Origin of the sequence: Nonomuraea sp. NPDC005983 (assembly GCF_040614375.1) — a bacterium.
GTDB lineage: Bacteria > Actinomycetota > Actinomycetes > Streptosporangiales > Streptosporangiaceae > Nonomuraea.
On sequence record NZ_JBEXUP010000041.1, the window covers coordinates 1 to 55652 of the forward strand.

General features: G+C 70.2%; 54 protein-coding genes and 1 pseudogene (1 of these 55 running past the window's edge). 24 read left to right on the top strand and 31 right to left on the bottom strand.

Annotation, left to right across the window (positions count from 1 at the left end; translation table 11 throughout):
• Nucleotides 1-105: 105 nt before the first annotated feature.
• The 5 genes from ABZ297_RS19535 to ABZ297_RS19555 form a co-directional block, all read right to left on the bottom strand.
• Complete coding sequence (locus ABZ297_RS19535) at nt 106-1431, bottom strand: HAMP domain-containing sensor histidine kinase (RefSeq protein WP_355347667.1); 1326 nt, start codon at nt 1429-1431, stop codon at nt 106-108.
• The gene (locus ABZ297_RS19540) at nt 1428-2093 is read right to left on the bottom strand and encodes a response regulator transcription factor (RefSeq protein WP_355347670.1); all 666 of its coding nucleotides are present in this window, start codon (nt 2091-2093) and stop codon (nt 1428-1430) included. Before ABZ297_RS19540 ends, ABZ297_RS19535 begins: the two co-directional genes overlap by 4 nt.
• 10 nt (nt 2094-2103) lie before the next feature.
• Nucleotides 2104-3423 carry an MFS transporter gene (locus tag ABZ297_RS19545; RefSeq protein WP_355347673.1) on the bottom strand — a complete coding sequence of 440 codons (1320 nt, stop codon included), beginning with the start codon at nt 3421-3423 and terminating at the stop codon, nt 2104-2106.
• A gap of 127 nt (nt 3424-3550) precedes the next feature.
• Nucleotides 3551-4537: a GNAT family N-acetyltransferase gene (locus tag ABZ297_RS19550; RefSeq protein WP_355347676.1), complete on the bottom strand. Its 987-nt coding sequence runs from the start codon at nt 4535-4537 to the stop codon at nt 3551-3553.
• Nucleotides 4538-4578: 41 nt separating this feature from the next.
• Nucleotides 4579-4824 carry a DUF2630 family protein gene (locus ABZ297_RS19555; RefSeq protein ID WP_350805602.1) on the bottom strand — a complete coding sequence of 82 codons (246 nt, stop codon included), beginning with the start codon at nt 4822-4824 and terminating at the stop codon, nt 4579-4581.
• A 38-nt stretch (nt 4825-4862) separates the two neighbouring features.
• Between ABZ297_RS19555 and ddaH (ABZ297_RS19560) the strand changes: the two genes are divergently transcribed.
• Both ddaH (ABZ297_RS19560) and leuA read left to right on the top strand, forming a co-directional pair.
• Nucleotides 4863-5606 carry a dimethylargininase gene (gene ddaH, locus ABZ297_RS19560; RefSeq protein WP_355347679.1) on the top strand — a complete coding sequence of 248 codons (744 nt, stop codon included), beginning with the start codon at nt 4863-4865 and terminating at the stop codon, nt 5604-5606.
• A gap of 160 nt (nt 5607-5766) precedes the next feature.
• Nucleotides 5767-7473, top strand: coding sequence for a 2-isopropylmalate synthase (gene leuA, locus ABZ297_RS19565; RefSeq protein ID WP_355347682.1), 1707 nt, complete (start codon nt 5767-5769; stop codon nt 7471-7473).
• Nucleotides 7474-7613: 140 nt separating this feature from the next.
• Here the strand turns inward: leuA and ABZ297_RS19570 are convergent, their stop codons facing one another.
• From ABZ297_RS19570 to ABZ297_RS19600, 7 genes are all read right to left on the bottom strand, one after another.
• A complete protein-coding gene (locus ABZ297_RS19570) occupies nt 7614-7934 on the bottom strand; it encodes a hypothetical protein (protein ID WP_355347685.1) in 321 nt (106 codons plus the stop codon).
• A 266-nt stretch (nt 7935-8200) separates the two neighbouring features.
• On the bottom strand, nt 8201-10402 hold the full coding sequence (locus ABZ297_RS19575) for a hypothetical protein (RefSeq protein ID WP_355347688.1): 2202 nt from the start codon (nt 10400-10402) through the stop codon (nt 8201-8203).
• On the bottom strand, nt 10399-10641 hold the full coding sequence (locus ABZ297_RS19580) for a hypothetical protein (protein WP_355347691.1): 243 nt from the start codon (nt 10639-10641) through the stop codon (nt 10399-10401). The genes ABZ297_RS19575 and ABZ297_RS19580 overlap by 4 nt, the downstream gene beginning before the upstream one ends.
• A 702-nt stretch (nt 10642-11343) precedes the next feature.
• A complete protein-coding gene (locus tag ABZ297_RS19585; protein WP_355347694.1) occupies nt 11344-11556 on the bottom strand; it encodes a DUF397 domain-containing protein in 213 nt (70 codons plus the stop codon).
• Nucleotides 11557-11622: 66 nt separating this feature from the next.
• Entirely contained in the window at nt 11623-11829 is a 207-nt protein-coding gene (locus ABZ297_RS19590; RefSeq protein WP_355347697.1) for a helix-turn-helix transcriptional regulator, read from the bottom strand.
• A gap of 457 nt (nt 11830-12286) precedes the next feature.
• Nucleotides 12287-12415, bottom strand: coding sequence for a hypothetical protein (locus tag ABZ297_RS19595; RefSeq protein WP_355347700.1), 129 nt, complete (start codon nt 12413-12415; stop codon nt 12287-12289).
• Between the two features lie 80 nt (nt 12416-12495).
• Complete coding sequence (locus tag ABZ297_RS19600) at nt 12496-13215, bottom strand: TetR/AcrR family transcriptional regulator (protein WP_355347703.1); 720 nt, start codon at nt 13213-13215, stop codon at nt 12496-12498.
• 112 nt (nt 13216-13327) lie between these two features.
• Between ABZ297_RS19600 and ABZ297_RS19605 the strand changes: the two genes are divergently transcribed.
• From ABZ297_RS19605 to ABZ297_RS19615, 3 genes are read left to right on the top strand one after another with little or no spacing between them, the layout of a single operon-like run.
• Nucleotides 13328-13681, top strand: a complete 354-nt coding sequence (locus ABZ297_RS19605) for a YrdB family protein (RefSeq protein WP_355347706.1) — start codon at nt 13328-13330, stop codon at nt 13679-13681.
• Between the two features lie 2 nt (nt 13682-13683).
• Nucleotides 13684-14595 carry an NAD-dependent epimerase/dehydratase family protein gene (locus ABZ297_RS19610; RefSeq protein ID WP_355347708.1) on the top strand — a complete coding sequence of 304 codons (912 nt, stop codon included), beginning with the start codon at nt 13684-13686 and terminating at the stop codon, nt 14593-14595.
• Nucleotides 14592-15491, top strand: coding sequence for a Gfo/Idh/MocA family oxidoreductase (locus ABZ297_RS19615; RefSeq protein ID WP_355347711.1), 900 nt, complete (start codon nt 14592-14594; stop codon nt 15489-15491). The genes ABZ297_RS19610 and ABZ297_RS19615 overlap by 4 nt, the downstream gene beginning before the upstream one ends.
• On the opposite strand, the gene ABZ297_RS19620 is transcribed toward ABZ297_RS19615, so the two are convergent.
• Nucleotides 15475-16296 (bottom strand): hypothetical protein, encoded by an 822-nt coding sequence (locus tag ABZ297_RS19620; RefSeq protein ID WP_355347714.1) that lies wholly within the window; start codon nt 16294-16296, stop codon nt 15475-15477. The genes ABZ297_RS19615 and ABZ297_RS19620 overlap by 17 nt on opposite strands.
• 147 nt (nt 16297-16443) lie before the next feature.
• On the opposite strand from ABZ297_RS19620, the gene ABZ297_RS19625 reads away from it, so the two are divergent.
• Nucleotides 16444-16614: a hypothetical protein gene (locus tag ABZ297_RS19625; RefSeq protein ID WP_355347717.1), complete on the top strand. Its 171-nt coding sequence runs from the start codon at nt 16444-16446 to the stop codon at nt 16612-16614.
• Nucleotides 16615-16799: 185 nt separating this feature from the next.
• Nucleotides 16800-18320 (top strand): FAD-dependent monooxygenase, encoded by a 1521-nt coding sequence (locus ABZ297_RS19630; protein ID WP_355347720.1) that lies wholly within the window; start codon nt 16800-16802, stop codon nt 18318-18320.
• Between the two features lie 309 nt (nt 18321-18629).
• Here ABZ297_RS19630 and ABZ297_RS19635 read toward each other — a convergent pair whose 3' ends face one another.
• Nucleotides 18630-19907 carry a Glu/Leu/Phe/Val dehydrogenase gene (locus ABZ297_RS19635; RefSeq protein ID WP_355347723.1) on the bottom strand — a complete coding sequence of 426 codons (1278 nt, stop codon included), beginning with the start codon at nt 19905-19907 and terminating at the stop codon, nt 18630-18632.
• 244 nt (nt 19908-20151) lie between these two features.
• Between ABZ297_RS19635 and ABZ297_RS19640 the strand changes: the two genes are divergently transcribed.
• The 4 genes from ABZ297_RS19640 to ABZ297_RS19655 are packed head-to-tail and all read left to right on the top strand — an operon-like array spanning nt 20152 to nt 24363.
• Nucleotides 20152-21735, top strand: coding sequence for an alkaline phosphatase D family protein (locus tag ABZ297_RS19640; RefSeq protein WP_355347725.1), 1584 nt, complete (start codon nt 20152-20154; stop codon nt 21733-21735).
• Nucleotides 21736-21757: 22 nt separating this feature from the next.
• The gene (locus ABZ297_RS19645; RefSeq protein ID WP_355347728.1) at nt 21758-22474 is read left to right on the top strand and encodes a class I SAM-dependent methyltransferase; all 717 of its coding nucleotides are present in this window, start codon (nt 21758-21760) and stop codon (nt 22472-22474) included.
• A 43-nt stretch (nt 22475-22517) separates the two neighbouring features.
• Nucleotides 22518-23129, top strand: a complete 612-nt coding sequence (locus tag ABZ297_RS19650) for an RNA polymerase sigma factor (RefSeq protein WP_355347731.1) — start codon at nt 22518-22520, stop codon at nt 23127-23129.
• Nucleotides 23122-24363 carry a CU044_5270 family protein gene (locus tag ABZ297_RS19655; protein WP_355347734.1) on the top strand — a complete coding sequence of 414 codons (1242 nt, stop codon included), beginning with the start codon at nt 23122-23124 and terminating at the stop codon, nt 24361-24363. The genes ABZ297_RS19650 and ABZ297_RS19655 overlap by 8 nt, the downstream gene beginning before the upstream one ends.
• Nucleotides 24364-24512: 149 nt before the next feature.
• Here the strand turns inward: ABZ297_RS19655 and rocD are convergent, their stop codons facing one another.
• The 3 genes and pseudogenes from rocD to ABZ297_RS19670 form a co-directional block, all read right to left on the bottom strand.
• Nucleotides 24513-25721, bottom strand: coding sequence for an ornithine--oxo-acid transaminase (gene rocD, locus ABZ297_RS19660; protein WP_355347737.1), 1209 nt, complete (start codon nt 25719-25721; stop codon nt 24513-24515).
• A gap of 1 nt (nt 25722) precedes the next feature.
• A pseudogene (gene ddaH / locus ABZ297_RS19665) lies at nt 25723-26526 on the bottom strand (dimethylargininase); the annotation flags it as partial.
• A gap of 112 nt (nt 26527-26638) precedes the next feature.
• Nucleotides 26639-27124 carry an Lrp/AsnC family transcriptional regulator gene (locus tag ABZ297_RS19670; protein ID WP_355347740.1) on the bottom strand — a complete coding sequence of 162 codons (486 nt, stop codon included), beginning with the start codon at nt 27122-27124 and terminating at the stop codon, nt 26639-26641.
• On the opposite strand from ABZ297_RS19670, the gene ABZ297_RS19675 reads away from it, so the two are divergent.
• The gene (locus ABZ297_RS19675; RefSeq protein WP_355347743.1) at nt 27044-27529 is read left to right on the top strand and encodes a substrate-binding domain-containing protein; all 486 of its coding nucleotides are present in this window, start codon (nt 27044-27046) and stop codon (nt 27527-27529) included. The two genes, ABZ297_RS19670 and ABZ297_RS19675, sit on opposite strands and share 81 nt — an antisense overlap.
• Nucleotides 27530-27534: 5 nt before the next feature.
• On the opposite strand, the gene ABZ297_RS19680 is transcribed toward ABZ297_RS19675, so the two are convergent.
• From ABZ297_RS19680 to ABZ297_RS19690, 3 genes are all read right to left on the bottom strand, one after another.
• Entirely contained in the window at nt 27535-28482 is a 948-nt protein-coding gene (locus ABZ297_RS19680) for a 2-oxoglutarate and iron-dependent oxygenase domain-containing protein (protein ID WP_355347746.1), read from the bottom strand.
• 103 nt (nt 28483-28585) lie between these two features.
• Nucleotides 28586-29980: a glycoside hydrolase family 16 protein gene (locus ABZ297_RS19685; protein WP_355347749.1), complete on the bottom strand. Its 1395-nt coding sequence runs from the start codon at nt 29978-29980 to the stop codon at nt 28586-28588.
• Nucleotides 29981-30204: 224 nt separating this feature from the next.
• Nucleotides 30205-31341, bottom strand: a complete 1137-nt coding sequence (locus tag ABZ297_RS19690; RefSeq protein WP_355347752.1) for a methyltransferase domain-containing protein — start codon at nt 31339-31341, stop codon at nt 30205-30207.
• Nucleotides 31342-31669: 328 nt separating this feature from the next.
• Between ABZ297_RS19690 and ABZ297_RS19695 the strand changes: the two genes are divergently transcribed.
• The gene (locus ABZ297_RS19695; protein ID WP_355347755.1) at nt 31670-32806 is read left to right on the top strand and encodes a hypothetical protein; all 1137 of its coding nucleotides are present in this window, start codon (nt 31670-31672) and stop codon (nt 32804-32806) included.
• Between the two features lie 102 nt (nt 32807-32908).
• On the opposite strand, the gene ABZ297_RS19700 is transcribed toward ABZ297_RS19695, so the two are convergent.
• Nucleotides 32909-33628, bottom strand: coding sequence for a DUF5941 domain-containing protein (locus ABZ297_RS19700; RefSeq protein ID WP_355347757.1), 720 nt, complete (start codon nt 33626-33628; stop codon nt 32909-32911).
• Nucleotides 33625-35133, bottom strand: a complete 1509-nt coding sequence (locus tag ABZ297_RS19705; protein WP_355347760.1) for a CDP-alcohol phosphatidyltransferase family protein — start codon at nt 35131-35133, stop codon at nt 33625-33627. Before ABZ297_RS19705 ends, ABZ297_RS19700 begins: the two co-directional genes overlap by 4 nt.
• A gap of 161 nt (nt 35134-35294) precedes the next feature.
• Here ABZ297_RS19705 and recO point away from each other — a divergent pair, with 161 nt between their 5' ends.
• From recO to ABZ297_RS19720, 3 genes are all read left to right on the top strand, one after another.
• Nucleotides 35295-36029 carry a DNA repair protein RecO gene (gene recO, locus ABZ297_RS19710; protein ID WP_350805646.1) on the top strand — a complete coding sequence of 245 codons (735 nt, stop codon included), beginning with the start codon at nt 35295-35297 and terminating at the stop codon, nt 36027-36029.
• Nucleotides 36026-36799, top strand: a complete 774-nt coding sequence (locus ABZ297_RS19715; protein ID WP_355347763.1) for an isoprenyl transferase — start codon at nt 36026-36028, stop codon at nt 36797-36799. Before recO ends, ABZ297_RS19715 begins: the two co-directional genes overlap by 4 nt.
• Before the next feature lie 65 nt (nt 36800-36864).
• Entirely contained in the window at nt 36865-37029 is a 165-nt protein-coding gene (locus ABZ297_RS19720) for a hypothetical protein (protein WP_355347766.1), read from the top strand.
• Nucleotides 37030-37056: 27 nt separating this feature from the next.
• Here the strand turns inward: ABZ297_RS19720 and ABZ297_RS19725 are convergent, their stop codons facing one another.
• Nucleotides 37057-37605, bottom strand: coding sequence for a CGNR zinc finger domain-containing protein (locus tag ABZ297_RS19725; RefSeq protein WP_355347769.1), 549 nt, complete (start codon nt 37603-37605; stop codon nt 37057-37059).
• Nucleotides 37606-37676: 71 nt separating this feature from the next.
• Between ABZ297_RS19725 and ABZ297_RS19730 the strand changes: the two genes are divergently transcribed.
• The gene (locus ABZ297_RS19730; RefSeq protein WP_355347771.1) at nt 37677-38594 is read left to right on the top strand and encodes a DMT family transporter; all 918 of its coding nucleotides are present in this window, start codon (nt 37677-37679) and stop codon (nt 38592-38594) included.
• Here ABZ297_RS19730 and ABZ297_RS19735 read toward each other — a convergent pair.
• From ABZ297_RS19735 to ABZ297_RS19755, 5 genes are all read right to left on the bottom strand, one after another.
• Nucleotides 38534-38923, bottom strand: a complete 390-nt coding sequence (locus tag ABZ297_RS19735; RefSeq protein WP_350805652.1) for a transcriptional repressor — start codon at nt 38921-38923, stop codon at nt 38534-38536. The genes ABZ297_RS19730 and ABZ297_RS19735 overlap by 61 nt on opposite strands.
• Nucleotides 38920-39792: a metal ABC transporter permease gene (locus tag ABZ297_RS19740; RefSeq protein ID WP_355347774.1), complete on the bottom strand. Its 873-nt coding sequence runs from the start codon at nt 39790-39792 to the stop codon at nt 38920-38922. Before ABZ297_RS19740 ends, ABZ297_RS19735 begins: the two co-directional genes overlap by 4 nt.
• Entirely contained in the window at nt 39792-40565 is a 774-nt protein-coding gene (locus ABZ297_RS19745) for a metal ABC transporter ATP-binding protein (RefSeq protein ID WP_355347777.1), read from the bottom strand. Before ABZ297_RS19745 ends, ABZ297_RS19740 begins: the two co-directional genes overlap by 1 nt.
• Entirely contained in the window at nt 40562-41458 is an 897-nt protein-coding gene (locus ABZ297_RS19750) for a metal ABC transporter substrate-binding protein (protein ID WP_355347780.1), read from the bottom strand. Before ABZ297_RS19750 ends, ABZ297_RS19745 begins: the two co-directional genes overlap by 4 nt.
• A gap of 247 nt (nt 41459-41705) precedes the next feature.
• Nucleotides 41706-42065: a DUF6703 family protein gene (locus ABZ297_RS19755; protein ID WP_355347783.1), complete on the bottom strand. Its 360-nt coding sequence runs from the start codon at nt 42063-42065 to the stop codon at nt 41706-41708.
• A 36-nt stretch (nt 42066-42101) separates the two neighbouring features.
• On the opposite strand from ABZ297_RS19755, the gene ABZ297_RS19760 reads away from it, so the two are divergent.
• A complete protein-coding gene (locus ABZ297_RS19760; protein ID WP_355347786.1) occupies nt 42102-42416 on the top strand; it encodes an antibiotic biosynthesis monooxygenase family protein in 315 nt (104 codons plus the stop codon).
• Between the two features lie 94 nt (nt 42417-42510).
• Nucleotides 42511-43896 carry a glycine--tRNA ligase gene (locus ABZ297_RS19765; RefSeq protein ID WP_355347789.1) on the top strand — a complete coding sequence of 462 codons (1386 nt, stop codon included), beginning with the start codon at nt 42511-42513 and terminating at the stop codon, nt 43894-43896.
• Between the two features lie 106 nt (nt 43897-44002).
• Here ABZ297_RS19765 and ABZ297_RS19770 read toward each other — a convergent pair whose 3' ends face one another.
• Nucleotides 44003-44494 carry a hypothetical protein gene (locus ABZ297_RS19770; protein WP_355347792.1) on the bottom strand — a complete coding sequence of 164 codons (492 nt, stop codon included), beginning with the start codon at nt 44492-44494 and terminating at the stop codon, nt 44003-44005.
• A 349-nt stretch (nt 44495-44843) separates the two neighbouring features.
• On the opposite strand from ABZ297_RS19770, the gene ppdK reads away from it, so the two are divergent.
• The gene (ppdK, locus tag ABZ297_RS19775; protein ID WP_355347795.1) at nt 44844-47501 is read left to right on the top strand and encodes a pyruvate, phosphate dikinase; all 2658 of its coding nucleotides are present in this window, start codon (nt 44844-44846) and stop codon (nt 47499-47501) included.
• On the opposite strand, the gene ABZ297_RS19780 is transcribed toward ppdK, so the two are convergent.
• Complete coding sequence (locus ABZ297_RS19780; RefSeq protein ID WP_355347798.1) at nt 47487-48977, bottom strand: M48 family metallopeptidase; 1491 nt, start codon at nt 48975-48977, stop codon at nt 47487-47489. The two genes, ppdK and ABZ297_RS19780, sit on opposite strands and share 15 nt — an antisense overlap.
• Nucleotides 48978-49058: 81 nt before the next feature.
• On the opposite strand from ABZ297_RS19780, the gene ABZ297_RS19785 reads away from it, so the two are divergent.
• Together ABZ297_RS19785 and ABZ297_RS19790 are read left to right on the top strand one after the other, a co-directional pair.
• On the top strand, nt 49059-50279 hold the full coding sequence (locus ABZ297_RS19785; protein WP_355347801.1) for a deoxyguanosinetriphosphate triphosphohydrolase: 1221 nt from the start codon (nt 49059-49061) through the stop codon (nt 50277-50279).
• A gap of 24 nt (nt 50280-50303) precedes the next feature.
• Complete coding sequence (locus ABZ297_RS19790) at nt 50304-51461, top strand: FAD-dependent oxidoreductase (RefSeq protein ID WP_355347804.1); 1158 nt, start codon at nt 50304-50306, stop codon at nt 51459-51461.
• Here the strand turns inward: ABZ297_RS19790 and ABZ297_RS19795 are convergent.
• A complete protein-coding gene (locus ABZ297_RS19795; RefSeq protein WP_355347832.1) occupies nt 51430-52326 on the bottom strand; it encodes a M23 family metallopeptidase in 897 nt (298 codons plus the stop codon). The genes ABZ297_RS19790 and ABZ297_RS19795 overlap by 32 nt on opposite strands.
• A gap of 173 nt (nt 52327-52499) precedes the next feature.
• Here ABZ297_RS19795 and dnaG point away from each other — a divergent pair, with 173 nt between their 5' ends.
• Nucleotides 52500-54347 carry a DNA primase gene (gene dnaG, locus ABZ297_RS19800; protein WP_355347807.1) on the top strand — a complete coding sequence of 616 codons (1848 nt, stop codon included), beginning with the start codon at nt 52500-52502 and terminating at the stop codon, nt 54345-54347.
• Nucleotides 54348-55015: 668 nt separating this feature from the next.
• A protein-coding gene (locus tag ABZ297_RS19805) for a hypothetical protein (protein WP_355347810.1) crosses the window boundary here: on the top strand, nt 55016-55652 show its 5' portion. Its footprint extends 188 nt past the window's final position; only the first 637 of its 825 coding nucleotides appear in the window; the start codon lies at nt 55016-55018; its stop codon lies off the right edge, out of view.

The following is a 55652-nucleotide window of genomic DNA, read 5'->3' on the forward strand; positions in this document are numbered from 1 at the left end:
GGGCGCCCCCCCCTACTACCGGTCGGTCTCCGGCTCACCCGGCCGTGGCTCCACGGCCGGGTCAGCCGTAGACCGAGTCGTGGCTCCACGCGGTTCCGCGGGCCTTTACGGCTGGGCCAGGCGTAGTTCGACCACCAGCCCGTGCGGGGTCGCCGGCAGCAGGCTCAGCGTGGCTCCGCAGGACTTCGCCAGCTCGGCGGCGATTGCCAGGCCGAGCCCGCTGCCTGGCACGTTGGCGTGCGCCCCCGACCTCCAGAACCGGCCGAGCGCCTCCGCCCGCTCCTCCTCGTCCAGCCCCGGCCCGTCGTCGGCGACGCGGAGCACCCCGTCGCGGAAGGTGGCCGTCACGGTGCCGTCGGCGGGGACGAACTTCTGCGCGTTGTCGAGGGCGATGTCCGCGACCCTGGCCGCCGCCTCCGGTACGACTGACATTTCGGGAATGTCGATATGGAGGGTGACCCCCTTGGCCGCGTACACCTCCCGCCACACTGCCAGCCTCGGGCCCAGCTCGGTCTCCTTCTCCTTCGCCGCGCCCGCCTCCACTCTGGCCAGCGCCAGCAGGTCCTCCACCAGCAGGGCGAGCCGGTCCAGCTCGCCCATGGCCTCCTCGAACTCGACCGTGCCCTCCTGGCGCAGGTGCGGCTCCAGGTTCTCCAGCCGCAGCCCGAGCACCGTGAGCGGGGTGCGCAGCTCGTGCGAGGCGTCGGCGACGAACGCCCGCTGCCGCTCCATCGCGCCCGACACCGCGTCGGCCATCGCGTTGAACCGCTCCTCCAGGCGTTGCAGCTCCGTCGGGCCCACCCCGGGATGGGCCCGCGCGTCGAGGTGGCCCTCGGCGATGGCCCGGGTGGTACGGTCCAGCTCGGTCACCGGACGAAGGATCCACCGGGCCAGCCGCCTGGCCGCGAGCACCGAGTAGCCGAGCGCGATCAGCGCCCCGACGGCCAGCGCCCCCCACACCAGAGTGACGTCCAGCCTGGCCTGGTCGGCGCTGGCCTCCAGCAGCACCACGCCGCTGAGCTGCGCGTCCCTGCCCGCGGGCTCCGCCAGCAGCACCCGCGACGGGCCGAACGGGCTGATCGTCGGCAGGTCCTCGGTGGTGCGGCCGGACATCGCCAGCCGCACCGCCTCCTCCTCGTCCTCGGCGTCGAAGCGGCCCGCCGTGACCACCACCGAGCCGTCGCGGTCGCGCACCCGCACCGCCGCGCCGTAGAGGTCGGCGTAGCGGGTGATCTCGGCGATCAGTGACGTGTGGTCGTCGTCACGGGCCGCCTGGTCGGCCAGCTCGGCGAAGCGGGTCGCGTCGGCGCGCCGGTCGAGCAGCAGCCGGTTCGTGCGGTGGGAGGCGTAGGCGAGGCCGAGCGGGACCGCCATCGCCGTGATGACGAAGATGATCAACGTGGTGAACGTGACCACCAGCCGGGAGTTCACGCTGAGGACCCCAGGCGGTAGCCGGTGCCGCGCAGCGTCTCCACCAGCCCCGGGCGGCCCGTCTTGGACCGCAGCCCCGCCACGTGCACGTCGAGCGAGCGGGAGGCCGACAGCAGCGGGTCGCCCCAGACCTCGTCCAGGATCTCCTCGCGGCTGCGCACCACGCCCGGCTCGCGGGCGAGCAGCGCCAGCACGTCGAACTCGCGCCTGGTCAGCGTCACCGCCTCGCCCGACACGGTGACCTGCCGCGTCTCCAGGTCGATGCGGACGTCCCCGACACTGACCACGTGGTCGCGCGCCGGCATCGGACGGGTGCCGCGCCGAATCACCGCCTCCATGCGAGCCATCAGCTCCGCCGTGCGGAACGGCTTGACCAGGTAGTCGTCGGCCCCCGAACGCAGGCCGCGCAGCACCTCGCGCTCCTCGGTGCGCGCGGTCACCACGATGACCGGCACCGCGGAGACCCGGCGCAACCGGCGCAGCACGTCGAGGCCGTCCATGTCGGGCAGGCCCAGATCCAGGAGGACGAAGTCGACGCCCCCCGCCAGGCGGAGGGCGTCGACCGCGAGGCCCGCGCGCGCGACCTGGTGGCCGTGACGCGCGAGGGCCGTCGTGAGTGCGGAGGCGAGCCGATCGTCGTCTTCGACCAGAAGAACTCGCATATGGCCCAGACTAGAGGCGGGCGGGGACCGCTTCCGCCGCCTCCCGCTCGGACCTGGTCAGGGCCGCGTCGCGGGTCTCCCGCATGGTCAGGTAGACGACGAGCGAGACCGCGGCGCAACCGGACACGTACCAGTAGAAGCCGGACTCGATGCCCGAGTCCTTGAACCACAGCGCCACGTACTCGGCGGTGCCGCCGAACAGCGCGTTGGCGATCGCGTACGGCAGCGCCACGCCGAGCGCGCGCACGTGCGTCGGGAACAGCTCGGCCTTCACCACCGCGTTGATCGAGGTGTAGCCGGTGATGATGATCAGGCCGATCAGCGAGAGGATCAGCGCGCCGGCGAAGCCCGAGACGCTGGAGAGCGCCGTCATGAGCGGCACCGTGCCGAGCATCGAGCCGATGCCGAACGTGATCAGCAACGGGCGGCGGCCGATCCTGTCGGACAGCCCGCCGGCCAGCGGCTGGAGCAGCATGAAGATGAACAGCGCGGTGAAGCTGACCAGCGTCGCGGTCTCCTTCGGCAGGCCCGCGGTGTTCGCCAGGTACTTGGTGAGGTACGTCGTGTAGGTGTAGTACGCGACCGTGCCGCCCATGGTCAGGGCGATGACCAGCAGCGCTTCCTTCTTGTGGGTGAGCAGCTGCGCGATGGAGCCCCGCTTGCCGGCGTCGGTGTCGCCGTCGCGCTCCTCCTCGTCGTACGCCTCGGTCTCCAGGAGGTTGCGCCGCAGCCAGAACACGACCGCCGCGGCGAGCGCGCCGATGATGAACGGGATGCGCCAACCAAAGGACTTGAGCGCCTCCTCCGACATCGAGTTCTGCAGGATGATCTGCAGGCCGAGGCCGACGAGCTGGCCCGCCGTCATCGAGACGTACTGGAAGCTGGAGGCGAAACCGCGCTTGCCCTGCGGCGTGGCCTCCGTCAGGTAGGTGGCGCTGGCCGCGTACTCGCCGCCGACCGACAGGCCCTGCAGCAGCCGGGCCACCAGCAGCACCACCGCGCCGAAGTAGCCGACGGCCTCGTACGTCGGGGCGATGGCGATCAGCAGCGCGCTGGCCGACATCAGCGTGACGGTGAGCGTGAGCGCCGCCTTGCGGCCCTTCCTGTCGGCGTAGCGACCGAGCAGCCAGCCGCCGACAGGACGCATGAAGAAGCCCACGGCGAAGATGCCGGCCGTGTTGAGCAACTGCGCGGTGTCGTTGCCCTTGGGGAAGAAGGAGGCGGCGAAGTAAATCGCGAAGCTGCTGTAGACGAACCAGTCGTACCACTCGACAAGATTGCCGACCGAGCCGCCGATCACAGCCTTCCACGGCACGCGGGGTTTGCTCACTGGAATACCTCCTGGGGGGAGTAGATGCAGGCCAGAGCCTCTCCGCAGAAGGTTGTTCGGACAAGAGGAGTTGGCTTATATCTAACGTCCGCTTAACATCACGGCAACGTGGGCCTGATCGCGGCCGTCACCGGCGCGGCCCGACCGGTAGGCGCCACTCGTTCCACTCGTCCAGCACGCGGAAGCCCAGCGCCTCGTTGATCGCCAGCATGTGGGCGTTGGACGTGGCGTTCCAGGTGATGATCCGGCCGATCCCCGGCTCCCGCTCGCGCAGCCAGAGCAGGTTCGCCAGCTTGAGCAGCAGACCGAGGCGGCGGCCGCGGTGCTCGGCGAGCACCGTGGTGTCCTCCTGGTGCCCCCAGTCGCTGGAGCGGTCGGCCAGGAGCCGGATGCGGGTGTACCCCGCCGGTGCGCCGTCGGAGGCTCGCCTGGCGATGACCGTGTAGCAGTCGTCGCCGGTCAGCGCGAGCGACTCCTCCCTGAGCCGGACGCGTTCGACGTCGTAGTCCAGGGCCTCGACGTCCCCGTCGCGTGGCGCGTCGTTCATGCCGGCCATCAGCGCGGCCAGGTCGGTGTACAGCTCGGGCGCGGCCGGTCCCGTCCAGCGGTCGAGACGGTAGCCGTCGACCTGGGGGAGCATGCGCTCGAAGGCCGTCCAGTCGGCCGAGCGCAGGTCGAGGACGCGGCGGGCCTCGGCCACCGCGACCGTCATGCCCTGGGCGCGGGCGAAGCGCTCACCCGTACCCGTGGCGGGAGACTCGGCGAGCAGCAGCCGCCGCCCCTCGGCGCGGACACGGTCGACGGCGTGGCGGAGCAGGGCGGAGCCGAGACCGCGGCCCCGCCGCTCGGGCCGCACCACAAGGGGGAACAGCCGGCCCAGATGGGTGTTCTCGCTCTGGGGGAACGCCAGACCGTACCCGCCTACCACCTCGCCGTTCTCGGAGGCCGCCCACGCCTCCGCGCGACGGCCGGGGCCGCCCGTCCGCACCAGCCAGGCGAAGGCGCGGGTGGGCACGAGCGGGCCGGGGTCGTCGCCGGAGGCGGCCAGATAGGTCGCGTGCAGGCCGGTGAGCAGGTCGCCCGGCTGGTCGAGGTCGATGCGCTGGATCTGCATGGGGCCAGCGAAGCGCATCGCCCCGTCCGTGGGCGAACGCTTTACTGCTGGTAACCCTCGACCTCGCTGGCCGGGCGGGCGTGGGCGCCCTCGGGGTCCTCGCCCGCGTCGCGGCGGGCGCGGCGCTGGCGCAGCAGGTCCCAGCACTGGTCCAGGGCCGTCTCCAGTTCCTTGACTCGCTGGTGCTCCTCGTCGGTGGTGACCTCGCCCGAGGTGAGTCGGCGGCGCAGCTCGTGCTCTTCGGCCACCAGATCGCCGATCTTGTTCAGAATCTCGTTGTCCCGCATGCCGAAGAGAATAGTGATTGCGTGATAGAAAACGCCCTATGTCTGGTATCGCGCTGGTAAGAAAGCCAGGTCCGCGGATCGCCGAGGGGATCGTCACCAACATCCGCCGCGAACCGGTCGACGCGGCGCTGGCGGCCGACCAGCACGACGCCTACGTGGCGGCGCTGGAGGCGAACGGGTGGCGTCCCGTCCACGTCGAGGCCGCCGACGAGCTGCCCGACGCGCCGTTCGTGGAGGACACGGTCGTGGCCTGCGCCGGGCTGGCCGTCCTGACCAGGCCGGGGGCGCCCGAGCGGCGTCCCGAGGTGGGCTCCGTGGCGGCGCTCGTGCGGGAGCTGGGCGTCAGGTCGGTGCGTGTCACGGCGCCCGGCACACTGGACGGCGGGGACGTCCTGCAGGTGGGCGGCACCGTCTACGTCGGCAGGTCGGCCCGTACCAACGACGAGGGGATCGGCCAGCTCGCCGCCCTGCTGCCCGAGCGGCGGGTCGTGCCCGTGGAGCTGCGCGGCGTCCTGCACCTGAAGTCGGCGGTCACCGCGCTGCCCGACGGCACGCTCATCGGCGACCCCGCCCGCGTGGACCTGCCCGGCCTGCTGGAGCCGGTCGAGGAGGCGGGCGCGCACGTGGTGCTCCTGGGCGGTGAGCGGATCCTGATGGCCGCCTCCGCCCCACAAACCGCCGCGATGCTCGAGACGCGCGGATTTATCGTGACGATGGTGGATATTTCGGAATTTGAGAAGCTGGAGGGCTGTGTCACCTGCCTGTCGGTTCTCATCATCTGAGATCCAGGACGGCGCACCGCGAGACGTCTGGTAGCGTTCAAGACATGCTGCGTGGCCTCCTTCTTAGCCGCCGCGGCGGGGGCCACTGAGGCCGGCTCCCTCGCCGCGGAGCTAGCCATGCGCGTCGGCCGTTCCATTCGACCGACGAGGAGCCGCAGACATGACCGCCCAGCAGCCCAGCCCGATGCCCTTCCAGCGGTACCAGCCCTTCGAGCCGGTACGCCTGACCGACCGCACCTGGCCTGATCAGGTCATCACGAAGGCGCCGCGATGGTGCGCGGTAGACCTGCGCGACGGCAACCAGGCGCTGATCGACCCGATGGACTCCCACCGCAAGCTCAAGATGTTCGAGCTGCTGGTGCGGATGGGGTTCAAGGAGATCGAGGTGGGCTTCCCCGCCGCCAGCCAGACCGACTTCGACTTCATCCGCCAGATCATCGACGAGGGCCGCGTCCCCGACGACGTCGCCATCCAGGTGCTGACCCAGGCCAGGCCCGAGCTGATCGAGCGCACCTTCGAGTCGATCAGGGGCGCCAGGCAGGCCATCGTCCACCTGTACAACTCGACCTCCACGCTGCAACGCCGCGTGGTGTTCGGCCAGGACCGAGACGGCATCACGGCCATCGCCGTCGAGGGCGCCAAGCTGGTCAAGAAGCTCGCCGAGGCCAGCGACGTCGACGTCCGCTTCCAGTACTCACCCGAGTCGTTCACCGGCACCGAGCTCGACTACGCCGTCGAGGTGTGCGACGCGGTCAACGAGGTGTGGCAGCCCACCCCCGACCGCAAGGTGATCATCAACCTGCCCGCCACGGTCGAGATGGCCACCCCGAACGTGTACGCCGACCAGATCGAGTGGATGCACCGCAACCTGAAGCACCGCGACTCGATCATCCTGTCGCTCCACCCGCACAACGACCGCGGCAGCGCCGTGGCCGCCGCCGAGCTGGGCTACATGGCCGGGGCCGACCGCATCGAGGGCTGCCTGTTCGGCAACGGCGAGCGCACCGGCAACGTCTGCCTGGTCACCCTCGGCATGAACCTGTTCTCCCAGGGCGTCGACCCCGAGATCGACTTCAGTGACATCGACGAGATCCGCCGCGTCACCGAATACTGCAACCAGCTGCCCGTGCACCCGCGCCACCCGTGGGGCGGCGAGCTGGTCTACACCGCCTTCTCCGGCTCCCACCAGGACGCCATCAAGAAGGGCTTCGAACACCTCGAGGCCGACGCGGCGGCGGCCGGGGTGCCCGTCGACGAGTTCACCTGGGGAGTGCCGTACCTGCCGATCGACCCCAAGGACATCGGCCGCAGTTATGAGGCCGTGATCCGGGTCAACAGCCAGTCGGGCAAGGGCGGCGTCGCGTACATCATGAAGGCCGACCACCAGCTCGACCTGCCGCGCCGCCTGCAGATCGAGTTCTCCAAGGTCGTCCAGGCCCGCACCGACGCCGAGGGCGGCGAGATCAGCCCGGCGCAGATGTACGCCATCTTCCAGGACGAGTACCTGCCGAACCCGGCCAACCGCTGGGGCCGGCTCGGCCTCATGGCGCACCGCCACGAGTCGACGGTCGACGACAAGGACCGCATCGGCGCCGACGTCCGGCTCGATGGCGAGATCCGCGAGGTCGAGGGCGTCGGCAACGGGCCGATCTCGGCGTTCATCGACGCGATCGCGGGGCTCGGCATCAAGGTTCGGGTGCTCGACTACGTGGAGCACGCGATGAGCGCGGGCACCGACGCCAAGGCCGCGTCCTACCTGGAGTGCGAGGTCAACGGGCAGGTCCTGTGGGGCGTGGGCGTCGACGCCAACACCACCACGGCCTCGCTCAAGGCCATCATCTCCGCAGTCAACCGCGCCTCCCGCTGACCGTAACGGCTCCACACCCGGCCTCCGCATCGACCTGCTGGGCCGGGTACCCGGCACACGCCCACAAGGCCACGTACCAGTCACTCGACCGTGCCTCCGCGATCAGGGGAGGCACGGTCGAGTCGTCTCCCGCCGGGGTGCTACTTGCCTGGAGTGCAGCCGTACACCTTGCCGTAGCGCTTTTGGGCTATGCGCATGAGCTCGATCATGTCCTTGATCGCGTCTCGGCCTTTGGCGACCTGGGCGAGGTAGATGGTGATCAATTGGTCTTTGCCGTCGCAGCGAAACTTCGCGACAACTCGATATGGCTGGTCGGCGAAAGGTGTATCCGGTAGGTATGCCGCCAGGCCGTCACCAAGGTTGGAAGGGAGTGTGACTCCGCCGTGTCTGCTGTAGACCTGACGCCTGTCTTCGAGAACAAAGTCCAGTTGTTCTCGAGGCATCCCGTCGCCCTCCTGCATCCACCTCACCTCCAGAGGACGAGGAGTTGTATCTGGTGCCCAGCAGTCATGGTCCGTATCACTGCCGTCCGTCTTCTCGGCGAGAGGCCCGGTCACGCCACCGACCAGGCGAAATGCCTGCTCAGGGATGAGCTTGCAGACGTATGGTGCGGAATCCGCGACTGGTTGGAGCGCTGGAATCGGTGTGGAGACGAGGTCGTTCTTCGTGGTGCAGGCTGAGGTGAGCAATACAAGAGCAGTCACAGCGACACGCGGACGGGAATGCCTCATTTTGCCCCTCCGGGCGGGATCTGAAGGCCGAGATAGTCGTCTACCTCAGTGGACTCGCGGAAGGTGATTCTGAAGCGGTCGAGCAGGTCGTTGCTTCCTCCGCTTTCGCGAGTCCACGCGAGGAACTGGCTGTATTCCTGCGGAGTCATCTCGGCGAAAGGCTTGATCGTGTGAGGAGTCCCAGCCGCAAATGTCTGCCTTTCCAGGCCTATCCCGTCGAAAAGGCCCTTGTTCAGCATGGACGTGGCGATCATCTGCTCCGCCAGCCTTTCCACCGCCAGTCGGTTGTCCGCCAGCGTGCGGTGCGTCTCGTCCAAACCCGGCCCGTGTTCGGACATCTGCTGGGCGACCTGGGTGGCGATCTCGTCATACGCGGCCCCGGTGAGCTTGTCGTACTGCGCGCTGACCAGCTTGCCGAAGGCTCCGGTGGCCAGGTCGCCCACCTGTCGGGCTCCCGGGACCGGGAGCAGCCCTATCGCGTTGCCCACCATGGTCTTCAGCGCCTCGTCCGCCTTCTTGTCGTCCAGCCCCTGGGCGATCAGCACCTGGCGGCGGATCTCGACGATGTGGCTGAAGGGGCGCGCCTCCGCCACGGTTCGGTCGGTCAGGAACTGCTTGATGTCGGCCGTGTCGACTCGTCCATCCTGGTCGAAGTCGAACTCCTTGACGTCGGACTTGGTGAAACCGAGGCGTTCGGCGTTGGAGGCGTCGAGGCCGACCGGAGGAACGGTGGCGAGCGCCACTCGCATGTGTTCGGTCTGTGCTCTCACCAGAGCCTCGAACCCGGCGTCGTCGGACGTGGCCAGCGCCAGCGCGTAGGACATGTCCTCGGCCGCGACCTGGCCGAAGGTCGCGTGGTTCAGGAGGAGACGGGAGAGCTCGTCGACGTTGGCCGCGATCGCACGGCTCAGGGGGTAGCTCAGGGATGCGAAGCGGTCGAACGTGTCTCTGTCTCTGATCTCCAGGTTGCCGCTGTCGGCTCTGCCGAAGGCGCCGCGCACCTCGTCAGCGATGATCTTCGTCATCTCGGCGGCCAGTCTCCGGGAGGTCTCGTCCCGGCCGGTTGTGGCGGTCACGAGCATGTCATTGAAGGGCGCGGAGTCGTTCAGATAGCGGGACGCGCCCCATCGGGTCGTCAGCAGATAGTCCAGCACGGACTCCTTCCACCCGGCCGGAGTGTGGTCCAGCAGCGCGTGGGACGCCTCCCGGCTGGACTTCGCCGCGTGGAACAGGTCGTCCACCACCGAGGATCCGGCCCTCGTGCCTGGTCTGCCCGCCTGCGTTTCCGGCCTCAGCACGGTGCCGAGGCCGAGCGCGCCGGCCAGGTCGAAGATGGGGATCTGAGCTCCCGCGAAGGTGCGGCCGAGCAGGTCCTGGCTCGCCGCCCATGCGCCCTTTCGCTGGTCGTGCTCGTAGACGAGCACGTCGCGCCCGACGACCTCCATGAACTCCTTCGAGAACGGCGTCTTCCCGTCGTGGGCAAGCCAGATGAGCGCCTGGGCCTGGTAGCCCGAGTACTTCGTGTCACCGGCCTTGTGCTCGGCCCGGCCCTCCTTCACCAGGTCCTGGAGAAAGCCGGTGCCCATGTACGCAGGATTCTTCGGATCGGTCCCGTTGGCCAGAGCCGTGCTCAGCATGCGCAGAGCCGCCTTGCCTTGGAGCGAGAGTTGGGCCGCGCGATCGGAGTCGCCGTGGTCCATGGCGTCGCGCAACCGGGCGGTGAGCGAGCCGGGTAGCCGCGTTACGCCTCCGGCGCCCAGGGCGCCCAGGAACGCCTTGACGAACTCCGCGTCTCCGGTCCTGGACGTGTACTTCTTCAGCTCCGCCAGCGCCTTGGCGTCCCCGTCCGCGGCGTTCAGTGCGGCCCGACCCGCCAGCGTGCCGTCCAGTAGGCCCTTGGCGGACTCCAGGCCGTCAGGCATCTCCAGGAAGCTTCCGGCGGGCGTGCTCCTCCCGAAGGTGACCTTCTGTCGCTGCAATTCGTGGACCAGTTTCTGCCGCCGCCGCAGGTCCTCGGCCTGTGTGGTGATCCGTCCGGCCAACTGCCGCAGCCGCGCCGCCGGGGAGGGGTCGAGCCCGGCGCTCTGCAGCTCGGTGTGCAATGCCTGCGCCAGCCCCTCCAGCCGTCTGGCGGCCTCGGTGTGCTTGCTGGTCATCGTGTCGAATTCGGGCTGCTTGACGCCGGTGAACTCCGTCATGGCGTGCCCTGAAGCGACGCCAGCTTCCGGTTCGCGCTGTGGACCGCCTGTGTGAGCATGTCCCGCAGCTCCCGCTGGTCAGCGTGGACCTGGGCGTCGAATCGGGCGCCTGTCGGCCCCACCCACGCGTCGTTCTCCATCAGACGGCAGGACGAATCGAGCGCCCACCAGTGCTCGTCCGACAGCCGCTGGATCCGCTCCGCCGCGGCCCGCATCGCCACGTGATCGAGGTCAGCCAAGATGCTCCCCTTGTACGGCTCGCTGCACCAGAACAGATCAGGAGGCGGCGTCCCCCACGTCTTTCACACGCTAATCAACATCGCATCCACAAAACAAGGTTGAACGCTGTGAAAGGCATAGCACGTCTGACCTTTATTTAGGAATGGGGTGTTTTACCTGAATAGAGCCGCGCGGAGTCAACGTTTACGGTCTGGGAGAGATGTGATCTTCGGCCAGTCTTGTCCGGGGCGAAATTGACTGTGACCTGTACGTCTCTTCCCTAAGGAGAATGAAACCCGGCGGGTGCTCGTTGAACATCGACTGAAACAGCCGGGAGGGGATCGGGGGCCAGATGGTCGACGAGTACGCCATCACGGACAGAAAGATCCTGGCCCGCAGGCTGGGGCGGGGAGTGTAACTACGCGCCGACTACGCGCTCGGACAGCGCCCGGCTTGCCCATCGCAGTGGCGGGCCAGCGGACGTCGATCAACGCCGAAGACGTTATCGAGCAGGCCAAACGGGACACCAGGAAGCCGAAGACGCCCTTCGCCAGTGCGGTCAACGGGCCCGAGAACCAAGAGATCGACGGGCGGTCGGAAGGCGCTGTTCGAGCAGTTCAGCGAGGATTTCTTCGATCTGGTCATCGACGACGGGTGTCATCGGGGAGCGCGTGGGATTGCGCACCGCATGAGTTGACAGTCGTGCCTGGCGAACATGTTGATTAGTCGAACTCGCCGTCCTTCACGCCGCCGATGAAGGCGTCCCATTCGCCGGGGGTGAAGATCAGCGCCGGCCCGGCCGGGTTCTTGCTGTCGTGGACGCCCCGGCGTCCACCGGAGAGTTCGGCGACCTCAACGCAGTTGCCGCCGTCGGGTCCCGATCGGGTGGATTTGCGCCACGTCGCTGTGCCGAGTTCTCGCATCAGCTCGTCCATCGTTGCAGCGTCTCCTTGATCAGCTCTAGGGATTCGCGTTGGGGAAGCGCGTCGGAGCGAATCACCTCATATCTGTATGTCGCAGTGGCGGGCGAACTCCTCCGTCGGCGACCGCCTGGCTGTCTCGATCATGCTGATCGTGCCGACGGAGTAGGACACCGCCTTCGACAGACGGATCTGGGACCAGCCTCGTGCCTTGCGGTGTCGCCGTAGCTCGAAGCCGAAGAGCGCGGTCGGCGAGTCGGCGGGGCAGAGCTCGCTTTCCTTCGGCATCTGACCTCCTGGGGGACCGCCGTTTCAACGAAGCTTTCAGCGAAACGATTGATGGCTGCTCGAAGTCAATCGGCTACTAAATGTAGTCAAAGCTTGGGAGGGTTGGAAGGCCGATCGCAGCCGACTTCTTCGAGTGGGTGAAGCCATGAAAGCAGCGAGCGCGGAGCCGAGGGTCACCGTCACCGCGACGGAGGAGATGGTCTACGTGGAGGTGCGTGACGCCGGTTCCGCGTTCTCCGGCCCCCACGTCCGGCGGGAGCCGGAGGCGGAGGACGGCCGTGGATTGCTGATCGTCAGTGAGATCTCGCAGGACTGGGGAGCCCGAGAGCACGGTCGTGGGCTTGGCCGTACCATCTGGTGCGCCATCCAGGTCGTCCCTCCTTGCCACGCCCTGTCTGCTCCCGGACCGGTCTCGAGGTCGGTCGGTGGGCGCGGTCCTGGCTGAGCGCGCAGTCGGTCAGAGCTGGGCGGTGCCGTCTTCTCGTGGAGGGAGTGGGGCCGCCGCCAGAACGTCCGGCCGGATCTTCCCCCGTAGCTCCAGGCCGGGCACGCCCCCGATGAGCGCGCCCATCTCACCCACCCTCATCGGGGGCATCTCCTCCGGGCGGCCTCGCGCAGCAGGCCGTACCGGCTCGGTGGACCGGTCCGGGGTCGTCGTGCCGCTGTTCACGCACGGCTGTCGGGAGTGAGGCCCATCAGCTCGCCCGTGAGGCGCATCGAGTGCTCGAAAGCTGTGCGCCGCTCCTCGATCGTGTTGTTGAACTGGCCGAACAGCTCGAAGCTGACCCAGCCGTACAGGGCGGTCCAGGCGGTCAAGGCGCGGAATATCACGTCGTCGGGCATGTCGGGGACGTCCGGCATGACCGAGCGGACGTTGGCCGCGTCGGGGGCCAGCGAGGGCGGGGGAGTGATGGTCTCGGCGGGCGGAGTGATCGCGCCTGCCCGCCAGGCTTCGGAGACGATCCTGCCGAACACCGTGACGTCGCGGACCCTGGCGGCGATCGTGTCCTGTGGCGCCTGGTAGCCGGGCACCGGCGAGCCGTGGAGCAGGGCGTACTCGTGCGGGTGGGCCAGCGCCCAGTCGCGGACGGCGTGGCAGGCCGTCAGCCAGCGTCCCGTGAAGTCGCCGGGCGGCGAGGCGGCGTAGGCCTGCTCGACCGCCTCGCCGAGCGCGTTGTAGCCGTCGATGATCAGTGTGGTCAGCAGGTCGTCGCGGCTCGGGAAGTAGCGGTAGACGGCCGAGGAGGCCATGCCCATCTCCCTGGCCACGGCGCGCAGTGACAGACCGCCCGCGCCCTCGGTGGCGAGTTGGCGGCGGGCGAGGTCGGCGATTTCCCTGGTGAGTTCGGCCCTGACTCGTTCTCTCGCGGTTCGGCTTGCTGTCATGTTCCATACGCTATCAGAGCAGTGAGAAAAATCGAGAGCACCGCTCTTGACGATCGCTGCTCTCTTGGGAGAGCATTGCTCTTGCAAGTGAACGTCAGTCACGGAGGACGGCATGCTCGCCATCGCGAAAGGGGCCAACGCGGCCCTGATGTTCTTCCTGGAGCTCGGCGTGCTCGCCTCGGTGGCCTACTGGGGGTTCACCGTCAGCCCGAACTGGGCGGTCAAACTGCTCGCCGGGCTGGGCGGCCCCGCCCTGTTCATCGCCGCCTGGGCGCTGTTCGGCGCGGGAGGTGGCGCCAACGCCACCTTCCCGCTCACCGGGCTCGCCCGCGCGGCCCTGGAAATTGTCTGGTTCGGCGGCGGGGCGCTGGCCCTCTACGCAGCCGGCGCGGCCGCCCCGGCGGCCGTCTTCGCCGCCGCCTTCGTTCTCAACGCCATCCTTCGCATCGTGTGGAAGCAGGTCTGATTATGTCCAAGCACGTCGTCGTCGGGTCCGGGCAGGTCGGCGCGCATCTGGCCCGCAAGCTCCTGGAGCGGGGCCACGAGGTCACGGTCGTGACCCGGTCGGGCAGCGGTCCCGCCGGAGCCCGCAAGGTGGCGGCCGACGTCGCCGACAGGGCGAAGCTGACCGAGGTCACCAGGGGCGCCGACGTCCTCTACAACTGCGTCAACCCGAAGTACCACCGCTGGCTCACCGACTGGCCGCCGATGGCCGAGTCGTTCCTGGCCGCCGCCGAGGCGACCGGCGCGGTGCTGGTCATCCTCGGCAACCTCTACCCGTACGGCCCCGTCACCGGCCCGATGACCGAGGACCTGCCGCTCGCCTCCGACACCCCCAAGGCGCGGGTGCGGGCCCGGATCTGGGAGGACGCGCTGGCCGCGCACCGCGCCGGCCGCATCAGGACGACCGAGGTGCGCGGCTCCGACTACTTCGGCCCCGGCGCCACCGACCAGTCCTACCTCGGCGACCGCTTCCTCGTCCCGCTCAGGGCGGGCAGGACGATCAGGCTGATCTGGCCCGCCGACGTCCCGCACAGCTGGACGTACCTGCCGGACGTCGCCGACGCGTTGATCGTCGCGGGCGGCGACGAGCGAGCCTGGGGACGCCCCTGGCACGTGCCCACCGCCGAGCCGCTGACCTTCCGCCAGCTCGGCGAGCGGATGGCGGCCATCCTGGGCAGGCCCGCCCCCAGGATGGCGCAGCTCCCGTGGCCGCTGCTCAGGGCGGCCGGCCTGGTCTCGCCCATGATCGGCGAACTGTCGCACGTCCGCTACCAGTTCACCGCGCCCTACGTCCTCGACTCCTCGGCCTTCCAGGACGCGTTCGGTGTCGGGCCCACCCCGATCGACCAGGCGCTGAAGGTTACGCTCGACGGATGAGAACAGCCATGATCGGCCTGGGCGACATCGCGGAGAAGGCCTACCTCCCCGTACTGGCCGCCCAGCCCGGCCTCGACCTGCATCTGTGCACCCGCAACACCAGGGTCCTGGACCGGCTCGGCGACACCTACCGGATCGCCGCCCGGTCCACGTCCGTCGACGAGGTGATCAAGGCGGGGGTCGACGCGGCGTTCGTGCACGCCGCCACCGGCGCGCACCCCGAACTGGTCGAGCCGCTGCTCGAGGCCGGGGTGCACGTCTACGTCGACAAGCCGATCGCCGACAACCTCGCCGACGCCGAACGCCTGGCGCGGCTCGCGAAGGCCCGCGACAGGTCGCTCATGGTCGGCTTCAACCGCCGTTACGCCCCCGGCTACGCCGACCTGGCGGCCCTGCCCCGCCATCTCATCCTGATGGAGAAGAACCGCCAGAACTACCCCGACGTGCCCCGGCGGGCGGTCTTCGACGACTTCATCCACGTGGTCGACACGCTGCGCTTCCTCGTCCCCGGCGACGTCACCGACACCAGGATCAGGACCCGCACCAGCGGCGGCCTGCTGGAGCACATCGTGCTGGAGCTGTCGGGCGACGGCTTCACCGCCATCGGCGTGATGAACCGGGTCAGCGGGGCCGCCGAGGAGACCTGCGAGGTGATGGGCGACGGCGTCAAGCGCCGCGTGGTCAACCTCGGCGACGTGATCGACTACGCGGGCGGCGAGACGCTCGCCAGGCGGCCCGACTGGGTGCCGGTGTCCAGGCAGCGCGGCATCGAGCAGGTCTGCCTGGACTTCCTCGCCGCGGTCCGCGCCGGCCGGCGGATCGACGCCGACGACGCTCTGCTCACCCACGCCATCTGCGAGGACGTCTGCGAGGACGTCGTCAGGCGGGCGTCCTGAGCTGCATCCACCTGTCGGCCCTGGCCAGCATGCCGCTGAACGCCCGGCCGCCCAGGCGCGATATCACGGTGAACCCGTTCCGGTCGCGCAGCGGGCTGGACGACGACACCACGCCCGCCACCGCCCCGCCGGACAGAACAGGACCGCCGCTGCCCCCGGCGGGGGAGTGGCAGTTCCGCGTGACCAGCACGCCCGGCCCCCTGTCGGTCGCCTCGGCCGCGTCGCCCAGGCAGCGGTACATCCGCGTCCCGGGGTACCGCCTGCCCGCGGGGTAGCTCAGCAGTTCCAGGCCGCGCAGCGAGGTGCCGCGACGGGTGGGCAGCACGGGCAGGCCCCCGCCCGTCACGTCCTCCAGTCGCCGGCCGCGCCGCCCCACGGCGACCACGGCCACGTCGTAGGGCAGCGCCGCCGCGTACTGCCGGCGCAGCCAGCGGTGCGGCACCCACGTCCGCAGGGCGGGCCAGACGCCCAGGGGCGGGTAGCCCCGGTCGAAGCCGGGCAGGAAGGCGACCTCCTTGAGCCTGCGGCCCTCGTGGTAGAGGCAGTGCGCGGCCGTCAGCACCAGGCTGCGGCTGGGCGAGTCGATCACCGATCCCCCGCACAGCACGTGCGTGCCGGTCACGCTGTCACGGCCGAGCAGCGCCCCGGTCAGCCGCCGCGCTCCGGTGTACGGCCTGGGGACGGGGGCGTAGCCCAGACGGTCGCCGCCGGGCGTCAGCACCTTGTTCACCGGTACGTTGCGCAGGGACGCCTCGGAGACGCCGGTCGGGGCGAGCAGGACGAGTGACAGCGCCAACCTGAGCACGTCCCCACTCTAGAACGAAGTTGATCACGCCTCTGACCTGCGACACTGCCTTTGCCGAAGATCCGCGGAAAGCTTCGGCCGCCGGTGCGCGACGAACGCGGCTCATCCGGGAGAGACCATCAGGAAACAGGACAGGTCGAAGCGGTCGTGAAGATCCCGACTGAGCTACGGCGTGATGACTCGGGCGAACAGGTCCGCGTGACCGGTGATCCGGTGCCGCGCCCAGTCGCGCTGCGCCGGATGCGCGGGGCGCTGCCCGAACTGGAGACGATCGTGCCGGGCCACGGCCCGATGGGCGACGGGCACGCCGCCGCGTAGGAGCACCCAGGGTGCGGGCCGTGAACAGGCCCGGTCGTACGATGAACGGGACGCTGCCGTGGACGGCTCGTCACACGACAGCGGAACGTGCACAGCGGAACGTATACAGAGGAACGTACACAGAGCAGCGAATCGTCATCTCCTCCCAGGCGATCACGCCGCAAGGCGCCCAAAGGGAGACACTGATGGCACTCTTCGACACCGACGTCCTGATCGTAGGAGCCGGCCCCACCGGCCTGCTGCTCGCGGGAGACCTCGCCGCGAGAGGCGTCGCCTGCATGCTCGTGGAGCGGGAGCCTCAAGGCTCGAAGCTCTCCCGGGCCTTCGGCGTGCACGCCAGGACGCTGGAAGAGCTCGACGCCCGGGGCGTCGCCGACGAGCTGATCGAGACAGGCACGATCTTCAGGACGATGGTGTTCGGCGACCTGGAACTCGATCTGTCCCCGCTGCGGTCACGCTTCCCGTTCCTGCTGGGCACCCCGCAGTACAACACCGAACGCGTGCTGGAGAACCGCGCCTCCGGGCTCGGCGTGGAGGTTCTGCGCGGAGCCGAGGTCGTCGGTCTCCGCCAGGACGCCGACGGGGTGGACGTGGACATGCGCATCGACGGCAGCGTGCACACCCGGCGAGCGAAGTTCGTGGTGGGCGCCGACGGCGTGCGCAGCGTCGTACGCGACGCGCTCGGCGTTCCGTTCCTCGGGCGTTCCGTGGTGGAGTCGGTCATGCTGGCCGACGTCCGGCTGACCGAGCCCCCAGCCCGTGGACTGGCCCTCTACACCGGCGCGGAGGGCTTCTGCTTCATCGCCCCCTTCGGTGACGGGCGATACCGGATCATCGCCTGGGACCGGCGGCGGCAGCTTCCCAGCAGCGCGCCCGTCACTCTCCAGGAGTTGCGCGACATCACCCGTCGCGTCATGGGCACCGACTTCGGCATGCACGACGCGCACTGGCTGACGCGCTTCCACAGCGACGAGCGGCAGGTTCCCAGCTACCGCGTCGGCCGGGTGTTCCTGGCCGGCGACGCCGCGCACGTGCACTCCCCGGTAGGCGGGCTGGGGATGAACACCGGCCTGCAGGACGCGGCCAACCTCGGCTGGAAGCTCGCCGCGGCGGTGCAGGGCTGGGCACCGGACGGCCTGCTCGACACCTACCACGCCGAACGGCATCCGGTGGGCAGCAGGGCCGTGCGACTCAGCGGCCGCCTGCTCAGCACCGCCCTGGCCCGCACCTGGTGGGACAGGCTCACCCGCGCGACGCTCCCGATCATCATGAACCGGTTCTCGCCTGCCGCCCGCCGGATGCGGGAGGCCATCTCCGGCCTCGCGATCTCGTACCCGGCGCCTGGCGGATCGCACTCGCTGGCCGGTCGGCGCATCCCGGACGTCCGCCTGACCGGCGAGCCGGCGCGGCTGTACGAGGCGCTGCGCGCCGGGCGCTTCGTGCTCCTGGCCCCTGCCGACGAGCCGGCGCTGACGGTGAGCCCTCCGCCGGCGCAGGTGATGCACGCCACGCCGAGAAGCACCCGCCTGCCCGTCATGCTGGTCCGTCCGGACGGATACATCGCCTGGGCGAGCGCCGCCAAGGACCCCGCCGCCCGTGCCTCCGGCCTACGCGCCGCCCTCGCCGCATGGTGCGGTTCGCCGCCGGAGCCGGCCGAGGCCCGGGCGGCTGCCGGGCGACCGGCGAAACCCACTGACCGGCGATAAGGACGACGCAGGCCAGGGTGTGTCCACGGGAGCCAGTAGGTGCAGAACTCCGCCTTCTCCTCCTCGCTCTTGCCGGCCAGGTCCAGCAGCCCCTCGAAGGAGCCTTCGCGGGGAGCGCCGGGGGCGAAGCGGAGCAGCATCGTGGCTGGCTCGCCCGGCTCGTCCCGGAAGGCGTGGATCCGGCCTTCCGGGACGAGCACCCAGTCACCGGGAGTGGTGTCGATCCAGCGGGAGCCGTCGTAGATGCGGACGGTCCCCTCCAGGATGGAGAACGACTCCGAGCGTGTCCTGGCCCACCGGTTCAGGGTGTCACGGGTACAGGCCGCGCATCCGGTGGGCCTCGGCCACCCGTCCGACGCCGATGGCGTGGGCCGCCTGCCGCAACGTGAGGCCGCGGCCGGCCGCCAGCGCCTGCACCTCGGCGTAGGCGCCTTCCATCAGGTCGCGCAGCTTCAGCTCGACCTCGCTCGCGCTCCACGAGTAGGCCTGCATGTTCTGCACCCACTCCAGGTAGGAGACGATCACGCCGCCCGCGTTGGCCAGGATGTCGGGCACCACCGTGGTGCCGTTGGCGGTGAGGATCTCGTCCGCGCCGGGTGTGGTGGGCCCGTTGGCGCCCTCCACGATGAGACGGGCCCGCACCTGCGGGGCGTTCTCCGCGGTGATGACGCCTTCCAGCGCCGCGGGCACCAGGACGTCCACGTCCAGCTCGAACAGCTCCTCGTGGGTGAGGGCGTCGGCGTGGCGGTAGCCGCGCACGCCGCCCGACTCGGCGACCCAGGCGCGCAGGCCGGCGACGTCCAGCCCGCCGGCGGCGTGCACCGCGCCGGTGACGTCGGAGACGGCGACGACCTTGCAGCCCGCGTCGGCGAGGTACTGCGCGGCGAGCGCGCCCACCTTGCCGAAGCCCTGCACGGCCACGGTCACGCCCTCGGGCGAGTGGCCGAGTGCGGCGAGGGCCGCGATCTGGACGCCCCGCGAGGTCGCGCCCGCCCGGCCGAGCGAGCCGCCCAGCGTCATCGGCTTGCCGGTGACCACGCCGGGCACCGAGTAGCCCGTGTTGACGCTGTAGGTGTCCATGATCCAGGCCATGGTCTGCTCGTCGGTGCCGACGTCGGGCGCGGGGATGTCCTTCTCCGGGCCGATCAGCGGCAGGATCTCGTTGACGTAGCGGCGGGTCAGCCGCTCCAGTTCGAGGACGGTGAGCGCGCCCGGGTCCACGGCGACGCCGCCCTTGGCGCCGCCGTACGGGATGCCGACCAGCGCGCACTTCCACGTCATCCACATCGCGAGCGCGGTGACCTCGTGGATGTCGGTGCTGGGGTGGAAGCGGATGCCGCCCTTGGCGGGGCCGCGCGAGACGTTGTGCTGGACCCGGAAGCCCTGGACGACGTCCATGCGGCCGTCCTCGCGCCGCACCGGCACCGACACGGTCAGCGAGCGGCGGGGGGTGGCGAGCATCGTGCGCAGGCCGTCGTCGAGGCCGAGGTGGTCGGCTGCCTGGGCGAGCTGGTGGAGAGCGGAGTCGAGGGCCTGGCGGCCAGGTGTGATCAGGGCCGGCGTCGTTGACGGCACCATGACGGTCATGGAAGAGAGTCCTCCTGTTATGGACGCCCGGTAACCGGGTAAGGCGCCGTTGCCTCACCCATGTGGGCGTTCTTGTCGTGATCAGCCTAAGGCGGGGCGTTTGGCATCGCATCGGTTTTGCGTTGCCGCGCCGGAGCTGATCTGCTGTCATCAGATCCAAGCTGCTGATCGTCGAGCTGTGAACGTGCCACTCTGGCAGGCCGCAGGTCGCGAGTGTGCCTAACTGGCGAAATCGGGGGGTGGGATGCCCGCACTGGTGGTCGGGCCGATGCTGCGCTATGTCGACGCCGACAGTGCCACGGTCTGGGTGGAGACCAGCGAGCCCTGCACGGTCTTCGTGCGGGCGGGCGCTACCGGCGACGGGGCCGGCTACAGCGCCGACTACAGCGCCGACTACTGGGCTCCCACGTTCACGGTGCACGGGCACCACTACGCCCTGGTCGACCTCACCGGCCTGACGGCCGACGTCGACTCCTACGCCGTGGAGCTCGACGGCGAGCGGGTCTGGCCGCTGGAAGGCCGGCCGCCGAGCCGGATCCGGCTGCTCGGCGCCGAGGGGCCGCACACGCTGGCGTTCGGCTCGTGCCGCACCAGCGTTCCGCACGACACCGCGCACGTCCTCACCCAGGGCGAGGACGTGCTGCGCTCCTACGGCGAGCACCTGGCGACGGCCGGCGAGGAGGAGTGGCCCGACCTGCTGCTGCTCCTCGGCGACCAGGTGTACGCCGACAACCCGTCGCCCGAGATGCTGGAGTTCATCAGCGCCCGCAGGGACGACCCGCCGCACGGCGAGATCGCCGACTTCGAGGAGTACGCCGAGCTCTACCGCCAGGCCTGGACCGACCCGGAGATCCGCTGGCTGCTGTCCACCCTCCCCACGGCGATGATCTTCGACGACCACGACCTGCGCGACGACTGGAACACCTCCCAGACCTGGCGCGAGGAGATGGCCGCGACGAGCTGGTGGCGCCGCCGGGTGATCGCCGGGCTCGGCGCGTACTGGGTCTACCAGCACCTGGGCAACCTGTCGCCGGCGGAGCGGGCGGCCGACCCGCTGCTGCGGAGCCTGCTCAAGGGCGCGGGCGGCGACGCGCTCGACGCTTTCGCCGAGCGGGCCGACGCCGAGCCGAGCAGCAGCCGCTGGAGCTACGCCCGCGAGCTCGGCGGCACCCGCCTCATCATGGTCGACTCCCGGTGCGCCAGACAGCTCACCCCCGGCGACCGGCGGATGCTCGACCCGGTGGAGTGGGCCTGGCTGGAAGAGCAGGTCTCCAGGCCCGCCGACCGGCTGGTCATCGGCTCCTCGATCCCGTTCCTGCTGCCCGAGGGCGTCCACGCGGTGCAGAACTGGAACGAGGCGCTGTGCGACGGCGTGTGGGGCTCGACCGTGCGACGGCTGTCGGAGCGGTTCAGGCAGGCGTTCGACCTGGAGCACTGGGCGGCCTTCCGCCGCTCCTTCGAGGACCTGAGCAGGCTGCTGATGCGCCTCGGCAAGCCGGTGCTGATTCTCTCCGGCGACGTGCACTACTCGTACGTGGCCAAGGCGCGGGGCGAGCCGATCTACCAGATCGTCTGCTCGCCGATCCGCAACCCGCTCAGCCCGCTGCTGCGCTGGGCCAACGTCTTCAGCCAGTTCGGCCTCGCCACGCTGGTCGGCGGCCTGCTGGCGCGGCTGGCCCGGATCCCGAAGCCGCCGTTCCGCTGGCGGGTGGTCAAGGGGCCGTGGTTCCAGAACGCGCTGGCCACACTTACCCTGCCCAACCGGATCACCTGGTATGAATCTACAGGCAACGCCGTCAAGAGGATCGATTCTATACAGCTGCCATGAAAACGGTTATCGTTCATAGTTTGTGAACGCAGACCAGTACTCCGTCGCCGTCCCGTTCTACGACCTGTGGCACGAGGACGGGCACGTTCCAGAGATCCGCCGGCTGCTTCCTCCCCTCCTGAGCGGCGTGCGCCGCAGCGTCATGGAGATCGGCGCCGGCACCGGCCTGATCACCGAGCTCATCGCCTGGGAGACACCCGCCGAGATCTACGCCGTCGAGCCGTCGCTCGGCATGCGCTCGGTCCTGGTCTCCCGCCTGGCCGAACGCCCCGGCCTGCTGTCGCGGGTGACCGTCCTGCCCTGCAGCGCCCTCGACGTGGACGTCGACGAGCCCGTCGAGGCCGTCGTGATGATCTCCGTCCTGTACGGCCTGCGCCCCGAGGACCGGCAGGCGCTCTGGCCGGTGCTGGCCAGGCAGCTCGAACCCGGCGGCCTGCTGGTGTTCAACTGGCGGCCCTGGACCCCGCCCGCCCCCGGCCCCCTCGAGGTCATGGGCTCCTACCAGGTCGGCCGCCATCTCTACGAGATCCAGGGCCAGGCGCTCGCCGTCGAGGGCGAGATGGTCCGGTACCGCTTCCTCTACCAGATCACCCAGCACGGCGTCGTCATCAGCGAGGACGAGGTGATCAGCGAGAGCCACCGGCCGGGCAGGCGGGCCCTCGAGGCCGAACTGGACGCCGCCGGATTCGTCCAGGACACGGCGCCCGACGGCCTGCTCGCCTGGCGGCGCCAGAAATAGTGGGAACCGGGGTCCCGGGTGCGGCCAACAACAGGGTGACCGCATGAGAGAGGACCGCGACGTGGTGGGTGTTCAGGAGAAACCTGAAACGCTGGACGACTCGACGCTGATCGGGCATTCGCTCGGCGACCCTGAGATCTTCGCCGAGCTGTTCGACCGGCATGCCGACGAGATCCACAGGTACGCCGCCCGACGGCTCGGACCCGAACTGGCCGAGGACGTGACAGGAGAGGTGTTCCTCGTCGCGTTCCGGTCCAGGGCGCGGTACGACCGGTCGTGGCCCGACGCCAGGCCCTGGCTGTACGGCATCGCCACCAAGGTCGTGGCCCAGCACCGCAGGGCGGAACGGCGGCGCAACCAGGCCATGGCCAAGGTGAGCGTCGAGCGTCCGGGCACGTTCGACGAGCGCAGCGCGGACCGGGTGACGGCCGAGCAGCTCCAGCCCAGGCTGGCCCGCGCGCTGACCAGGCTCAGCGCGGGCGAGCGTGACCTGCTGCTGCTCGTGGCGTGGGCGGACCTCACCTACGAGGAGGCGGCGCTCGCGCTGGGCGTGCCCGTGGGCACGGTCCGGTCCAGGCTGCACCGGCTGCGCGTGAAGGTGCGCAGGGCGCTCGGCGGCATCGACCCTTTCGCAGAGGAGCCCCAGCATGGATGACGAGATTCGGGTGTTCGCGGAGGGCCGTCCGGCCGCTCCGAGGTTCGAGGAGGACGCGCGGGCACGGGCCCGCGAACGGTTGGTGCAGGAGACGCGCGGCGGGCGGCGCTTTCGCCTCCCGCGGTTGGGCTGGCAGACGGCGGCCGCATTCGGGGTGACCGTCACCCTGGTCGGGGGCGTGGCCGTGACGCTGTCAGCGCAGGGGACGGGCGCGGGCGGGCCGGGCACGTCGGTGTCGGCCGCCGTCATACCGCACGAGCTGGACCCGAAGCCGGGCCAGTTCATCCTGGTCGAGTCCGACACCATGTTCACGTCGGAGTCCTTCTCCAAGGACGGCAACACCCACTACCTGTACCGGACGCACAGGAAGATCTGGCAGTCGGTCGACGGGAGCGCCGACGGGCTGCTGCTGATCGAGGGCAGGGAGCCGAAGCCGTGGCCCGGCGAGCAGCTCCCCAAGGAGGCGAAGGACTGGCAGGGGTCGTCCTGGGGTCAGCTCGCGTCGTGCCCCGGCCGGATGGGCGACTACCGGCGCGACTACGCCTACCTGAGCACGCTGCCCACCGACCCGGCCGCGCTGCGCGAGCGCCTCTACAAGGACGTGACCAAGGACACGTCGAAGGGGCAGGACGCCGACGCGCGGGCGTTCAAGGACGTGAGCGACCTGTTCAGGGAGACCTACCTGCCCCGGCCGCAGCGTGAGGCGCTGTTCGAGGCGGCCAAGGCGATCCCGGGCGTGCAGGTGGCCGAGGGGGTCGAGGACTCGGCCGGGCGCAAGGGCGTGGCGCTCGGCCACGTCTCGCCGTGGGGGACGCTCGAACAGCTCATCTTCACGCCCGACACGCACATGCTGCTGGGCGAGCGGGCCACGGTCGTGGACGAGAAGCTGGCCAAGGCGCCCAAGGGCAGTCTGCTCGCGCTGACCGCGCAGCTGAACGTCGAGGTCGTGGACGAGCTGCCGGACGCGCCCGACGCGAGCAAGGACGACAGCTGCTCGATGTCGACGGCCGAGCCCGCGACGGCGACGCCGACGGCGGAGATGACCGCGACGGCCGAGCCGACGCCCATCGGGGAGACGATCACCGAGACGGTCGGGCCCGTCCCCACCATCACGCTCACCGCGAAGTCGATGCCATCCCCCACCCACTCCGTCACGGATGAGAAGGCGACGACGGTGACCCCGACGCCGATCGAGTCCGCGGCAGGCAGGCCGGAACCGACGCGCTCCCGGTAACCCACGGGCGGCACACCCGCTCGGCCTCGCGTGGCGTACAGCATGCGCCCATCTCACCCCGCTCAGGCACACGCGGGGTGGCACGGCTCGCACCCTCCGGGCTGCGAGCCGTGCCGTTGCCGCCTGTGGCCTGTGGCCTGTGACGTGGACTACCTGAACGAGGCGATCGCGTCCGCAAGCCGGTCGACGGCCCAGAGGAGGTCCTCCTCGGAGATCACGATCGGCGGCGCGAGCCGGATCGTGGAGCCGTGCGTGTCCTTGGCCAGCACGCCGCGCGCCATCAGCGCCTTGGACACCTCGCGGCCAGTGGCCAACGACGGGTCGATGTCGACGCCCGCCCACAGCCCGCGCCCGCGCACGGTCACCACGCCGTCGCCGATCAGCTCGCGCAGCCGCGCGTGCAGCAGCTCGCCGAGCCTGGAGGCCCGCTCCTGGTACTCGCCGGTGTTCAGGATGTCGATCACCGCGTTGCCGACGGCGCAGGCCAGCGGGTTGCCGCCGAACGTGGAGCCGTGCTGGCCGGGCTGGATCACGCCGAGCACGTCCTCGTTCGCGGCGATCGCCGAGACGGGGACCACGCCGCCGCCCAGCGCCTTGCCCAGGACGTAGACGTCCGGCACGACGCCCTCGTGGTCGCAGGCGAACGTCCGCCCGGTGCGGCCGAGACCCGACTGGATCTCGTCGGCGATCATCAGGACGTTTTGCTCCGTGCACAGCTCGCGCACCTGCGTCAGGTAGCCGTCCGGCGGCACCAGCACCCCGGCCTCGCCCTGGATCGGCTCGACCAGCACCGCGACCGTGTTCGCGTCGATCGCCTCGCGGATCGCCTCGACCGAGCCGTACTTCACGATCCGGAAGCCAGGGGTGTACGGGCCGAAGCCGCCGCGCGCGTCGGGGTCGGTGGAGAAGCTGACGATCGTGGTGGTGCGGCCGTGGAAGTTGTCCTCCATCACGACGATGTTGGCCTGGTCCGGCTCGACGCCCTTGACCTCGTAGCCCCACTTGCGGGCCACCTTGATCGCGGTCTCCACGGCCTCCGCGCCGGTGTTCATGGGCAGGATCATGTCCTTGCCCGTGAGGTCGCCGAGCCCGGCGCAGAACCTCGCGAACTGGTCGTGGTAGAACGCGCGGCTGGTGAGCGTCAGGTTCTTGAGCTGCTCCTGGGCCGCCTCGATGATCTTGGGGTTGCCGTGGCCGAAGTTGAGCGACGAGTAACCGGACAGGAAGTCCAGGTACCGCTCACCGTCGACGTCGGTGACCCAGGCGCCGTGCGCCTCGTGGATGACGACGGGGAGCGGGTGGTAGTTGTGCGCGCTGCGGCGCTCGCTGGCCTCGATCAGCTCCGCGCTGGTGCTCATGTCAGTTGTCCCCCCTGATCTCCAGTGTGCAGCACTTCGGGCCGCCGCCCGCCTTGCGCAGCTCGGACAGCTCGACGGGGATCACCTCGTACCCGCGCCGCTTCAGCTCCAGCTGGAGGTCGGCGGCCTCGGAGTTGATGATCACGTTCGTGCCGTCGCTGACCGCGTTGAGGCCGAGCACTTCGGCGTCCTCGCGGGTCGCGAGCACCGCGTCCGGGAACAGCCGGCGGAGCACCTCCTGGCTGCCCTGGGAGAAGGCGCCCGGGTAGTAGGCGACGTTCCGGCCGTCGAGTGAGAACAGCGCCGTGTCGAGGTGGTAGAAACGCGGGTCCACCAGCGTCAACGAGATCACCGGCCGCCCGAGTGACTCCTGTGCCTCCTGGTGCGCGGCGAGGTCGGTGCGGAAGCCCGTACCGGCCAGGATCACCTCGTCCAGGGTGAGGAAGTCGCCCTCGCCCTCGTTCACGTGCGTCGGCTCGGTCACCGGGTAGCCCTTGTCGGCGAACCAGCGCAGGTAGGCGGGGCCCTCCGCGGCGCGCTCCGGGAAGGTGAACCTGGCGCCGTAGACGCGTCCGCCGACCACGAGGGCGCCGTTCGCGGCGAACACCATGTCCGGCAGGCCCTCGACCGGATCGATCAGGCTGACCTTGTGCCCGAGGCTCTCGTACGCCGACTTGAGGCCCTCCCACTGCCGGATCGCGACCTCGCGGTCGGCGCCCGCCTCGGGATCCATCCACGGATTGATCGCGTACTCCACCGTGAAGAAATCGGGGCGGCACATCAGGAAGTGCTTGGGCATGCAGGTCTCCGTCGTGGTTGTCGGGTGATGTCCGAAGGGGACGGAGACAGCCTAAGAAAGTACGTTTATGCAGGCCAAGCGGGCGGCATTGCGTGTTGGCGGTGTTTCGTTGCGAGTCTCACGCACTGACACCCGATCTGTTGCGCGTGTCCGGAAGGGCCGCGCCCGTGGGCGTCTCGATCAGCCTCGACAGCACGATCGCGCTCTTCGTGCGCACCACGAAGGACTCGGCCGCCAGCCGCTCGATCACCTGCTCGACGTGCCGCACGTCCGTCGCCCTGATGTGCAGCAGCGCGTCGGCCTCGCCGGTGATGGTGGCCGCGCCGACGACCTCGGGGAACCTGGCGACGGCCAGCGCGATGTCGGATGGCTTGGTCTTGCCCTGGCAGAACAGCTCCACGTACGCCTCGGTGGTCCAGCCGAGCGCCTGCGGCGCCACCCTGGCGCTGAACCCGGTGATCGCGCCCGCCTCGCGCAGCCGGTCGACCCGCCGCTTGACGGCCGACGCGCTCAGCCCGACCTGGTGCCCGATCTCCGCGTAGGTGGCGCGGGCGTCCTCCACGAGCGCGGTGATGATGTCACGGTCCAGCCTGTCCAGTTCCACGCGCTCTGTATATCGCCTCGCCGCGGTGGCGCGCGACGCGCCAACCGGGGCAAACTTGCGATCATCGGTGCTCCAGGCCGTCAGGGAGCTGGGCTACGTGCCCAACGCCGCCGCCAGGAGCCTGGTCACGCGGCGCACCGACACGATCGCGCTGGTGCCCACCTGGCCATCGGCGCCCTCCAGGCGGCGCGGGAGGCGGCCAGGCGGGTGCCGGACGACCTGGCCGTCGTGGGCTTCGACGACATCGACGCCGCCTCCTGCACCACGCCTCAGCTCACCACCGTCCGGGTGCCGGTCAACGAGCAGGCCATGGCGCTGGCCAGGCTCCTGCTGTCGCGGCTCGACGGCAGGCACACCACGTCGGTCGTGCTGCCCGCCCGGCTCGTGGTCAGGGAGTCGGCCTAGGCTCGCTACAGGTCCTGCGCGAGCTGTGGGAAGACCTTGGAGACCTTCGAGACCAGGTACTCGCCGTACGTGCCGGTGAAGGCGCGCAGGTCCTGGCCGTCCCAGCGGGCGCGCCCGCCGGGGGTGTACGGGAGCGGCGGCACCTCGCTGTGCCAGCCGGGGTCGAAGAAGAACGGGAAGCTCAGGCGGTCGTTGCCGCTGAGGTTGCGGACCCGGTGCGGGGTCGAGCGGTACAGGCCGCCCGTGAGCTTGTCGAGCATGTCGCCGATGTTGCAGACGAACGTGCCCGGCAGCGGGGGCGCGTCCGTCCAGCCGGTGGAGGTGTGCACCTGGAGGCCGCCGTTGGAGTCCTGGAGCAGCAGCGTGAGCAGGCCGTAGTCGGTGTGCTCGCCGACGCCCCACGCGTCGCTGTCCGGCGGGGCGGGCGGGTAGTGGAATATCCGGAAAAGGACGGTGGGGTCGGCGGTGTAGCCGGTGCGGAAGTAGTCCGCGTCCAGGCCCAGGCTGAGGGCGATGCCGGACATCACCGTCTGCGCGACACCGGTCATCTCGTCCAGGTAGCGCAGGACGGCGGCGCGCAGCTCGGGCACCTGCTCGGGGAACAGGTTCGGGCCGTGCAGCGGCAGGTCGCCCGGCGGCTCCTCGGCGCCGAAGTAGACGCCCTCCTTGAGGTCCGGCCTGCCCGAGGTCAGCTCGCCACCGACCGGGAAGAAACCGCGCCAGGCCCGGCCGCCCCGGTCCATCGAGATCTCGTTCTTCACCTCGGCGGGGAGCGCGAAGAACGTCCTGCTCGCCGCGTCGAGCCGGGCAGGCAGCTCTGGTGGCACGCCGTGGCCTGTGACGTAGAAGAAGCCGCTGTCACGGCAGGCGGCGCCGATCTCGTCCGCCGTCGCGTGGGCCGCGTCCCCGCGCGTGAGAAGGGGCGCGATGTCGATCACCGGCAGTTCGCTCACAACGGCATTGTTCCGCAGTCGCGACGATCAGCACCGACATCCAGGACCCTGGCCATCTGAAAGAGACCGGCCGCGCCCGCGCCGGGCGGGCGCGGCCGTTGTGTCACGTGCTCGAGAAGGTGAACCAGTTGACGTTCACGAAGTCGGCCGGTTGGCCGCTGCTGAACGTCAGGTAGACCGTGTGGGTGCCCGTCACCGCGGAGATGTTCGCCGGAACCGTCCGCCAGCTCTGCCAGCCGCCGGTGTTCGCCACCGCGAAGTCCCCGATCGGCGGGGCAGTCGGGCTGTCGAGCCGCACCTGGATCAGCCCGCTCACCCCGCCCGCCGCGCCGGAGGCCACGCGGGCCTTGAACTGCGTGGCCGCCTGGCTGCCGAAGTCCACCTGGTCATAGCGCAGCCAGTCGCCGTTGGAGATGGCGCCGACGTTCTGCCCGCCGCCCGTGTCCGTGGTCGTCTCCACCATCGTGCCCGCCTGCGCCTGGAAGCCCTCGGCCTGGATGGTCGAGCGGGCGTCCACGCCGCCGCCCGGGGGTACGGTGGGCCCGCCGCTCTGCCAGACCGCCACGTAGTCGACCAGCATGGACCGCCCAGGGACGGTCGCCGCGGTCGGCGTCGGCCCGCCCAGCGCGTCCGGGAACGCCCCGCCCATGGCCAGGTTGAGCAGCAGGAAGTAGCCGCCGTGACCGGTCATGCCGTTCCAGGTGCCCGCGTCGAACTGCGCCTGGCTGACGCTGTGGAACTGCTGGCCGTCGACGTACCAGCGGAGCTGGTTCGGGCTGACGCTGCGGTCCCATTCGAAGCGGTAGGTGTGGAACGCGGACTGGCAGGTGGAGCCGGGGCAGGCCCGGTTGCTGCCGATACCCGTGGTCTCGTTGCACGGCCCGCCGGGGTTGACGCCGCAGTGCAGCACGCCCCAGACCGCGTTGACGCCGTTGACGTTCTCCATGATGTCGAACTCGCCGATGCCCGGCCAGTTCCAGTAGTTCCCCCGGTACGGCGAGCCGAGCGCCCAGAACGCGGGCCAGTAACCCAGCGCCTCCTGCCCGGTCACGTTCGGCATCTGGATGCGGCCCTCGATCCGCAGGACGCGCCCGTCGGCGGGCTTGAAGTCGGCCCTCCTGGTCTCGATGCGCGCCGACGTCCACTCGCCCGAGCCGCTGCGCTGCGCGGTGATGCGCAGGTTCCCGCCGCCGTCGAGGCTGAGGTTCGAGGGGCTGGACGTGTAGTTCTGGATCTCGCCGGTGCCCCAGTTGGCCGGGCCACCGGGGTACGAGTGCCCGGTGTCGACGATCCAGTTCGCGGACGACGGCGCGGACCCGGACGGGCCGGCGAAGTCGTCCGACCAGACCAGCGACCAGCCGGAGGGAGTGGGGGGCACGGCGGCGGAGGCGCTCACGGCCACGTAGACCAGCAGGCTGCTGACCATGCCCACCACTGAGCCCACCACTGAGGCCACTGAGGCCAGCCGACGGCGGCGCGTGGGTTGTCGAGATGTCATCGCTGCTCCTGGGGGATGCGAAGGGGCGATGAGAGCGCTCTCTCACGAGACGAAAACACACCCACAACGCCCTGTCAACAAATCCACCCTGCTGCGACAGAGAGGCAGAGAGCGCTCTCCAAACTGGCTCGTCGAGATACTCGGTTGCCTTGGCCGGGAGCTCGCCTCGCGAGGGAGCCGATTGAACCGACCGGGTGAGGGCCCTCCGTAGGCGGACCAGCCGGCTATAGGCCGGGCTCGGCGCTCGACCCGTTGACCGTGTTGGCCGGGGTGTCGAGCCAGATGTGCTGACCATCGGGGGAGACGGTCATGCCGAACCTGGCGCGATCCGGACCGCCCCACGAGACCCAGCGCAGATAGGCGGCCTCCAGTTCGTCCCACAGATCACGTGCTCCGCGTTGCAGGACCGCCACGCGCTTGAAAGCGGGGGAGTAGTGGACCTGAGCGTCGGAGTCGCCGGACCACAGCGAGAGGTGGAACTCGCCGTCGTCCTGGTCCGCGTACGCGCCGCTCACGTCCGGCAGCGTCGCGGCGATGGCGATGCCGGCGCCCGTCGAGGAGCGCACCACCCTGCGTGGGTCCAGATAGCTGGCAGAGTCCCGGTAGGAGCCGTCGAGCTGGGGCGGGCTCCAGCGCTGTGAGCGGAGCATCATGTACGCGACACCGGTGTGAAACCTCCCCACGGCGGTACCGTCACCGGTCACGGTCAGTTTGGTCAGGTATCCGCCTTCCCAGCGGGGCATCCACGGAAGGACGATCACACCGCCGACCCGGGTCTGCTCCACCCACGCGTACGGCACCTCGAGCACTCCGCAGGTGACGTGTACCTGGTCGTACGGCGCTCCCTCGGAGCACCCCGCCGCGCCGTCTCCCAGGATCAGCCGGGGTTCGTGCCCGGACCTGCTCAGGTTCTCGGCGGCCGCGTCGAACACGGCGCGGTCGATCTCGATGCTGGTCACGTTCTCGTCCCCGAGACGATGTGCCAGCAGCCCCGCCGTCCAGCCGGTGCCCGTGCCGATCTCCAGGACCTCGTCGCCGTCGAAGGGACTGAGCGCCCCCAGCCCCGCCGCGACCAGGCTCGGCATGGAGCACGAAGAGGTGTACTCCCCCTCTCCCTCGGCCACGTCGCTTGCGCCGTCGTCCGTTTGGGTGACGATCGCGGCGTCGGAGTACACGGCGTCCAGCCAGGTGCCCGGATCGACGGCTCTATCGATCGGATAGCCGGGCGCGTCGTCGGGATGGCACCATGCCTTGTCCGGGATGAACAGGTGCCGGGGAACGGCGTGCATCGCCGCACGCCACTCGTCGCCGAGGTCTGCGATCTTGTCGCTGAGAGCGTTGCCCCGCTCACCAGCGTTCATTTCTGCGCGGGCTTCTCGTGCTTGCCGGGCGGGCCGGGACGCAGTCCGTCGTGACTCGGCTTCGGCTTCTCGACCGGCTTGTCACTAGGCCGCTCGCCGTCATCGTGCTTCCCCATGGAGCGAACTCCTTCCCTTCCACGATCCACTTCCGGATCGCGGCCGCACTCGATCGCCGCGCCCGTGTTGTGTCGACGGTAAGAGCTGGTGAGCCGCCCGAACACCTATGAGAAGGTCCGCGGTCACTCGGGTCTTGGGGCGGTGCTGACCTGCCGGTTTTCGCGATTTCTGAGGCGATCGCCCATGGGGATGGTTAATCTGGCGCCGAATCATGAGGAGGCGCGCGATATCTACCCAGGGTCGGGCCGGGAGCAGCCCTCAGGCGCGGGGCCGCGAACTGGCACGTATCGGCACACAACTATGGCAAGAGACGGGCTCGGTCAGAAGAGCCGCGATCGAGCTGATGAGTCGGCATCCTGGCATTCCCAGCCTTCAGGCACACCGCTACGCGTGTGGCCTCTCCCAGGACCGGGCCGCCGCCCGGTACAACGAGGTGATGGGCCATCAGACCAGCCTGGGCGGCACGTCCATCAACGCCTGGGAAACATGGGCGCGTGCTCGCGGCGGAGCCGGATCACCCCCGACCTTCCCAAGCCTGCTGACTCTCGCCACCGCGTACAGCGGCGGCCCTTCGGGGGTGGCGGACGAGCACGTCTCTCCCGGTGATCTGATCGCCGAGGCGTACGAGCGCCTTGCGCCCGAAGATCAGCTCTCGCTGAACAGGTTCACCGCGGCCGGCTTGACCGGCGAGCCATCCGCACCACGGACGGGACCGGAAGGCCACCGGCTCCTCACCGAAACCAATGTCATCGGCCCTGATTTCAAAATCGCCGTCCCGACTCTCGAGTACGGCAACCCCGAGATCTCCCTTTACTCCTTGCCCAATCCCCGGCCAGGACAGCTGCTGAACCTGACCTGGGCGTCGTTCGGATACGGGGTCGAACGCCTCATCCAGCAGATCAAGAACGTCGGGCGCAGGGTGGACGCGGACGCCTGCTTCGGCGTCAACGAGGCCGGCCTCGTCATGGCGACCTTCCTCGCGTCAGCCCAGTTCGGGCGCTGCCCCATCGGCTACCTCAAGTGCAACGAGAGGCGGGACTCCATCACGCTCGATCGGGCCTCGGTGTACCCGGAGCTGCCGGAGGCCCCGACGATCGTCCTGTGCGACTTCGAGGTCAAGCATGCGGACGTCGTCGGATACGTCACCCGCGAGATCCGCGCCCGCTACCCAGGCGCGGAGATCTACTTCGCCGTCTTCGGTGCCATGACCAAGGGCCGGGACCTCGAAGTGGCCGGCTTCGACGACCTGACCGGCGCGGGAATCATGCGCGCCGCCGACTTCACAGCGGTGTTCATCGCCGCGACGATGAGCCCTCCCGGCATCGAGCCGCCCCTGGAGCTGCGCTGACAACACCGAACGCGTTGACCTCGGCGGACCCGCCGTCCCTCGCGGAAAACAGCCCGGGCGGGCGCCGGAGTAGGCGCCCGCCCGGGTGAGGTACGTGTGGGGTCAGCCCTTGTCGGCCTCGCCGGTGGCCTGCTCCAGGGCGTCCTCCGGGGACGCCTCCAGGTCCTGCTCGGCGTCGGCGCCCGCCTGGGCGGACGCCTTGTCGAGGCGCACCCAGCTGGTCACACTCTCCACCGCGAACAGCACGAACAGGTACGCCGTCAGCACGGCGAGCACCGGCGTGAGGACGTCGAAGGCGGCGGCGGCGCCGATGATGAGCAGCCGCAGCTCCCAGCCGAGCCCCGCCTGGAAGACCCAGGCGGGCGGCCAGATGCTCTGCCGGGTGCGGTAGACGGTGTCGTAGGTGTGGTAACCCACCACGTACACCAGGACGAACAGCAGCCACCTGGGCGCGCCCGACTGCAGCGCCACCACGATCATGGCGAGGAACTCGGCACCGCGCAGCAGCGGCGGGGTGAGCCAGTCGAAGCGGCCCAGGTGGTCGCGCGGCGCGGTGGGCAGCACCAGCACCAGCATGATCAGCGAGGGCAGCAGCAGTATCGGCCCCGGCTTCAGCAGGCCGACGGCGGCGATCGCGACGATGGCGAGCAGGGCGACGAGGGTGGCGGGGACGGGCGGCAGGCCCTTGCCGAGCTTGCCGGCCAGCGCGTGCACGAGCGGGCCGTCGTCGCGGTAGGCGAGCAGGCGGGCGGTCTGGACGCGGCGGCGTTCCTCGTCGGGGTCCGGCGTGGCGGTGGTGGCGGCCTGCGGGTGGGTGATCATGCGAGCGACCTCATGAGGCGTCCGGTGAGGGTGTAGGCGGCGGCGACGGTGCCCCAGATCACCAGCGTGAGGAAGGTGATGCGGGCGTCGAAGAGGGCGGCGGTGATCGCGATGGCCGCGAACCGCTCGCCGATGGGGAAGACGATCATCTTGCGGGCCCAGTGCACGGCGCGGTACTTGCCGGCCTTGGACCACATCTTCAGCAGGCCGCGGACGCCCTGGCTGCGCTCCTCCTTGCGGCGCACCAGCGCCTTGCGGAGATCGCTGTCGGACGGGGCGTCGAGCGCCAGCGTGGGGAGCTGGGCCGGCGGCTTACGGCGGTTGGAGATGCCGAAGGAGAAGTCGAGCAGGTGACGGATCGACTGGAGGCCGATCGCGGCGAGCGCGAGGATCCAGATGTCGTCGCCGTTGCCGGAGACCACCCAGCCGACGGCCAGGCCGGCGAAGACGACGTACTCCTTGAACCGGTCGAAGGTGGCGTCGAGCCAGGCCCCGAGCACGCCGAACTTGCGGGCGTAGCGGGCGACCTGGCCGTCGACGCAGTCGAAGACGAAGGCGAAGTAGATCAGCACGCCGCCCGCGACCATCCATGGCCGGTCGCCGGTGGCGAAACAGGCCGCGGCCAGCACGCCCAGCGTGATCGAGATGAGCGTCACCTGGTTGGGCGTCAGGCCGCGCCTGGCCGCCCAGCGGGCGATGAAGCGGGAGTAGGTGGAGACGAAGTACGTGGTGAAGAAGCCGTCGGCGCCCTTGACCGCGTTGTCGAGCCTGGCGCGGTCCTCGTCCATCCCGGCCATCTCGGCGCCCGCCTCGTTGACCTCCTCCTGGGTGGTGACCCGGCGGTAGAACAGGTCGCGGCGGCCGCGCAGGCCCACCGACACGCCGTTGCGCACCAGCCCGAAGACGATGATCTGCACCAGGTCGTCGTCGGGGCCGAACCGGTCGGCCATGTCGGCCAGCGCGCGGCAGGTCTCGGCCAGCATCGGGGCGTTGCGCAGGCTGATGTGGAGCGGGCCCAACATCACCGCGTTGGGCCTGGTGACCTGGTGGTTGGCGGTGCCGACCGAGACGATGCGCGACTTGCCGGCACGGGAGCGGACGGGCAGCCCCTCGAGCCGGTTCATGCCGATCTCCGGCTCGGCCTCGTCGATGGGGACGATGTCCTCCTGCACCTCGTCACCCGCCTCGGGGCGCGGCTCCTTCGCGATGAGCGCCAGCGCGCCGCGTTTGGCCTTGGTGATCTGGTAGATCAGCTCGTCGTGGACGACGGAGTTGTCCGGGATGATGAAAAGGTTCTCCGTTGCGGACTCTGCGACGTCTGCCACGGCGCGCAGCGCGGCGGCCACGTCACCGGAGGCGATCGTGGCGGGCTGCGGATCCAGGGAAACGAGCTGGCTGCGCAGCCGCTCGGCCACGGTGGGATTGCCAGGCAGCGCGGCCAGCCTCAGGCCGGTCGGAGCGGTGTCGGGGCTGGGCGAAGAGCCCAGCAGGACCACGCGGGTCATGACTCCCTTTCGAGGCGGTAGCGGGGGGTTGAACGAGGCGGTAGCGGGGGGTTGAACAACGGGTGGTGCGGGGACTGGCGTCAAAGTCTAGTGAGGGTTGCGCAAAGTCGTGTCAACAGTGCTCGTCTGTGACCAAAGCCGTGCAGCCATAGGATGTGGTGGTGAGTCTCTACCGTGACGAGGGCGTGGTCCTGCGCACGCAGAAGCTCGGCGAGGCCGACCGCATCGTCACCGTCCTGGCCAAGCGCACCGGCAAGGTGCGCGCCGTCGCGAAGGGCGTGCGCCGCACCACCTCGCGCTTCGGAGCCAGGCTGGAGCCGTTCACGCACGTCGACCTGCAGCTCCACACCGGCCGCTCGCTCGACGTCGTCACGCAGGCCGAGACCATCAGGCCGTACGGCGAGGCGCTGGCGATCGACTATCCCCGCTACACCGCCGGAACCGCGATGCTGGAGACCGCCGACCGGCTGACGCACGGCGAGAAGGAGCCGGCGCTGCGGCAGTTCCTGCTGCTGGTGGGCGGGCTGCGCACGCTGGCCGACGGCACGCACGAGGCCAGGCTGGTGCTCGACGCCTACTTCCTGCGCTCGCTGGCGGTCGCCGGTTACGCTCCCGCGCTCGAGGCGTGCGCCAAGTGCCAGGCGCCCGCCGTCAGGGCCTTCGCCATCGTCGCGGGCGGCGTGGTGTGCGGGGCGTGCAGGCCGGCCGGCTCGGCCGTCCCGGCCGGAGAGACGATCGGGCTCATGACTGCGCTGCTGCGCGGCGACTGGGCCACCGCCGACTCCTCCGAGCCGCGCCACCGCACCGAGTGCAGCGGGCTGGTCGCCGCGTATCTGCAGTGGCACCTGGAACACGGAATACGCTCTCTCCGACACGTCGAAAGGGAGCCAGTGTGAGCGTTCGTCCTCCGTCCCCGCATCCGTCCGGCGCGACCCCGCCGCCGATCCCGCGCGAGCTGGTGCCCCGGCACGTGGCCGTCATCATGGACGGCAACGGCCGCTGGGCCAAGCAGCGGAACCTGCCCCGCACCGAAGGGCACAAGGCGGGCGAGGCGTCGCTGTTCGACGTCATCGAGGGAGCGCTGGAGATCGGGGTTCAGTATCTCAGCGCGTTCGCGTTCTCGACCGAGAACTGGCGGCGCTCGCCCGACGAGGTGCGGTTCCTGATGGGGTTCAACCGCGACGTGATCAGGCGCCGCCGCGACGAGCTGAACGCCATGGGCGTGCGGGTCCGGTGGGCGGGCAGGCCGGGGCGGCTGTGGAAGAGCGTGATCTCCGAGCTGCAGACCGCCGAGGCGATGACCGAGCGCAACAGCAAGCTGACCCTGCAGTTCTGCGTGAACTACGGGGGCCAGGCCGAGATCGTCGACGCGGCCGTGAAGCTGGCCGAGGACATCGCGGCGGGCCGGGTCAAACCGTCGAAGGTGAACGAGAAGGTGTTCGCGCGCTACCTCGACGAGCCGGAGATCCCGCCGGTCGACCTGTTCGTGCGCTCGTCGGGGGAGCAGCGCTTCTCGAACTTCCTGCTGTGGCAGTCGGCCTACGCGGAGATGGTGTTCCTGAACCGGCTCTGGCCCGACTTCGACCGCCGCGACCTGTGGGAGGCGTGCGAGATCTTCGCCAAGCGCGACAGGCGGTACGGCGGGGCGATCCCGAACCCGGTCTAGAGTCCCGGGCCATGGACTGGACACCGCAGATCACCACGCTCCCCGAGACCGGACTCTGAGCGCCGATGGAGCGCGTCCTCGTCGCCGGCATCTCCGCAGCCGGCAAGACCACCCTCGCCGACGGCCGCCGCAGCCGGGAGACCGTGGCCCGCGCCGCCCACCACCCGGAGGTGACGGTGATCCGCCTGCGGACGGCCCGCGACGCCAGGCGCTGGCTCGCGCGCCTCTGAGCCCCGCGCGCGGGCCCGCCCTGCGGGTCAGGCGCGGCGGCGGGCTCGGTAGGCGGCCACGTGCATGCGGTTGCCGCAGGTGCGGCTGTCGCAGTAGACGCGGGACCTGTTGCGCGACTCGTCGACGAAGACCTTGTCGCAGTCGGGGGCCGAGCAGGTGCGCAGGCGTTCCCACTCGCCGTCGACCAGCAGGTGCGACAGGGCCACCCCGCAGTCGGCCGCCAGGTGCTCCGCGAGGGTGGCGTCGGGAGCGAAGTAGTGCACGTGCAGAGGGTGCCCGTCGTGCTCGGTCAGCCTGGGCGTGATGCGCGTCTCCGACAGCAGCGCGTTGAGCAGGCGCACGGCCGTGGGCAGGTCGGAGGCGGTGAACACGCGGTGGAACGCCTCCCGCACCATGCGGACCTGGCCCAGGTCACGGGGGGTGAGTGTGCCTATCCCACTGACCTGGCGCGACTCGACGAAGGATTGCAACTCGGCGAGGTCCGCCAGGCCGTCGTCGCCACCCGTCGAGGGCGAGGTGTTCACCAGCTCAACAACAGTGGCCAGTGAATACACCATGTCATGGCCAAACGGCATGTTGACTCCTGTACGGGACCGGTTCTAGCGTGGTCGCAGCGTATCTCTCCATTCCAGTGTCAGGGGTCTCTGTGAGTGCACATCGCCGTATCGTGCTGATCGCGGTGGCCGGAGCCCTCATCATCTCCACATCCGCGCCCCTGGTGCGGCTGTCGGGCGTCTCACCGGCGACCTCCGCCCTGTTCCGGTGCGCGTACGCGGTGCCGCCGCTGCTGGTGATGGCCTGGCTGGAGCGGCGCCGGTTCGGGCCGCTGCCCGCCAGGAGCCGCTACCTGGCCTGGGCCGCGGGTCTGCTGTTCGCGTTCGACCTGCTGTTCTGGCACCACGCGATCGACTACGTGGGCGCGGGTCTCGCCACCGTCCTGGGCAATCTCCAGGTGTTCATCGTGGCGTTCGCCGCCTGGGCGGTGTTCCGCGAGCGGCCGTCCAACCGGCTCATGGTCGCCACGCCCGTGGTGTTCGCCGGGGTCGTGCTGATCTCCGGGCTCTTCGACAGCGCGGCCTACGGTGCGAACCCGCTGCTCGGAGTGGTGTTCGGCGTGGCGACCTCGCTCGCGTACGCCGGGTTCCTGCTGCTGATGAAGGCCGGTTCCGACCGCACGGTCGGGCCGCTCGCGCACGCCACCACGGTGGCGACCCTCGCCATCGCGGCGCTCAGCCCGGTGTTCGGCGGCGCCGACTTCACGCCGAGCTGGCCGGCGCACGGCTGGCTGCTGCTGCTCGCGCTCGGGCCGCAGCTGCTCGGCTGGTCGCTCATCACGTACTCGCTGCCCAAGCAGCCGACAGCGCTCACCGCGCTGCTCCTGCTGGTGCAGCCGATGACGACGGTCGCGCTGTCGGCGGTCGCGCTCGGTGAGCACCCGTCGCCGCTCCAGCTCGCCGGGTGCGTGGTGATCGTGCTGGGAGTGCTGTACGGCTCGCGCCGGGCTCAGCCCGCCCGCACCGTCGCCGAGCAGGACGCGCAGGTGCCGAAGACCTCGATCGTGTGAGTGATCTCGGTGAACCCGTGCTCGGTGCCGACCGCCTCGGCCCACCGCTCGACCGCGGGACCCGCCACCTCGACGGTGCGCCCGCAGCGCCGGCAGACCAGGTGGTGATGATGGTCGTCGCTGGTGCACGCCCGGTAGACGGACTCGCCGTCGTCGGTGCGCAGCACGTCGACGTGGCCGCCGTCGGCCAGCGCCTGGAGCGCCCGGTAGACCGTGGTCAGGCCGATCTTCGCGCCGTGCTGGCGCATCTCCGCGTAGACGTCCTGCGCGCTGCGGAAGCCCTCGCTCTGGCGGAGGGTGTCGTGGACGGCATCGCGCCTCGTGGTCATGCGACCTCCTTGACACGCATGCTGGGACGCTCGCTCACTGTCGACTCCTGGGATCTGCCTCGCCGTACGAATCTACCCACAACGAGCGCCAGGACGAAGCCGGCGAGGGCGAGAAGAACGATCGCGGCGCCGGGCGGCACCCGAGGCGACAGCGACGAGCCGAGCAGCCCGCCCACGGCGGCGAGCACGCCGAACAGCATGGCCAGCGCCATGGTCGAGCGGAAGCCCCTGGTGAGCTGCTGACTGGTGGCCACCGGGATCACCATCAGCGCGCTGACCAGCAGCAGGCCGACCACCCGCATGGCGATGACCACGGTGAGCGCGGCGGTGATCGCGATGAGCAGGCTGAGGAAGCGCACTGGCAGGCCGCTCGCCCTGGCCATCTCCTCGTCCTGGCAGAGCACGAACAGCTCCCTGCCGAAGACCGCCACCACGGTGATCACCGCGACGGCCAGCGCGCCGATGACCCAGATGTCCTGGGAGGAGACGCTCGCGATGGCGCCGAACAGGTAGGAGTTGAGCTTGGCGTTGCTGCCTCCGGGCGCGATGCCCATCAGCATGACGCCGCCCGCGATGCCGCCGTAGAACAGCAGCGCCAGGGCCACGTCGCCGCTGGTGCGCCCGCGCGCCCTGACCAGCTCGATGGCCACGGCGCCCGCCACCGACACCAGCACGGCGGTCAGGACGGGAGCGGTGCCGGTCAGGAACCCCAGCGCGACCCCGGTCAGCGCGACGTGCCCGATGCCGTCGCCGAGCAGGGCGAGCCTGCGCTGCACGATGAACGTGCCGACGGCGGGCGCGCAGAGGCCCACCAGCAGCGCCGCGACCAGCGCCAGCTGGAAGAACTCGGTCTGCAACAGCTCGATCATCATTCTCCCTGCCAACCGGTCAGCGGGCCCGCGGCGGCCTCGGCGGCGTGCGGGTGCACGTGCTGGTGCCCGGGCCTGGCGCAGTCGCCCTCGGGACGCGGCGGCCTGCCGTCGTGTTCCACCCGCCCGGCGCGTACCAGGACGCCCCGGGTGATGAGCGGTTCGAGCGGGCCGAGCTCGTGTGCGACCAGCACGATGGTCTTGCCGTCGAGCACCAGCGTGGCCAGCGTGTCGGCGAGCAGCTGCTGGGTGTCGGCGTCGACGCCGGCGGTGGGCTCGTCCATCACGTACGTGTCGGGCTCGCCCGCCAGCGCGCGGGCGATCAGCACCCGCTGCTGCTGCCCCCCGGACAGCGCCTGCACCGGGTCGCCCGCCCGGTCCGCCAGGCCGACGGACTCCAGCGCGCTCGCCACCGCCGCCCTGTCGGCCGGGCTGGTACGGCGCAGCCTGCTCTGCCGGGCGATCCGGCCGGACGCGACGACCTCGCGGACCGTGGCGGGCACGCCGCCGCCGACCTGGAGCCGCTGCGGGACGTAGCCGATGCGCCACCAGTCGCGGAACCTGGCCGGCTGGCTGCCGTACACGAGGGTCTGCCCGCCGGACAGCGGCGTGAGGCCGAGCAGGGCGCGCACCAGCGTGGACTTGCCCGAGCCGTTCGCGCCCATGACGGCGACGACCTCGCCGGGGCAGACCGTCAGGTCGATGCCGCGCAGGATCTCGCGCCCGTCGAGCGTCACCCGCCCGTCGGTCATCGCGAAGGCCGTCTCGCTCATGCAGTACACCTCAGTGCGGTTTGAAGGGTTCTGAGATTCTGCCGCATGGCCGACAGGTAGTCGCCGGAGGGCTTGCTCTCCAGCGGGTCGAGCGTCTGGGTCTGCGCGCCGACCTCCTTGGCGAGCACCTCGGCGACCTTGGGGCTGACCAGGGACTCGGTGAAGATCGTGGTCACCTTCTCGGCCTTGGCGAGCTGGGCGACCTCGGCGATGCGGGCGGGGGAGGGCTCGGCCTCGGGGTCGAGCGTGATGCCGATCTGCTTGAGGTGGTAGCGGTCGGCGAGGTAGCCGAACGCCTCGTGGCCGGTGACCAGGGTCTTGCTCTCGCAGGTGGTCAGGCCCTTGGTGAACTCCTGGTCGAGCGCGCCCAGGGCGGCCGCGGTCTTGGCGGCGCGGTCGCGGTAGCCCTTGGCGTGCTCCGGGTCGGTCTGCGCCAGCCGCTCGCCGAGCTTGGTGGCGACGGTGGCCAGCCGCGACGGGTCGAGCCACAGGTGCGGGTCGTAGGAGACGGTGTGCTCCTCGCCGCCCTCCTCGTGCTCGCCCGCGGGGAGGGTCCGCACCGCGGTGGCGGCGTCGAAGGCCTTGTCGGCGGCGTGCTGCTCGACGGCGTCGTCCACGGCGGGCTGCACGCCCCTGATGTAGACGGTGAGTCCGGCGTCGCCCAACTGGGCCACCTGCTGCGGGCCCAGCTCCAGGTCGTGCGGCTCGACGCCGGGCGCCGTCAGGACCGTGACCCGCACGTCGGAGCCGCCCACCTGCTCGGAGAGCCACTGGAGGGGGTAGAAGGCGGCGACGACGTCGGGCTTGCCGCCCGTGGACTCCGCGGAGCCTGCTCCGCAGGCCGCGGTGGCGAGCAGGGCGGTTCCCGCCAATAGCAACGATGCGGTGCGCATTCGGGGCGTTCTGGACATCACGCCACCGATTATGGAGGAAAATGAAAATGATTGTCAAAGTCCAACGCGCCGCCTTCGGTCGGGCGGGCCGCGGGCGGCTGTAGGGGAGGGGCCGACTTGCCGGCCCTCAGGGGGCTGCCATGAGCGGGCGCCGACCTGCCACTTCCAGCGAGTGGGCCGCCGCGTCCAGTGGCGACACGGTCGGGTTGCCGGTGTGACGCCTGTGCGGGTGGCCTTGGTGGACGGGCTAGAAGGCTCCGAAGCGGTCGGCGGCCAGCACTGCGAGGAAGGCGAGCATGACGAGCCGCAGGAGCCGTCCGCCGAGCCCGAGCGACGGCCATGACAGGTACGCCAGCCAGCCCACGAACCCCAGCACCGGCAGCACCGCCACGCCGCCCGGCCAGTTCGGCACGGCGAAGCCGGTCAGCAACAGGATCACCAGCACGGCCGGCGCCGCCCACCGCGGAACCTGCGTGAACAGGAACGTCATCGGGGTCGCGCTGCGCGCCTCGACGGCCTTGCGCAGGCCGGTCGCGCCCGGCGTGAAGAACTGTTCGCCGGCCGGAAGCGGGCGCCGCTGCCTGGGGCGGTTGTCTCTGGAGGCCACGGCCCGAGCCTAGCGCCGCGGGAAACGCCCGCCGGTGTGAGATCGTCTGACATCCTGGTGTGCGTGCTCGCCGTCATCCGCTACACCGTCCCAGAGGCCCAGTCCCACGACTTCGTCAAGCAGAGCCATGCCGTCCTTGACCTGCTGGCCGAGCAGCCCGGCTACCTGCGCGGCAGGCTGGCCCGCTCGGTCGACGAGCCCAACCTGTGGGCGCTGGTCACCGAGTGGGAGGGCGCGGGCTTCTATCGGCGCGCGCTGTCGGCCGCCAGGATGGTGATGTACCCGCTGATGACTCTCATGGTCAACGAACCCAGCGCCTTCGAGGATGTGCACAGCCGAGACCGGGCATAGAGATAGTCGCGCGCGAGAGCGGCCCGACGTCCCCTAAGCTGGGATCTCATCAACCACCCCTCGCCGACCTCCAGCCGGAAAGAGACTCAAGCACATGGCACGCCGTACAGACGTCATGGACACCATCGTCAGCCTCGCCAAGCGCCGCGGGCTCGTATACCCGTCGAGCGAGATCTACGGCGGTCTGCGCGCGTCGTGGGACTATGGACCGCTGGGAGTAGAGCTCAAGAGCAACGTCAAGCGGCAGTGGTGGCAGTCGGTGGTCCAGGCCCGCGACGACGTGGTGGGCCTCGACTCGTCCGTGATCCTGGCCCGCGAGGTCTGGCAGGCCAGCGGCCACGTCGAGACCTTCACCGACCCGCTGACCGAGTGTCAGTCGTGTCACAAGCGCTTCCGCGCCGATCACCTGATCGAGGCGTTCGAGGAGAAGAACGGCCGGGCGCCCGAGCACGGCCTGGCCGACATCACCTGCCCCAACTGCGGCAACAAGGGCGCCTTCACCGACCCGCGGCAGTTCAGCGGCCTGCTGAAGACCTACCTCGGCCCGGTCGAGGACGAATCGGGCCTGGCCTACCTGCGTCCTGAGACCGCGCAGGGCATCTTCATCAACTACCTCAACGTGCAGCAGTCGGCGCGCAAGAAGATCCCGTTCGGCATCGGCCAGATCGGCAAGTCGTTCCGCAACGAGATCACGCCGGGCAACTTCATCTTCCGCACCCGCGAGTTCGAGCAGATGGAGATGGAGTTCTTCGTCAAGCCCGGCACCGACGAGGAGTGGCACCAGTACTGGATCGACGAGCGCTACCGCTGGTACTCCGACCTGGGCATCGACAAGGACAACCTGCGCCTGTTCGAGCACCCCAAGGACAAGCTGTCGCACTACGCCAAGCGCACCGTCGACATCGAGTACCGGTTCAACTTCGCCGGTTCGGAGTGGGGCGAGCTGGAGGGCATCGCCAACCGCACCGACTTCGACCTGAGCGCCCACTCCAAGGCGTCCGGCGTCGACCTGAGCTTCTTCGAGCAGGACACCGGTGAGCGTTACGTCCCGTACGTCATCGAGCCCGCCGCCGGTGTCGACCGGGCCACGCTGACGTTCCTCCTCGACGCCTACACCGAGGACGAAGCGCCGAACGCCAAGGGCGTCATGGAGAAGCGCACGGTCATGCGGCTCGACCACCGGCTCGCGCCGGTCAAGGCCGCGGTGCTACCACTGTCGCGCAACGCCGACCTGTCGCCGAAGGCCCGCGACCTGGCCGCCCAGCTCCGCAGGCGGTGGAACGTCGAGTTCGACGACGCCGGGGCGATCGGCCGCCGCTACCGCCGCCAGGATGAGATCGGTACGCCGTTCTGCATCACTGTCGACTTCGACACGCTCGAAGACCAGGCGGTGACCATCCGCGAGCGCGACTCGATGGCCCAGGAGCGCATCTCCCTCGACCAGGTCGACGGCTACCTGCGCCAGCACCTGAACGACTGACCCGCGTTCGCCTGAGTACGCCCTGCTCAGGCCGTGCCGATCGACCGCGCCCGCCGGCGCGCCGCACAGATCGGAAGCACACGGCCGGAGCAGGGCGTTCCGCTTTTTACTTGATCACCCGTCCGGCCAGTTTCCCGCCGTCGTAGGGGGCGGCGAAGCAGTACACGGTCCTGCTCCGCGGCCAGGCGGCCTCGTCCGGCCCCAGCCACGTCACGCCGATCCTGTCGCGTTCCGACTCCTTGATCCGCATCCTGGGCCAGCAGCCGTTCTCCGCGAGCCGCCGCATCTCGTTGATCACCGGATAGTCCCCCTCGGGAAGGACGTAGACGGTGGCGAACTCCGCGCTGTGCGGCGTGCCGCAGGGGACGACGGTCACGATCGCGTCCTGCGGCATGGGCTCGATGCAGTCGCCGGGCCGCAGCTCGCTGACGTCGTAACGCTCCACACCGGGGCTCGCCGCCGGGTCGGTAGAAGCGGCGCTCGCCGCCGGGGCGGGAGGGGCGGCGCTCGCCGTGGGGGCTGGAGGGGCGGACGTGCCGGCGCAGCCGGAGATCAGCAGGGCCAGGCAGGCCGTCGCTGCCCGCGATAAAGGGACCATGGGCCCGACGATCTCAGCCGAAGATCACTCCGAGATCGCGAAACGGCCCCTCGTGCGAGATCGGCCACGCCCGCGAATCAGGCCGTTCACGCGGCCGTGACGCGCTGGCGTGGCGGGAGTGGCCAGAGGTGCATTTCTCCTGGATACCTCCGATTCCGTGCGATCCCTGCCTTTCTCAAAAATTGGTGTAAACCACTGGTATAAACCAATTTCCGATCAACAGAATATTAATTGGATTAGACCGGTGGTAGGCCATCTACCAGGGGAAACAACGACTTAACCGATGAGTGCAGTTTCATCATCATTGTCGCCGGTAGAGTCCGGGGCAGAGGCGTTGATTGGAGCTGTGGTGGCCAAGTACGTTTACGACTTCACCGAGGGCAACAAGGATCTCAAGGACCTGCTCGGCGGCAAGGGAGCAAACCTTGCCGAAATGACCAACCTCGGGCTGCCCGTCCCTCCCGGATTCACGATCACGACCGAGGCGTGCCGCCACTACCTGGCGGAGGGCGCGGTCCCCGACGGCCTGGAGGACGAGGTCGCCGAGCACCTGAGCGCGCTGGAACGGCAGATGGGCAGGAAGCTCGGTCAGGCCGACGACCCGCTGCTGGTCAGCGTCCGCTCAGGGGCGAAGTTCTCCATGCCCGGCATGATGGAGACCGTCCTGAACATCGGGCTCAACGACGAGTCCGTGCACGGCCTGGCCAAGCAGTCGGGTGGCAACGAGCGCTTCGCCTGGGACTCCTACCGCAGGCTCATCCAGATGTTCGGCAAGACCGTCCTCGGCATCGACGGCGAGCTGTTCGAGCACGCCCTCGACGGGCTCAAGGGCACCCGGCAGGACACCGACCTCGACGCCCAGGAGCTGCAGGGCCTGGTCAAGACGTTCAAGGGCCTCGTCCGCGAGCAGACAGGCAGGGACTTCCCCACCGACCCGCGCGAGCAGATGCGGCTGGCCGTGATGGCCGTCTTCGACTCGTGGAACGCCCCCCGAGCGATCCTGTACCGTCGCCAGGAGCGCATCCCGTCCGACCTCGGCACCGCGGTCAACATCGTCGCCATGGTCTTCGGCAACTGCGACGAGACCTCGGGCACGGGTGTCGCCTTCACCCGCGACCCCGGCTCCGGCCAGCAGGGCGTCTACGGTGACTACCTGCAGAACGCCCAGGGCGAGGACGTGGTCGCGGGCATCCGTAACACGATCCCCCTCCAGGAGCTCGAACGCATCGACAGGCGCTCGTACGACGAGCTGCTGCAGATCATGGAGAAGCTCGAGAACCACTACCGGGACCTGTGCGACATCGAGTTCACGATCGAGCGCGGCAAGCTCTGGATGCTGCAGACCCGGGTCGGCAAGCGCACCGCCGCAGCCGCGTTCCGCATCGCCACCCAGCTCGTCGACCAGGGCCTCATCACCATGGACGAGGCCGTCACGCGGGTCACGGGCGACCAGCTCGCCCAGCTGATGTTCCCCCGCTTCGACGCCGGAGCCGCCAGGAAGCGCATCGCCAGGGGCATGAACGCCTCGCCTGGCGCGGCCGTCGGCAAGGCCGTCTTCTCCTCGGAGCGCGCCGTCGAGCTCGCGGGCCGGGGCGAGGACGTCATCCTGGTGCGCCGCGAGACCAACCCCGACGACCTGTCAGGCATGATCGCCGCCCGCGGCATCCTCACCAGCCGCGGCGGCAAGACCTCGCACGCCGCCGTCGTCGCCCGCGGCATGGGCAAGACCTGCGTGTGCGGCGCCGAGGAGCTGGAGGTGTCCGTCCGCGAGCGCCGTTTCACCGCGCCGGGCGGTGTGGAGGTCACCGAGGGCGAGGTGATCTCCATCGACGGCAGCACCGGCGAGGTGTTCCTGGGCGAGGTCCCGGTCGTGGACTCCGCCGTGGTGGAGTACTTCGAGGGCGGGAGCGAGGAGCACGGCCGTCACGCGGTCGCGGACGGCGAGCTCGTCGCGGCCGTGGACCGGATCATGCGGCACGCCGACGAGGTACGCGCGCTCGGTGTCCGGGCCAACGCCGACACGCCGGAGGACGCGGCCAGGGCCCGCCGCTTCGGTGCCGAGGGGATCGGGCTCTGCCGGACCGAGCACATGTTCCTGGGCGAGCGCAGGCAGCTCGTCGAGGACCTGGTGCTGGCCTCCGGGGACGAGGAGCGCCAGGCGGCGCTGGACGCGCTGGAGCCCCTCCAGAAGTCCGACTTCATCGGGATATTTCGAGCGATGGGGGATAACCCGGTTACTATCCGCCTCCTCGACCCGCCCCTCCACGAGTTCCTGCCCGACATCGTGGACCTCTCGGTCAAGGCGGCCACCGGCAACGCCACCGACAAGGACCGCCGCCTGCTCGACGCCGTCAAGCGGCTGCACGAGCAGAACCCCATGCTGGGCCTGCGCGGGGTCCGGCTCGGCCTGGTCATCCCCGGCCTGTTCGCCATGCAGGTGCGGGCCATCGCCCAGGCGGCCAAGGAGGTTCCCGGTGCCAGGCCGGAGATCATGATCCCGCTCGTCGCGGCCGTCCAGGAGCTGGAGTCGGTACGCGAGGAGGCCGCCAAGATCCTCGCAGAGGCCGGCGTGGACGCCCTGATCGGCACCATGATCGAGACGCCCAGAGCCGCGCTCACCGCCGGTCAGGTCGCCGAGGCCGCCCAGTTCTTCTCCTTCGGCACCAACGACCTGACCCAGATGACCTGGGGCTTCTCCCGGGACGACGTGGAGGCGTCGTTCTTCTCCCGCTACCTGGAACTCGGCATCTTCGGCGTCTCACCTTTCGAGAGCCTGGACCGCGACGGCGTCGGCCGCCTGGTCAGGATCGCCGCCGAGGAGGGCAGGAACGCCCGTCCGCACCTCAAGCTGGGCATCTGCGGCGAGCACGGCGGAGACCCCGACTCGGTGCACTTCTGCCACGAGACCGGCCTCGACTACGTCTCCTGCTCGCCGTTCCGCATCCCGGTCGCCCGGCTGGAGGCGGCACGCGCCGCCCTCACGCAGAACGACTCAGACACCCGCTGAGGCCTCCTCCGGCACGTAGTCGTGCCGGACGCCCAGGTCGCCCAGCCACTCCCGCAGCCCCGCCACGGCTGACGGGTTGGCCGCGACCTGGGCCGCGTACTCCGACAGCGCGACCTCCTCGCCGTCGTCGAACAGCAGCCGGGCCGGGCCCGCCCAGGACAGGGTCCAGCGGGCCTGCCCGTGCCTGATCAGCACCGCCTCCAGCGCCTGCCCGAGGACGCCCGACAGCAGCGTCTCCGACGGGTTCCAGCCGCGCTCCCGCAGCCGGTCCTCCAGCGCGGCCTGCTGGCCGCGGGCGATCGCCTCGAACGCCGCGTCCAGGTACGGCCTGGTCGCGCCCATCACCTGCTGGCCCGCCACCGCCAGGTCATGCAGCGCCTCGGCGTTGCGCGCCGCGTACATGCCGTGGGCCACCAGCTCCTCCCACGACACCGCACGCAGCCCCGTCAGCGCCTCGGGAGTCCACATCGACTGCTCGACCGCCTGCACGGCCACGTTCGGGTCACGCAGCAGCATCAGCGCGGAGCGCGGGTCCGGGACGTGCTGCGGCTCGGGCAGCAGCTCGATCGCCGCCAGCCGCTCGGCCAGGCTCGGGTGCGAGTCGTACGGGGAGGTCTCCTCCGGCTGCTCGCTCAGCCTGGCCAGCTCCGCCTGCCTGGCGTCGTCGCTCATCAGCGCGTGGAAACCGCCGAACACCGACGCCGGACGGTAGCCGCCCGCCCCGGTCATCGACAGGTAGCCGGAGGCGTACAGGTTCCAGGCGAGCGCGGCGTTGTGGATCTTGCGGAGCGCCTCGGCCATCGCCTTGCGCCCGCCGATGGTCACCGCGAACTGGTCGGCCTCCAGCTCCTGCCTGCGCGAGACGGCCTGCGAGACCCGCATGTACAGCTTGGCGTACAGGGTGAACAGGCGCTGGAAGAACGGATGGTCGCCGAGGCCCTGCACGGTCGCGATCAGCGACACCCTGCCCCGGTAGACCGGCGCGCCCAGGCGGGTGTGCGCGCCGCTGTAATGGCCGAGCTCGTGGCCGAGCACCGCGCGCATCTCGTCCACCGTCAGCGTCTGCAGCAGCGGCAGGCCGATGTACATGCGCCGCCTGGTGGCCTTCAGGCCGAGGAACCGGGTGTCCTCCGAGACGGCCGCGTTGACCTCGGGGACGAGCCGGATCTCGTCCGGCGGCGCCGTGCGCACGCGCTGGGCCAGGTCCTCGACGGTCTGCCAGAGCGCGGGCTCGTGCTCCCGGGTTACCGGCACGCCCGGGAGCTCGCCGCCGCCACGGCGGCTGACCATGATCAGAGCGCGCACCAGCGCGCCCGCCGCCACGGTGAGCACGATCGCGGCTTTCAGCGCGTTGGCGTGGAAGTCCACGATCAGTAACACGTCGAAGAAGACGGCCGCGGCCACGATCAGGCCGACCAGGACGTAGAAGCCGGCGAGCAGCACGAAGGCCAGCGCGGCGCGGAACGCTGTGGTCATGGAGGAGGGCTCCCGGGGCAGGGGGTTCTCGCGAGGCTTGACCCTACCGAAGACCGAATAGCGGATAAAATCGCAGCACTTATGGCCCGATATGACGAGCACGACCAGGCGCGCTGGGTGCCGGAACCTCCCGGCAACCCGGAGCGCGGCGCGTTCGAACGCGACCGCGCCCGTGTCCTGCACAGCGCCGCGCTGCGCCGGCTGGCCGCCAAGACGCAGGTGGTCGGGCCGGGAGAGACCCTCGGCGGCGGCGCGCACATCCCGCGCACCCGGCTCACCCACTCGCTGGAGTGCGCCCAGGTCGGCCGGGAGATGGGCGCCACGCTCGGCGTCGACCCCGACCTGGTGGAGACCGCGTGCCTGGCGCACGACCTGGGCCACCCGCCGTTCGGGCACAACGGTGAGGTCGCGCTCAACGAGCTGGCGGGCTCGTGCGGCGGCTTCGAGGGCAACGCGCAGAGCCTGCGGCTGCTGACCAGGCTGGAGGCCAAGGTCCTCACCGAGGACGGCCGCAGCGCCGGGCTGAACCTGACCAGGGCCGCCCTCGACGCGTCCACCAAGTACCCGTGGGCGCGCGGCAAGTCGCCGAAGTTCGGCGTCTACGACGACGACCTGCCCGTCTTCGAGTGGATCAGGGACGGCGCGCCCGAGGGGCGGGTCAGCTTCGAGGCGCAGATCATGGACTGGGCCGACGACGTCGCCTACTCCGTGCACGACCTGGAGGACGCCCTGCACTCCGGCCACGTCACGCCCGAGGCGCTCCTGTCGCCCGCGGAGCGCAGGCAGGTCTGCGAGGTCACCCGCGTCTGGTACGCCCCCGACGCCGACCCCGCCGAGCTGGAGGAGGTCTTCTCGCGGCTGATCGCCGACCCGCTGTGGCCGCGCAGCTTCGCCGCCACGCTCGCCGACCTGGCCGGCCTCAAGGCGCTCACCAGCGGTCTCATCGGCCGGTTCTGCCGCTCCGCGCAGACCGCCACCAAGGACGTCTACGGCCCCCGGCACCGCGACCAGCTCGTCGTGCCGCACGCCACCAGGCTGGAGTGCGCGCTGCTCAAGGGGGTCACCGCGCACTACGTCATGACCACCGACGACCACCACGCCAACCAGGCCAGGCAGCGCGACCTCATCACCGAGCTGGCGTCGCTGATCACGCTCGGCGCGCCCGGCACGCTCGAACCCGCCTTCAGGCCCTCCTATCTGGCCGCCGCCTCCGACGCCGGGCGCGTCAGGGTCGTCATCGACCAGATCGCCTCCCTGACCGACACGTCCGCGGTCGCCTGGCACAAGCGCCTTTCCCGATGAACCCGTCGGGCGCATACTGCCCGCATGACCACACATGTGATCGTCGGCGCGGGCCTGGCGGGGGCCAAGGCCGCGCAGACGTTGCGCGAGGAAGGCTTCGACGGCGAGATCGTCCTCATAGGCGCGGAGAGCGAGCGGCCCTACGAGCGGCCGCCGCTGTCCAAGGAGTACCTGCAGGGCAGGAGCGAGCGCGAGAAGATCTTCGTGCATCCGTCCGGCTGGTACGCCGAGCACGGCGTGCGGCTCAGGCTCGGCCTGCGGGCCACCGGCGTCGACCTCGACCAGCACGTCGTCAGACTGGACGACGGCTCCAGCCAGCCGTACAACAAGCTGCTCATCGCGACAGGAGCGACGCCGCGCCGCCTGCCGGGGCCCGCGCACTACCTGCGTACCGTCGGTGACAGCGAGGCCATCAGGGAGCGCTTCGCGGCCGGCGGCAGGGTGATCGTCGTCGGCGCCGGCTGGATCGGCCTGGAGAGCGCCGCGGCGGCTCGCCAGGCGGGCTGCGAGGTCACGATCCTGGAGCCGGAGCCCACGCCGCTGCATCGGGCGCTCGGGCCCGAACTCGGCGACGTCTTCGCGGCGCTGCACCGCAGGCACGGCGTCGGGTTGCGGCTCGGCACCGGCGTCGCGGACATCACCGAGACCGGCGTGCGGCTCAGCACGGGCGAGCGCCTTGACGCCGACGTCGTCGTCGCCGGCGTCGGCGCGGTGCCCGAGACCGGCCTGGCCCGCGAGGCGGGCCTGGAGGTCGGCGAGGGCATCCTGACCGACGCCTCGCTGCGCACCTCGCACCCGGACGTGTTCGCCGCAGGCGACGTCGCCGAGGCGTTCCACCCCCTGTACGGCAGGCGGATCCGGGTCGAGCACTGGGCCAACGCGCTCAACGGCGGCCCCGTCGCTGCCAGGGCCATGCTCGGGCAGGACGCCGTCTACGACAAGATCCCGTACTTCTACACCGACCAGTACGAGCTGGGCATGGAGTTCTCCGGCGACATCACCGGCTACGACGAGGTGGTCTACCGCGGCTCGGTCGAGGATCTGGACTTCATCGCCTACTGGCTGCGCGACCGCAGGGTGATCGCCGGGATGAACGTGAACAGGTGGGACGTCGTCCGCGAGATCCAGGACCTGATCCGCTCGGGCGCCGCTATCGACCCCAAGGAGTTGTCGTCGGACTGATGACGTCCGGGTCGCTGGGCTGGTCTGTCGTCGTCTTCGTGGACTGCGGCACCTTCTTGGGCTTGCACTGGACGGCGCAGGCCGGCTCCTCACCCAGCTTTCGGCGCAGCGCCAGGGTCTCGTCCCTGGGGGAGAAGGTGCGGTTGCCCGTCAGCCAGGCGTCCAGGTAGTCCCACGGCTCGACCATGCCGCGGCGCACCCACCAGGCGCGGGGGGCGGCCTTCCACGAGATCGCGAAGTACAGGTTCGAGCCGGTGTCGCGGGCGTTGCCCGAGTTGCCGACCGAGCCGAGCAACTGGCCGGCGCTGACCCGCATGCCCGGCTTGATGGCGTCGGAGACGGCGTCGAGGTGCCCGCCCAGGTAGCGGACGCCGTCGTCGCCGATGATCGTGACGAACCTGCCCTCGCGGTCGGCGCCCACGTCCGTGGAGGGCCGCCACTTGTTCCTGGTGTTCACCTCGTCCACCACGCCCCCGACGGGGGCCACGAACGCGCACCCCTTGCCCGCCCAGATCGTCGTCTTGGGCAGCACCAGCAGCTTGCGCTGGTAGGTCGTCGTGCAGCCCTTGACGGGGAAGACGTAGGTGAACTTCGACAGCTTGGGGGGCGGCACCCTGACGGGCGCGTCGCCCTTCGGCGGCTTCAGGTCAGAGGGCGTCTGGTCAGAGGACGTCTGGTCGGACGGCTTCTCGTCGGACGGTGACGGCTGCGGGGTCGTCGCGGTGGCGGACCGGGCGGTGGTGGGCGGGGCGGTGGTGGGTGACTGGGCGCTGATGCCCGCCACGGCGTTCGCCTGCCCGCAGGCGCTGGTCAGCAGCACGGCGCCGGCGACGGCCGCCCAACGCGCAAGATTCCCCGATCGCATGATCTCCACCCGTGTCACCGTATCCAACGACAACCTTTACCTTTGTAGCCGAGAGCGGTCACAGCCATGACACGAATCCCGCTTCTGGCTCCCCGAGGTGACACCCGTCTTGCCGCGACGGGAAACGGTGACGAGGGTCGGTGTTGTCAGTGGGCGGGAATAGACTCACCGGCGTGGCTGGCCGGATCCGTGACGTCGACATCGCGCTCGTTCGCGAGCGATCTCCCATCGCCGAGGTGATCGGCGAGCACATCCAGTTGCGCAACGCCGGCGGGGGCAACCTCAAGGGGCTCTGCCCGTTCCACGACGAGAAGAGCCCCTCGTTCAACGTCACCCCCGAGCGGGGCATGTACTTCTGCTTCGGCTGCAGCGAGGGCGGCGACGTCATCACGTTCGTCGAGAAGATCGAGCACCTGTCGTTCGGCGAGGCCGTCGAACGGCTCGCGCAGCGGGCCGGCATCCAGCTCCAGTACGAGCAGGGCGGCTACGTGCCCAAACGCGACCAGGGCGAGCGCGCCCGGCTGGTCGAGGCGCACCGGGCGGCGGCCGAGTTCTACGCGGAGAAGCTGCTCAGCCCCGACGCCGCGCCCGGGCGCAGGTTCCTGTCGGAGCGCGGGTTCGAACGGGCCGACGCCGAGGCGTTCGGGGTCGGCTACGCCCCCGCCGAGTGGGAGGCGCTGGCCCGGCACCTCATGGGGCGCGGGTTCACCGCCGCGGAACTGGTCAAGGGCGGGCTGGCCAAGGAGGGGCGGCGCGGCCCCATCGACCGGTTCAGGGGGCGGCTCGTGTGGCCGATCCGCGACGCCACGGGCGACGTGATCGGGTTCGGGGCGCGCAAGCTGCTCGACTCCGACGACGGCCCCAAGTACCTCAACACGCCCGACTCGCCGCTGTACAAGAAGAGTCAGGTGCTCTACGGCATCGACCTCGCCAAGCGCGAGATCTCCAAGCGGTCGCAGGCGGTCATCGTCGAGGGCTACACCGACGTGATGGCCTGCCACCTGGCCGGAGTGCCCACCGCCGTGGCCACGTGCGGCACGTCCTTCGGCGAGGAGCACATCAAGATCCTGCGGCGGTTCCTGCTCGACCAGGCCGAGTTCCGCGGTGAGGTGATCTTCACCTTCGACGGCGACGCTGCGGGGCAGAAGGCCGCGCTGCGCGCCTTCGCCGACGAGCAGAAGTTCGTCACCCAGACCTACGTGGCCGTCCAGCCCGACGGGCTCGACCCCTGCGACCTGCGGGTCAAGCAGGGCGACGCGGCCGTGCGCGACCTCATCGCCAGCCGCGAGCCGCTCTTCCAGTTCGCCATCCGCAGCACGATCAGCCGCTACGACCTGCGCAGCAACGAAGGCAAGATCGCCGCCCTCGACGCGGCCGCGCCGATCGTGGCCGGCATCAAGGACGTCGGCCTGCGCAAGCGGTACGCGATCGACCTCGACCGCTGGCTGGGCTTCATGGACGAGCGGTTCGTCATGCAGCGCATCGCCGAGGTCGGTGGGGCCCAGCAGCAGCAGGGGCGTCCCCGACGGGCGCCTCAGGCCGCGCCCGTCGATCCGAACGTCCGGGTCGAGGCCGAGCTGCTCAAGCTGGCCGTGCAGCGCCCCGCCCTGCTCGGGCCGCGCTTCGACGCGCTCGACCCGCAGGCGTTCACCGCGCCTGACCACGTGGTCCTGCACAAGCTGATCGCCGCCGCGGGCGGGGCCGCGGCGGCGGGCCACGGCGGGCGCGAGTGGGTCGACCGGCTGCTGGAGCACGCCCTCGACGAGGCGGGCCGGGCGCTGGTCACCCGGTTCGCCGTGGAGGGGATCCAGGCCGATGCGCACGTCGAGGAGCGTTACGGCGTGGCGATGCTGGCGGCCATCGAGGCCATCGCGGTCGACCGGGCCATCGCGCAGGTCAAGTCCCGGATCCAGCGGCTGAACCCGGTGGAGGAGCAGCAGGAGTACAACAGGCTGTTCGGCGAGTTGGTGGCGCTGGAACAGCAGCGCCGAGTCCTCCGCGACCGAGCCGCAGGCAGCTGACGGCCCGGCGGCGAGCGCTGTTCGCTGCCGGGGCGGGGCAGCCGATCGTGTGGGCTGTTGGGCTTCTGTGGTTGGAGTGCCAGGTGTGATCTGTTCGTGATCCAACCTTCCGGTTGGGCGTGCTGTCTAACCCGAGTGTGAAAGCCAAGACCACGCCCGGCGTCCTCGTGCCGGCCGGGGCGGCGGGGGCAGCGCCCCACACGCCCCACACGGCCGTGGCCCGCGCCGCCGTGGCTCGCCGGGGCGGGGGGTTCACCGGGACGGGGCTCGTGCGGCTGGGGCTGTTGTCAGGGCCGTTCCTGGGGGCCGGGCGGGCGGCTGGAGCCGACCCAGCGGGAAGGGGACGCCGGGCAGGGGTTCTCCGACACCCGGGTCAACGCACGGGACGCCTCGACGGGCGTGCTCAGGAAGCTCGACAGATACCGGATCACCGACGATGGGCCCAGGCGATGAAACGATGGATCGTGGCGGCAGCGGCACTCGCGCTGCCGGTCGTGGCAGGCCCGGCAGGTTCGGCGGGCTCAGGCGGCCTGGCGGCCCCGGCCGGTTCGGGTGGCCCAGCGGCCTCGACCGGCTTGGCGGATTCGGCCGGTTCGGGTGGCCCAGCGGCCTCGGCGGGGCTGGCTGGTTCACCGGGTTCCGGTGAGGGTGGGGGGATTCGTTACGCCGTGCAGAAGGTCTGCAAGGGGCGGCCGTGCGGGACGCTGACAGTCGTCCTGCGCGACGGGCGCAAGCGCGCGCTGCCCGAGGTCGCGCGCGGCGTCGGGGCCGCTCCGGTCGCCGTCAGCGCGGACGGGACGCGGGTGGCGTATGTCAGGGCCGTCGACCGGGCGGTGGTGACCTACCGGCTGGGCGGCGGCGTCCGGGTGATGAAGGGAGTGAAGCAGCCGAAGGAGGCCGGGGCGGACGCGACGCGGCTCGTCCTGTCGCAGGACGGCCGGCTGCTCGCGTACGTGACCGAGAACCTCGACACGCGCGTGGACGTGTTCGACACGGGCACCGGCCGGAGGGTCGGCTCGTCCCGGTCCGGGAACGACCAGATGCACTTCGCCGGGTTTGGCGACGACGAGGCGCTGATGGTGCAGAGGGTCGGCGACACCTGCGACGTGCTCGTCACGGACCTGCGCGGCCAGGTGCTGCGGCGGGACGCTCCACCACAGGTGGTGGGCCGCAACCTGCCCGATACCGAACTGTCGGACAAGGCAGCCGCGCTGTCGCCGGACGGGCGGACTGTCGCGACGTACGTTCCGGGAGAAGAGCCAGGTCTCGCGATATATGACGTCATATCAAAGCAAATCGTGCAGC

Coding starts and splice junctions, on each gene's coding strand:
- ABZ297_RS19720 (WP_355347766.1), top strand. CDS start 36,865: ATGGAGCGCGTCCTCGTCGCCGGCATCTCCGCAGCCGGCAAGACCACC.
- ABZ297_RS19695 (WP_355347755.1), top strand. CDS start 31,670: ATGAGGAGGCGCGCGATATCTACCCAGGGTCGGGCCGGGAGCAGCCCT.
- ABZ297_RS19635 (WP_355347723.1), bottom strand. CDS start 19,907: ATGACCGTCATGGTGCCGTCAACGACGCCGGCCCTGATCACACCTGGC.
- ABZ297_RS19685 (WP_355347749.1), bottom strand. CDS start 29,980: ATGACATCTCGACAACCCACGCGCCGCCGTCGGCTGGCCTCAGTGGCC.
- ABZ297_RS19615 (WP_355347711.1), top strand. CDS start 14,592: ATGAGAACAGCCATGATCGGCCTGGGCGACATCGCGGAGAAGGCCTAC.
- ABZ297_RS19595 (WP_355347700.1), bottom strand. CDS start 12,415: ATGAGGGTGGGTGAGATGGGCGCGCTCATCGGGGGCGTGCCCGGCCTG.
- ABZ297_RS19550 (WP_355347676.1), bottom strand. CDS start 4,537: ATGCAGATCCAGCGCATCGACCTCGACCAGCCGGGCGACCTGCTCACC.
- ABZ297_RS19655 (WP_355347734.1), top strand. CDS start 23,122: ATGGATGACGAGATTCGGGTGTTCGCGGAGGGCCGTCCGGCCGCTCCG.
- ABZ297_RS19700 (WP_355347757.1), bottom strand. CDS start 33,628: ATGATCACCCACCCGCAGGCCGCCACCACCGCCACGCCGGACCCCGAC.
- ABZ297_RS19585 (WP_355347694.1), bottom strand. CDS start 11,556: ATGGACGAGCTGATGCGAGAACTCGGCACAGCGACGTGGCGCAAATCC.
- ABZ297_RS19785 (WP_355347801.1), top strand. CDS start 49,059: ATGGCCCGATATGACGAGCACGACCAGGCGCGCTGGGTGCCGGAACCT.
- ABZ297_RS19780 (WP_355347798.1), bottom strand. CDS start 48,977: ATGACCACAGCGTTCCGCGCCGCGCTGGCCTTCGTGCTGCTCGCCGGC.
- ABZ297_RS19770 (WP_355347792.1), bottom strand. CDS start 44,494: ATGGTCCCTTTATCGCGGGCAGCGACGGCCTGCCTGGCCCTGCTGATC.
- ABZ297_RS19640 (WP_355347725.1), top strand. CDS start 20,152: ATGCCCGCACTGGTGGTCGGGCCGATGCTGCGCTATGTCGACGCCGAC.
- ABZ297_RS19735 (WP_350805652.1), bottom strand. CDS start 38,923: ATGACCACGAGGCGCGATGCCGTCCACGACACCCTCCGCCAGAGCGAG.
- ABZ297_RS19750 (WP_355347780.1), bottom strand. CDS start 41,458: ATGCGCACCGCATCGTTGCTATTGGCGGGAACCGCCCTGCTCGCCACC.
- ABZ297_RS19790 (WP_355347804.1), top strand. CDS start 50,304: ATGACCACACATGTGATCGTCGGCGCGGGCCTGGCGGGGGCCAAGGCC.
- ABZ297_RS19570 (WP_355347685.1), bottom strand. CDS start 7,934: ATGCAGGAGGGCGACGGGATGCCTCGAGAACAACTGGACTTTGTTCTC.
- ABZ297_RS19600 (WP_355347703.1), bottom strand. CDS start 13,215: ATGACAGCAAGCCGAACCGCGAGAGAACGAGTCAGGGCCGAACTCACC.
- ABZ297_RS19555 (WP_350805602.1), bottom strand. CDS start 4,824: ATGCGGGACAACGAGATTCTGAACAAGATCGGCGATCTGGTGGCCGAA.
- ABZ297_RS19690 (WP_355347752.1), bottom strand. CDS start 31,341: ATGAACGCTGGTGAGCGGGGCAACGCTCTCAGCGACAAGATCGCAGAC.
- ABZ297_RS19605 (WP_355347706.1), top strand. CDS start 13,328: ATGCTCGCCATCGCGAAAGGGGCCAACGCGGCCCTGATGTTCTTCCTG.
- ABZ297_RS19540 (WP_355347670.1), bottom strand. CDS start 2,093: ATGCGAGTTCTTCTGGTCGAAGACGACGATCGGCTCGCCTCCGCACTC.
- ABZ297_RS19630 (WP_355347720.1), top strand. CDS start 16,800: ATGGCACTCTTCGACACCGACGTCCTGATCGTAGGAGCCGGCCCCACC.
- ABZ297_RS19575 (WP_355347688.1), bottom strand. CDS start 10,402: ATGACGGAGTTCACCGGCGTCAAGCAGCCCGAATTCGACACGATGACC.
- leuA (WP_355347682.1), top strand. CDS start 5,767: ATGACCGCCCAGCAGCCCAGCCCGATGCCCTTCCAGCGGTACCAGCCC.
- ABZ297_RS19765 (WP_355347789.1), top strand. CDS start 42,511: ATGGCACGCCGTACAGACGTCATGGACACCATCGTCAGCCTCGCCAAG.
- ddaH (WP_355347679.1), top strand. CDS start 4,863: ATGTCTGGTATCGCGCTGGTAAGAAAGCCAGGTCCGCGGATCGCCGAG.
- ABZ297_RS19590 (WP_355347697.1), bottom strand. CDS start 11,829: ATGCCGAAGGAAAGCGAGCTCTGCCCCGCCGACTCGCCGACCGCGCTC.
- ABZ297_RS19610 (WP_355347708.1), top strand. CDS start 13,684: ATGTCCAAGCACGTCGTCGTCGGGTCCGGGCAGGTCGGCGCGCATCTG.
- ABZ297_RS19705 (WP_355347760.1), bottom strand. CDS start 35,133: ATGACCCGCGTGGTCCTGCTGGGCTCTTCGCCCAGCCCCGACACCGCT.
- ABZ297_RS19745 (WP_355347777.1), bottom strand. CDS start 40,565: ATGAGCGAGACGGCCTTCGCGATGACCGACGGGCGGGTGACGCTCGAC.
- ABZ297_RS19725 (WP_355347769.1), bottom strand. CDS start 37,605: ATGCCGTTTGGCCATGACATGGTGTATTCACTGGCCACTGTTGTTGAG.
- rocD (WP_355347737.1), bottom strand. CDS start 25,721: ATGAGCACCAGCGCGGAGCTGATCGAGGCCAGCGAGCGCCGCAGCGCG.
- ABZ297_RS19650 (WP_355347731.1), top strand. CDS start 22,518: ATGAGAGAGGACCGCGACGTGGTGGGTGTTCAGGAGAAACCTGAAACG.
- ABZ297_RS19795 (WP_355347832.1), bottom strand. CDS start 52,326: ATGCGATCGGGGAATCTTGCGCGTTGGGCGGCCGTCGCCGGCGCCGTG.
- ABZ297_RS19740 (WP_355347774.1), bottom strand. CDS start 39,792: ATGATCGAGCTGTTGCAGACCGAGTTCTTCCAGCTGGCGCTGGTCGCG.